The following is a 57,143-nucleotide window of genomic DNA, read 5'->3' as shown; positions in this document are numbered from 1 at the left end:
CCTTCCTCCCAGGAACGCCTGCTCAGCGTCGGCCAGCTGGCCGCCCGTAGCGGCGTGGCCGTGACCGCCCTGCACTTCTACGAGACCAAGGGCCTGATCCACAGCACCCGCAACGCCGGCAATCAGCGGCGCTACCCACGGGCCGTGCTGCGCCGAGTGGCGGTAATCAAGATGGCCCAGCGCCTGGGCATCCCCCTGGCCGACATCGCCAACGCCCTGGATACCCTGCCCTGCGACCACACGCCCACCGCCGACGACTGGCAGCGCCTCTCGGCACGCTGGCGCGACGACCTGAGCCGGCGTATCGACGAGCTGGTGATGTTGCGCGACCAGCTCGATGGCTGCATCGGCTGTGGCTGCATGTCGCTGAAAGAGTGCCCGCTGCGCAACCACCATGATCGCCTGGCCGATGAAGGCCCCGGCCCCCACCCACCGAGCCAGGATTGAGGATCAGGCGCTGAAGACCGATGACCGCGTTGGCGTTCGCCTATGCCGATGTCTTCAGCACCCGTTCTACCCCTCAGATCACCACATTACGCACGAAACGCACCGCCTCCTCGCCATCGTTGCGATAGGCGTAGCGGCAATCGCTGGGGAAGACGAAGAACTCGCCCTTGCCCAACTGCTGCTCGCCGCCTTCGATGACCAGCGTCAGGCGGCCTTCGGTCACATAGATCTGCTCGCTCCACCCAGCGGCATCTGCCTCGCTGGCGTAGCACTCGCCAGGGGCGAGGGTCCATTCCCACAGCTCGACCTCGCGCCGGGCCGGGCTGCTGCCCAGCAGCACGGCGCGGCTGGCAGGGTGCACGCCGGCCCAGGCCAGCTCGTCGATACGGCTGGGATCGCGGCGGTCGGGGGCCTGGATCAGGGTGCTGAACGCCACCCCGAGCGCTTCGGCGATCAGGTCCAGGGTGGTGAGGCTGACATTCTTCTCGCCGGCCTCGATGGCCACCAGCATGCGCCGGCTGACCCCGGAGCGTTCGGCCAGGGCGGCCTGGCTCAGGCTGGCGTCACCGCGCAGGCGGCGAACATTCTGGCTGACATGCTGCAGCACCGAAGCCCGGTGCTCGGAATCTTTGTGCACTATATTGCTCACTGGTAGGGGGTGCGCAGTATACTGCCCACTTTGCGGCGAATTGTGCGCCGCCCCTTCCGAGTGCGCAAGACCATGAGCCAGGCCTCCCCCAGCAAGCCCGCCGTCACCTTCCGCCTGAGCAAGGCCGAACTGGTGCTGGTGTTCATCACCATGCTCTGGGGCGGCACCTTCCTTATCGTGCACAACGTCATGACCGTCAGTGGCCCGATGTTCTTCGTCGGCCTGCGCTTCGCTGCCGCCGCGCTGTTCGTCGGCCTGGTGTCGGCCCGCTCGCTGGCAGGACTGACCGCCACCGAACTCAAGGCAGGGGTCCTGATCGGCGTGTCGATCATGCTCGGCTACGGCTTGCAGACCATGGGCCTGCAGACCATCAGCAGCAGCCAGTCGGCATTCATCACCGCGCTCTATGTGCCCTTCGTGCCCTTGCTGCAATGGCTGGTGCTGGGCCGCCGCCCAGGCCTGATGCCGAGCCTGGGCATCGGCCTGGCCTTCGCCGGGCTGATGCTGCTGGCCGGCCCCGAGGGCGGCGCGCTGCACTTCAGCGAAGGCGAGCTGGTGACGCTGGTCAGCGCCGTGGCAATCGCCGGCGAGATCATCCTGATCAGCCGCTACGCGGGCAAGGTGGATGTGCGTCGGGTCACCGTGGTGCAGTTGGCCACCGCCTCGGCGCTGTCGTTCCTGATGATCGTGCCGACCCAGGAGCAGCTCCCCGACTTCTCCTGGCTGCTGCTGGCCAGCGCGGTGGGCCTGGGCGCCATGAGCGCGGTGATCCAGGTGGCGATGAACTGGGCGCAGAAGTCGGTCTCGCCGACCCGCGCCACGCTGATCTATGCCGGCGAGCCGGTGTGGGCAGGTATTGTCGGGCGGATTGCCGGCGAGCGTTTGCCTGGCGTGGCGTTGATCGGCGGGGTGCTGATCGTGCTGGCGGTGGTGGTGAGCGAACTGAAGGTTCGTCGCCAGGATGAGGCAGAGGCGTTGCCGGACGATCACACGCGTCAGCGCGAGACGGGATTGTAACCCTCCTGCACTTCCTCGGGGCTGCAACGCAGCCCCACGGCAACGCTGTCACCCGCTATGCTTTGTAAAAAACTGTTATAAAAAAACAGCTTTTCACAGCACCTTTGTACGATCCTGCAACTGCTTGCGTGTTGGTGATCCCCCCCCCGGCACGTATGATCCTTGGCAAACTTCTCAGAACAGAACGCTATGTCATTGATTGTGCTATTGCTTCTGCCCTTCGTGGGCAGTTGCCTGGCGGCTGTCCTGCCGCACAACGCACGCAACGCCGAGTCCATTCTCGCCGGGCTCGTGGCCCTGGTCGGCACCGTCCAGGTGGCGTTGCTGTACCCTCAGGTGGCCGATGGCGGGGTGATTCGCGAGGAATTCCTGTGGCTGCCCAGCCTGGGCCTGAACCTGGTCCTGCGCATGGACGGATTCGCCTGGCTGTTCAGCCTGCTGGTGCTGGGTATCGGCAGCCTGGTGGCGCTGTATGCGCGCTACTACATGTCGCCGCAGGACCCGGTGCCGCGATTCTTCGCCTTCTTCCTGGCATTCATGGGCGCCATGCTCGGCCTGGTGATTTCCGGCAACCTGCTCCAGCTGGTGTTCTTCTGGGAACTGACCAGCTTGTTCTCGTTCCTGCTGATCGGCTACTGGCACCACCGCGCCGACGCCCGCCGCGGCGCCTACATGGCGTTGATGGTGACAGGGGCCGGCGGCTTGTGCCTGCTGGTCGGGGCCCTGCTGCTCGGCCATGTGGTCGGCAGCTATGACCTGGACAAGGTCCTGGCTGCCGGCGACATCATCCGCCAGCATGCGCTGTACCCGGTGCTGCTGCCCCTGATCCTGATCGGCGCCCTGACCAAGAGCGCGCAATTCCCCTTCCAGTTCTGGCTGCCCCATGCCATGGCGGCGCCCACTCCCGTATCGGCTTATCTGCACTCGGCGACCATGGTCAAGGCCGGGGTGTTTCTGCTCGCCCGGCTGTGGCCCGTGTTGTCGGGCAGCGAGGAGTGGTTCTGGATCGTCGGCGGCGCCGGTGCCGCCACCCTGTTGCTCGGCGCCTTCGCCGCGATGTTCCAGAACGACCTCAAGGGCCTGCTGGCCTACTCGACCATCAGCCACCTGGGCCTGATCACCCTGCTACTGGGCCTGAACAGCCCCCTGGCAGCGGTCGCCGCGGTGTTCCACATTCTCAACCACGCCACCTTCAAGGCCTCGCTGTTCATGGCTGCGGGGATCATCGACCACGAGAGCGGCACCCGCGACATCCGCCGCCTCAGCGGCCTGTTCCGCCTGGTGCCGTTCACCGCCACCCTGGCCATGGTCGCCAGCGCGTCGATGGCCGGGGTGCCGCTGATGAACGGCTTCCTGTCCAAGGAGATGTTCTTCGCCGAAACCGTGTTCATTACCTCCACCGCCTGGGTCGAAGCCGCCTTGCCGGTGATTGCCACCCTCGCCGGGACCTTCAGCGTGGCCTATGCGCTGCGCTTCACCGTCGACGTGTTCTTCGGGCCCACGGCCGAAGACCTGCCGCATACGCCCCACGAGCCACCCCGCTGGATGCGCGCGCCGGTCGAACTGCTGGTGCTCACCTGCCTGGTGGTCGGCATCTTCCCGGCACAATCGGTCGGCCCGCTGTTGGCCGCCGCCGCCCTGCCGGTGGTAGGCGGCACCCTGCCGGAGTACAGCCTGGCCATCTGGCACGGCTGGAATGCGCCATTGATCATGAGCCTGATCGCCATGAGCGGCGGTATCGTTCTCTACCTGCTGCTGCGCAAGCAGCTGCAACGCGGTCGCTTCCCCCACCCGCCACTGATCGAGCGCTTCAATGGCAAGCGCCTGTTCGAGCATGGCCTGGTCCGCTTGATGCTGCTGGCACGGCATCTCGAGCGCCTGTTGACCACCCGCCGCCTGCAGACGCAGTTGTTCATGCTGGTGCTGGCGGCCTTCATCGCCGGCTTGACGCCACTGCTGTACAGCGGCCTGAGCTGGGGCGAGCGGCCGAAGATCCCCGGCTCCGGGGTGTTCGTCGCGCTGTGGCTGATCGCCATTGCCTGCGCCATCGGCGCCGCCTACCAGGCCAAGTACCACCGTCTCGCGGCGCTGATCATGGTCGGCGTCTGCGGCTTGATGACCTGCATCACCTTCGTCTGGTTCTCCGCGCCCGACCTGGCCCTGACCCAGCTGGCAGTCGAAGTGGTGACCACCGTGCTGATCCTTCTCGGCCTGCGCTGGCTGCCACGGCGTATCGAAGGCGTCTCGCCGCTGCCCGGCAGCCAGGACCGCGCCCGTCTGCGTCGCTTGCGCGACCTGCTGCTGGCGGTGCTGGTCGGCGGCGGCATGGCCCTGCTGTCCTACGCCATGCTCACCCGCCCCACGCCCAACGACATTTCCTCGTTCTTCCTCAGCCGCGCGCTGCCGGAGGGCGGGGGCACCAACGTGGTCAATGTGATGCTAGTGGACTTCCGTGGCTTCGATACCCTCGGTGAAGTCACCGTGCTGGTGGCAGTGGCGCTGACCGTGTTCGCCCTGCTGCGCCGTTTCCGCCCGCCCAAGGAGAGCATGCAGTTGCCGGCTCAGCAGCGGCAGCTGGCACCGGACGTGGTCACCGACCTGGTCAACCCGCGCCACGCCACCGACACCGCGTTGGGCTTCATGATGGTGCCGGCCGCCCTGGTGCGCCTGCTGCTGCCGATCGCCCTGCTGGTGTCAATGTACCTGTTCATGCGTGGCCACAATCAGCCCGGCGGCGGTTTCGTCGCGGGCCTGGTGATGTCGGTGGCATTCATCCTGCAGTACATGGTCGCCGGTACCCAGTGGGTCGAGGCGCAGATGAGCCTGCGCCCGCTGCGCTGGATGGGCACCGGCCTGCTCTGCGCCACCCTTACCGGCGCCGGCGCGATGCTGCTCGGCTACCCGTTCCTCACCACCCACACCGCCCACCTGCACCTGCCGCTGCTGGGTGACGTGCATGTGGCCAGCGCGCTGTTCTTCGACATCGGCGTGTACACCGTGGTGGTCGGCTCGACCCTGCTGATCCTCACCGCGCTGGCCCACCAGTCGGTGCGTGCCTACCGCCCCGCCAAGTCCAGCCAAGCAGGAGCCGCCTGATGGAAGAAGTCATAGCAGTCGCCATCGGTGTCCTCGCCGCCTCGGGGGTCTGGCTGATCCTGCGCCCGCGTACCTACCAGGTGATCATGGGCCTGTGCCTGCTGTCCTACGGCGTCAACCTGTTCATCTTCAGCATGGGCAGCCTGTTCATCGGCAAGGAGCCTATCATCAAGGACGGCGTGCCCCACGATTTGCTGCACTACACCGACCCGCTACCCCAGGCGCTGGTGCTGACGGCCATTGTCATCAGCTTCGCCATGACCGCGTTGTTCCTGGTGGTGCTGCTGGCTTCGCGCGGCCTGACCGGCACCGACCACGTCGATGGCCGGGAGCGTGACGAATGAGCGGGATGAACCAACTGATCATTGCGCCGATCCTGCTGCCGCTGCTCACCGCGGCGCTGATGCTGCTGATTGGTGAGAAGCACCGCTGGCTGAAGGCGCGCCTGAACCTGTTGTCCACCGCCCTCGGCCTGGGCATCGCCGTGACCCTGCTGATGTGGGTGCGCACCCAAGGCCAGGCCGAGTCCATCGGCGTCTACCTGCCAGGTAACTGGCCGGCGCCGTTCGGCATCGCCCTGGTGCTCGACCACCTGTCGGCGCTCCTGCTGACGCTGACCGGCATCATCGGCCTGAGCGCCCTGCTGTTCGCCCGGGCCCGCTGGGATGGTGCCGGCGCCAGCTTCCACGCGCTGTTCCAGATCCAGCTGATGGGCCTGTACGGCGCCTTCCTCACGGCCGACCTGTTCAACCTGTTCGTGTTCTTCGAGGTGCTGCTGGCGGCCTCCTACGGCCTGCTGCTGCATGGCTCGGGGCGGGCACGGGTCAAGGCCGGGCTGCACTACATCGCCATCAACCTGTTCGCCTCGTCGCTGTTCCTGGTGGGCGCGGCCATGCTCTACGGCGTGACCGGCACCCTGAACATGGCCGACCTGGCATTAAAAGTGCCGCTGGTGCCGGAAGCCGATCGCGGCCTGCTGCATGCCGGCGCGGCGATCCTGGCGGTCGCCTTCCTGGCCAAGGCCGGGGTCTGGCCGTTGAACTTCTGGCTGGTACCGGCGTATTCGTCGGCCAGTGCGCCGGTAGCCGCGCTGTTCGCGATCATGACCAAGGTCGGGTTGTACGCCATCCTGCGCCTGTGGACGCTGCTGTTCTCCGGCCAGGCCGGCGCCTCGGCGTTCTTCGGCGGGGACTGGCTGGTGTATGGCGGCCTGGCGACCCTTGCCGTGGCGGCCATGTCGATCCTCGCGGCGCAGCGTCTGGAGCGCCTGGCGGCCCTCAGCATCCTGGTATCCGCCGGCACGCTGCTGGCCGCCGTCGGTTTCGGCCAGCCGATCCTCACCGGCGCCGCGCTGTTCTACCTGGCCAGTTCCACCTTGGCCCTGTGCGCGCTGTTCCTGCTGGCCGAGCTGGTGGAGCGTTCGCGCTCGGCCAACGAGGCGCCGCTGGAAGATGAAGAAGGCGCAATGCCTTCGCCGCTGGAGTCGCTGCACCCACCCAAAGGCATCAACCTCGACGATGAGCAGCAGGTGGTGATCGGCCAGATCATTCCCTGGACCATGGCCTTCCTCGGCCTTGCCTTCATCGCCTGCGCCCTGCTCATCATCGGCATGCCTCCCCTGTCGGGCTTCATCGGCAAGCTGAACCTGATCAGCGCGTTGTTCAACCCGCAAGGCATGGGTGTCAGCCCGGAGCAACCGCTGGGCGTCGCGGGCTGGACCCTGGTCACCCTGTTGGTGCTGTCCGGCATGGCCTCGCTGATCGCCTTCGGCCGGGTGGGCATCCAGCGCTTCTGGAAGCCCGAGGAACGCCCCTCGCCGGTGCTGCGTCGCTATGAATGCGTGCCTATCGTCATTCTCCTGGGCCTGTGCATCTTCCTCAGTCTCAAAGCTGAGCCGCTGCTGCGCTACACCCAGGACACCGCCGCGAGCCTGAGCACGCCGGAGGCCTACGTCAAGGCGGTGATGGCCACCCGGCCACTGCCCGGCCCGACCACCCTCAGCGCGGAGGCGCAGCCATGAGCCGACTGTTCCCTGCGCCGCTGCTGTCCGTCGCACTGTTCGTACTGTGGCTGCTGCTCAACCTCTCTGTCAGCCCAGGTAACCTGCTGCTGGGTGCCGTGCTGGGCGTCCTCGCGCCGATCCTGATGGCCCCGCTGCGCCCGCAACACGCCCACGTGCGCCGCCCCTGGGCAATCGCCAAGCTGATTGGCCGGGTAGGCCTCGACGTGATCCATTCCAACCTGCTGGTGGCCCGTGGCGTCCTGCGCGCGGGCAGTACCCCACCGCGCTCGGCGTTCGTGCACATCCCGCTGGATCTGCGCGATGCCCATGGCCTGGCAGCATTGTCGATGATCACTACGGTGGTGCCCGGCACCGTCTGGTCGGAACTGGCGCTGGATCGCAGCGTACTGCTGCTGCACGTGTTCGACCTTGAAGACGAAACGGCCTTCATCGAACACTTCAAGCACACCTATGAACGCCCGCTGAGGGAGATCTTCGAATGAGCGGCCTGCTCGCCTATGCCGTCCTCACCAGCCTGTTCATCTTCGCCATCGCCATGGGCCTGGCGCTGATTCGGGTGTTCCGCGGGCCGTCCGCCCAGGACCGGGTGCTGGCACTGGACTACCTGTACATCCTGGGCATGCTGATGATGCTGGTGCTGGGTATTCGCTACGCCAGTGACACCTACTTCGAGGGCGCGCTGCTGATCGCCCTGTTCGGCTTCGTCGGCTCGTTCGCCCTGGCCAAATTCCTGCTGCGTGGCGAGGTGATCGAATGAACGAAGCTATCGAACTGCCGTTCTGGCTGGAACTGCTGGTATCCACGCTGCTGCTGCTGGGCAGCCTGTTCGCGCTGATCGGTGCCATCGGGCTGGTTCGTCTGAAAGACTTCTTCCAGCGCATGCACCCGCCCGCGCTGGCTTCGACCATCGGTGCGTGGTGCGTGGCGGCGGCCTCGATCCTGTACTTCTCGGTGCTCAAGCAGAGCCCGGTGCTGCATGCGTGGCTGATCCCGATCCTGCTGTCGATCACCGTGCCGGTGACCACGCTGCTGTTGGCCAGGGCCGCGCTGTTTCGCAAACGCACCTCGGGTGAAAACGTACCTGAGGAAGTCAGCAGCGGGCGCGATCGCGGCAACTGAGGCTCATGCTTGGCTCAAGCGCTGCAACTCGCGGCGTACCATGGCGGCAAAAGGCGGCGGGCTCATCCGATAGAGCTCGCCGGCGACCCAGGCCAGCCAGCCGCCGTGCAGCGCCTCTCGGCGCGCAAGCAGGCGCTCGGCCTCCTCCACCGCACGTGCCTGGTGCAGGCGGTGAAAGTCGGCCCGCGAGCCCGCGGTGGGCTCGTCGATCATTCGCTGGCCTTGAAGGTGGTCAACTCGCCCTTGCGCCATTTGGCGACCTTGCCGGTCACCGCCTTGAGCAGTTTGCCCAGGCCTTCCTGCACCTGTTGCTGGGCAGCGAACACCAGCATCACGCCATGCCCGTCGCGAAACACGATACCGTCGCCTTCCGGTACCGAGACGAAGGCGTAGTCGCCCTGGCCATAGACGTTCAGCTTGATCTCGCGAAAGCGCAACTCCAGCTTGCCACCCTCACGGCTGGGCAACACCGCGGCACGGAAGTGGTCACCCACCTTCAATTCGAGGCGCTGCTTGTCGTCGACCACCATGGCGTCTTCGGTGTCGATTTCGGCCATGTACAGGCCTTCCGGGTTCTGCTCGGTGACATAGATGAAACGCCCGTGGAACAGCTTGACCAGCTGTGCGCGCAAGTCGCCCAGGGCGAACAACGCATGGGTATCCAGTGTACTGACTGCCAATGAAGGGCTCCTCACATCGATTGCAACGGCCACGCCACGGACACAAGTTGCGTCAGGTGACAGGCACTTTTTAGTCAAGGTCCGCAGGACCGTGGAAACAAGCGACAAAGCGTCCACGCGCAACGGCGCAAGGGCAACCAGGAAGCAGTTCACCCAGCCACCGCCCGGCGATGCGAAGTAAGCTTCGGCTCGATTCCGCAAAGGGAAACGTAATGTCCGACAGCGCAAATGCCGGAAAGGATGCGACAAGCAGCACCAGTTCTTTCGCCAGAAAGGAATGCTGGCCTTCAGTCGCGCATTACAGGAGAGCGAATATGCACGAAAACACTGAAACCCGTCGAGAGGCACGTAACATTTCCGGCCATGATATGCCTCGCTATATCGTCATTCCCGCCGGTGTCGCCTTCTACCACATCGCCGAACGCGATACGGGCCGGGTCAGGGGTTTTCGCCAGTGCCACGAGCAGGCTTGCGCACTGGCCCGACAATTCGAGCGCTGAACGCCTCAGGCCGCGTTGCAGCTGTCCAGCAGGTCCAGCCAGGCATCCCGGCATTCCAAGGCTTCGGCGCGGCTGGCGAATGCTGTGCCGCGACGCTCGCCATCGACCAGTACCACCCAACACACACGGTTGCCCAGGGCCTGCATTGAGCGCGGCACGCCAGTCCCGATCATGACGGCGACATCGACTTGGCTATTCATCATTCCCTCCGGAATTTAATTAGCAACCTAACGATGCACGCATGATACGGCCTGCCCTGCCTGGGAAAAAGCGCCGCCAGGTACAGCTGTATTGCAATTCCGGCAACAAATCCGCTCAATCCAATTGCGCGGATCTGGCCTTCGACACGTGCTGCCAGCCCCGTAATCTGTGCAAGCTGCACACCGGTTTGCTCGACCCGGTACCTAGCTCATCGGCCACCGCGACGCCACGTCCGTGCTCGCCGACACGTGGCGCCTGGATGGCGGCGGCCACGCTTGATGCAAGGCAAGAAAACACGAAGGCCCCAGGGATCGCTCCGCGGGGCCTTGCACAAGGCGTTGAATCAGACCTGCCGCTGGTGGCGGTCGAGCTGTTCGTGACGCTCCTGGGCTTCGATGCAGTACTTGGTGGTCGGGCTGATCAGCAGGCGCTTCAGGCCGATCGGCTCGCCGCTGTCGTCGCACCAGCCGAAGCTTTCGTCGGTGATGCGGTCCAGCGCCATCTCCAGTTGCGGCAGCAGACGCTGGTCGCGGTCGATGGCATTGACCAACCAGGTGCGTTCTTCCTCGACCGACGCCACGTCAGCGGGATCCGACGGGGTATCCAGGCTTTCGATGGCGGTGCGGCTGAGTTCGATGCGCTCGTGAGTTTCGACTTTCATCGCCTGCAGCAGCGCGGTGAAATACGCGAGCTGCTCGGCGTTCATGTAGTCATCGGCCGACATGGCCAGCAACTGTTCCTTGGTCATCGATTTCTCTATGAAAAAATGTGCATATGGGCGATTCGGGTGCCACAGACGGTGGCACGTCGGTGGCGGAATTCTTCAAGCGCCAACCGGCACTCTTTTACAGGGGGCGGAAGTCTAAGGTGCCGCGCGGCAGTGGGCAACAGAAATGACGGGGGATTTGACCGAAATGGCCAGGAATCCGCTAATTGGCGTCGTGGTTTGCCGGGTTTGCGCGTCTGTCGGGCGTCTCAGTGCAATATGCCGCAACAAACACGGTGCTGTCAGCCCCGCCCAACGTCCCACACCTCGGGACGCAGTCACCACCGCTGGTTCTGCGCAGCTATCCGCGGACTGGGTAGTAGTCGGCTAAAGCCCCGGCAAGCACGAAAAATCGCCTGATGTGCCTCTTTCAAACACCAGGCCAGGACCATGACCGACAACCTGCACCACCGTATAGCCCGCTCCAGCAACCTGGATTGCAAGGTCGCCCTACGCTTCAGTGATCGCCCGGTACTACTCGACGCCGCTGATCAGATCCTGCGCCAGCAATGGCAGCGGCACTTGCCAGACAACCCCTATGACCCGCTCGCGCTGTATTTGGCAAGCCGCCATCCACGCACGGGTGACACCTGGGTGCGCCCCTTGTCGCACGTGCTCGTAGAGCGCTACTGCGCAAAAAAGACCATGAACCTGAGCGATGGCGAAAACTTCGTCACCACCCACGTGGATGGGGATCCGGCCTGGCAGGTGGACATCGACCTGCATCCGGTCGAGTTGCTGATCGACGAGGCCGGGCCGTTTCTGCTCGAGGCCTATGAACAATCGCTGACTGCCTACTGGAGCGCCTTCGATAACAGCGGGCAGACACCCTGGCAATGGTATGCAGCGTTCCTGCGTGCTCAGTTGCAAACCGCTGTCGACGCTCACCGTAGCGCGGGGAGCCTTCCCGGTTTCGCCCTGGCAGTCGCCACCTTGGTGCATGACCAGCCATTCGCGCAAGGACTGGACAGGTGGAGTAACACGGCAGGTCTGAAGGTTTCCCATCTTGGCGTGGATTTCTCTGCCGATGGGACGCTCGATATCGACCTTGCCAGCGCCTTGCTCATCGAACACGCCGATGGTGATCCCACACGCGATCTGACCTTGCTCTTCACGTTGGCCGGCAAGCTGTACAGTTTCAAGTCCCGTCAGGACATGCTCGGGGCGATTGGCCGCTACTGGCCCGCCGCGCCCCACCACGCCCCACGCCAGGTCAGCATCAGCCTATCGAGCCAAGGGCACTTCGAAACCCAGGCACTGGGCCTGCTCGATCAGCAGTTGCGGGTCATCACCCACCGTGCGGGGCAGTATCGAACCAGGCTCGATGCCCTCAACATGAACCTGGACCTGGACCGGCTGACCTCCATGATCTCCCTGTGCAGCGAAGTCGAGGCCACTAAACGCCAGAGTTTGTTGCAGCATCTGCCAAACTGGCTGCGCAATGCCCAGAGCCGCTCGCTGATACACTTCAGCACGCTGCTCCTCGATGTCGCCCAAGGGTGTCAGGACAACCAAGGCCAGTTCTGGCTGGATGGCGTCGACAACGCACAAGGCTTTGCCAACCGGCAACTGGCTGCACGCTTCGCGGCTGATCACCCCGATGACAGTGTCGATCCCATGCATGTCAGGGTTTGCAACTACCAGACCACCGGCGTCGCCGCGCCTGCCCAAGGCGGGGTCTTTACCACTGGCGAGGTGACGCCGGTCGAGTACACACTGGCCCAGCTGGCAATCGGCAACCTCGGCCTGCTCCGACCGGGCCGGGTCGAACTGCGTTCGACTGACCCGAGCCCCTTGCCCGAATGGATGACCGAGAGCTACCTGCGCAGCGTGGTCAGCGAGCTGGACATCGGTGCAAGCTACCCTGCCATGCTGCGCCGCAAGCTGCTGGACGATCCGAACGGGCGCGTGGCTCGTCAGCGCCTGCTCACCACTCAATTGCGCAGCCAGCTGCCCGCGTTGGCACAGGAGCTTTATCTACGTGGCAAACTGCCGGACCAGCAAGCTGCCAGCCGTATCGCCCAAGTGTTCTGGACGGCCGAAGATGACGAAGCCCGACGCTGGATCATGCGCCCGCTGGGTTTCATCAAGTCGCCTGGAGCATCGGTGGATCACCCCTGCAACACCTGGCTGATCGAACCGCTGTCCGCCGGCGCCGAGACCTGCCTGCTGTACCGTCCGCTGCATGAGGACACACTTCTGCAGTTCAGCGATCGGCTGGCGCTGTTCGTCGCCATCAGCAGCCCCGGCAAGCTGCAGGATGACCTGCTGCAACGCCTGGCGCCCGAGAACCGACGATTCTATGCCCATGGCGGCTTTCTGGAGCCTCATCTGTTCGTGGTACTCGAGGACACCAATGCGCTGCCATGGGGCACACCGGCGCCGGTGGAGCTGGCGAGGGAAGCCCCCGTCGCCGACCCTGGTGCGGCGCTCTACCTGGCTTGCGTGAACGAATCACTGCAGCACTTCGAAGAACATGCAGCAACCACCGCGCAAACCCGCTGGGCGCGCTGGAAGGAATTGGGATTGCTGCTGTTCAACACCCTGCTGCCACTCGCCGGTGGCACGCTGGGCAAAGTGGCGTGGCTGGCGCAGATGGAGGTGGCGCTGGCCGAGTACGTGGACGCGGATGCCGAACGCGAGCCGAGCAGGTATCGCCTCTCCATCGTCAACCTGTTGATCAACATCTCCATGCTGCTGTTCACTCATTCGTTGTTCAGGCTGCGCCAGGAGCAAGGTGAAACGGCGCCGTTCTCTGCTATCGCCGCCCACCTCACTGAACCCGAATCCTTCGTGCCCGAGCCACCGAAGGTCAGGCAGCCTGCCGACAGCCACCTCGATTTCGCTTGGGCGCGCCCCACGCAAACGCTGACCAACGCCCAGCGCGATTCGCTGAATGCGTTACAAGCCGCCGTCGCCGCCAGCTCGCTCGGCACTCCGGTCCCCAGCGGCGCGCTGCGCGGCCTGTACCTGCACGACAGCAAGCTCTACACGCAACTGGGCGGCAAAGTGTACGAAGTCGAGCTCGGCATGCCCCGCAACCAGATGCGTATCGTCGGCCCAGACCATGAGCATGGCCCGTGGTTACGCCGCGACGAGGTGGGTCGCTGGCAACTGGACCTGCGCCTGGCACTCAAGGGGGGCATGCCATTGGCAGGGCGGATACGCAGGATGCAACTGGACAAGGAAAGTGCCCTGCGCACAGTCAATGAGCAGATAAAGGCGGACAAGGACACCATATCCGAGAAGATCAAGCAGCAGACCACCGTCGAGAAAATCGCCGCCGCGACCCAGGACGACACCACCTTGCAGACCTGCCAAGAGAAGTTGCAGGCGCTTTCCGACTTTTGGACCACGCACATCGAGCGGCTGAAAACCCGCAATAGCTTGGAACCGCTCAAGGATTTCAAGAAGGTCCACGCCTTCGCGGTCTATCAGGACAGTTTCTGTCAGCGCTTGCAGCGCAAGATCCTGCACATGCGCTACCAGCCGGTGCGCGAGCAACTGCTGCAGCTTGCCAGGCAACAACAGCAGGGCATGGACCTCTCTGCCAGCGACGCGAGAATCGCTGCCAGTCGCTTGGACACGCTGGCACCGCTGATCGAGCAGATGATCGACAACAACACCCGCCTGCGCCAGAACCAGGACACCCTGAACAAGCTGGCGAGCCCGCAGCAACCCGAGATACTGCAATGGAGCAAGCTCGCTGCGACCATGCCCGCCACGGCAGAGCGCGACCTGATCTTGCGCTTCCTGCGGCTCGAAGCGCTGGTCAACCGCATGACGCTGGTACACGGGCTCAGCGGCGACGCGCCGTTCTGGCGAGACCGTTTCTGGAGCAACGTCGAGCTGGGCATCGCCCAGCGCGCCAAACTGTTCAGGTTGGTTGACGCCGACGAGGAAGTCGCAGTCCGATTGTTGCGCAGCATCCTCGAACAGTTCCAGGCCGCGGCCCGTCAACTGGGGCACTTTGCCGAGCAGATCAGCGCAGATGCCGCGCAACGGACGATGCGCCAACTACAAGAACAGGTTGACTGGATCCTCTCACGCATCAAGCAGGAGCTCGCCGAACTGCCTGACTACCCGTCGATCAGCACGCTGCAACAACTGCGCAAGAAAGTACCGGGGCTGATCGACACCACAGAACACGGCCTGCTGCTGGCCGAGCCCCGAGCGGATGACGCAAACACCGTTGACATTCCAGGCCCGGACAACAAGACCATCACCCGCACCTACCACCTCAAACAGGGCGAATGGGTCGAGCTCCAACCTGCCCAGGCAGCCACCCAGCGCGCCGGGCAAAGCCTCAAGCGCCTGCTCAACGGCAGCGACAGGCTGATGAAATCTGCCCGCGATGAGGTGGCAAGGCTGCAAGCGGTTTCGAGCCGCTACCTGCCGGTTGAACTAGAGGAGAGCGTGCGCCACCAGCAGGAACGCTTGCAAGCCCGTGCCGATGCCATCGAAGCCCGCCTGACCGAGGACAACGAGACCGATGAGGCGCTGGGCGGCAAGGATGCCGAGCAGGTGGCGCGTGCCCTGCGCAGGCTGGCCGACGAGCTGCAAGGGCAGGCAACGCAGCTGCGCGTGGCGGCCGCCATGGCGCAGAAACCGCGCATGGGTGAAGTAATGTTCCTGGTCGAGGGTAAGCATGTGCAGATCAGCAGGGTCGGCAGCCGTACCCGCCTGGCCAGCGTCAAGGGCAGGCCAGCGGACTTCCTCGACGAATATGGTATCAGCCATGACGGGCAGGTGTTGTGGTATGCGCACTTTCATTATCGGGCGATGAACGCTGCAAAAGCCGACTTCACCGCAGGGCACCTCAAACTCGCCGCGCAACGCCATATGCCGGGGCATCGCTACGTCGACGTAAGCGGCACAGTGGTGGAAGTGTACCGCGCCCCGATCACCGCTTCAGCCGCTGCACGGTACTTCTTCAACCTATGATCCGACGGGCGCGGCGAATGCCGCGCCCGTCACGTCAACGGTCCTTGAACTGTGCTTCGCGCTTGGCGATGAAGGCTGCCATGCCCTCTTTCTGGTCTTCGGTGGCAAACGCGGCATGGAATACCCGGCGTTCGAAGCGCACGCCTTCGCTCAAGGTCACTTCGAAGGCGCGATTGACGCTCTCCTTGACCATCATGCTCACCGGGATCGACTTGGCCGCAATAGTCGCTGCCACTTTCAGCGCCTCCTCCACCAACTCAGCCTGCGGCACGATGCGCGCCACCAGGCCAGCGCGCTCTGCTTCCTCGGCGCCCATCAGGCGCCCGGTCAGGCACAGTTCCATGGCCTTGGCCTTGCCCACCGCGCGGGTCAGGCGCTGGGTACCGCCCATGCCCGGCAACACGCCCAAGTTGATTTCCGGCTGGCCGAACTTGGCATTGTCGGCGGCGAGGATGAAATCGCACATCATCGCCAGCTCGCAGCCGCCCCCCAGGGCGAAGCCCGATACCGCGGCAATGATGGGCTTGCGCCGGTTGGCAATCCGGTCGGCATCGCTGAACAGGTCGTCGACGTAGATCTGCGGGTATTGCAGCTCGGCCATTTCCTTGATGTCGGCGCCTGCGGCGAAGGCCTTGGCGGAACCGGTGAGCACCACGCAGCCGATGTTCGGGTCACGCTCGAGCTGGTCCAGGGCCTGGTTGATCTCGCCGACGATCTGCGCGTTCAGCGCGTTGAGCGCCTGCGGACGGTTGAGGGTGATCAGGCCGACCTTGCCGTGGATGTCCAACAGGATGGTTTCGAATGCCATGCAGTCTGCTCCTTCAAAGATTGCGCGCAATGACCATGCGCTGAATGTCGCTGGTGCCTTCGTAGATCTGGCAGACCCGCACGTCGCGGTAGATGCGCTCCAGCGGGAAGTCGCTCAGATAGCCATAACCGCCAAGCGTCTGCAAGGCATCCGAACAGACCTTTTCGGCCATTTCCGAGGCGAAAAGCTTGGCCATCGAGGCTTCCACCAGCGCCGGGCGCCCGGCGTCGCGCAACGCGGCGGCGTGCAGCACCATCTGGCGCGCCACGGCGATTTTCGTCGCCATGTCGGCCAGGCGGAAAGCCACGGCCTGATGTTCGATCAGCGGCTTGCCGAAGGTCTGGCGTTCGTTGGCGTAGTCGCGGGCCACTTCGAAGGCGGCGCGGGCCATGCCCACCGACTGCGAGGCGATGCCGATCCGTCCGCCTTCGAGGTTGGCCAGGGCGATCTTGTAGCCCTGCCCTTCCTCACCGAGGCGGTTGGCCACCGGCACGCGCACGTTGTCGAAGATGATCTGGCAGGTGTCGGAAGCATGCTGGCCGAGCTTGTCCTCGACCCGCGCCACCTGGTAACCCGGTGCATCGGTGGGCACGATGAAGGCCGTGATACCGCGCTTGCCGGCATCCGGGTCGGTGACGGCGAAGACAATCACCACCCCGGCATTCTGTCCGGAGGTGATGAACTGCTTGCTGCCATTGAGTACGTAATGGTCGCCGTCCAGGCGAGCGCGGGTCTTCAGGCTGCTGGCATCGGAGCCGGCCTGGGGCTCGGTCAGGGCGAACGCGCCGAGCATCGAACCGCTGGCCAGCGGCGCGAGGAACTGCTGCTTCTGCGCCTCGCTGCCGAACTTGAGGATCGGCACGCAACCCACCGAGTTGTGCACACTCATGATGGTCGAGCAGGCGCCGTCGCCGGCGGCGATCTCTTCCAGAGCCATGGCGTAGGCCACATATCCTGTTTCGCTGCCACCGTACTGCTCCGGCACCAGCATGCCGAACAGGCCAAGCTCGGCCATTTCCTCAATGGCCTCCTTGGGGAAGCGGTGTTCCTTGTCCCACTGCTCGGCGAACGGCTTCAGCCGCTCCTGGGCAAACGCCCGCACTGCGTCAGCGATCTGTTGTTGCTCGTCAGTTACCAGCATGATTCACCTCAGTACAGGCATTCGACGGCCATGGCCGTCGCTTCGCCACCGCCTATGCAGATGGCCGCCACGCCACGACGCAGGTTGTTCTGGCGCAGGGCCGACAGCAGGGTCACCAGGATACGCGCGCCCGAGGCGCCGATCGGGTGGCCCAGGGCGCAGGCGCCGCCATGGATGTTGACCTTGTCGTGGGGCAGGTCGAGGTGTTTCATCGCCGCCAGGGTGACCACGGCGAAGGCCTCGTTGATCTCGAACAGGTCGACCTCGGAAAGGCTCCAACCGGTGCGTTCCAGCAGCTTGTCGATGGCACCTATGGGGGCTGTCGGAAACAGCGCCGGGGTGTCGGCGAAAGCCGCATGACCATGGATCACCGCCAGAGGTTTCAGGCCACGCTTCTCGGCTTCGGAGCGACGCATCAGCACCAGCGCCGCAGCACCGTCGGAGATGGAACTGGAGTTGGCCGCAGTGACGGTACCGCCTTCACGGAACGCCGGCTTGAGCTGCGGGATCTTGTCCAGGCGCGCTTTCGGCGGCTGTTCATCATCCTTGATGACGCGCTTTTCCCTACCCTCGGTGACTTCCACCGGGACGATCTCGGCAGCGAAGCGACCATTCTTGATGGCGTCCTGCGCCCGGGTCAGCGAAGCGATGGCGAAGTTGTCCTGGGCCTCGCGGCTGAATGCACCGTTCTGCGCACAGTCCTCGGCGAAAGTGCCCATCAGCCGACCCTTGTCGTAGGCATCTTCCAAGCCATCCATGAACATGTGGTCGATGATCTTGCCGTGCCCCATGCGGTAGCCGCCGCGGGCCTTGTCCAGCAGGTACGGGGCGTTGGTCATGCTCTCCATGCCACCGGCGACGATGACGTCGGCGCTGCCGGCGAGCAACTGGTCATGGGCCAGGATCGCCGCCTGCATGCCCGAGCCGCACATCTTGTTCAGCGTGGTGCAGGTGGTGTGCTTGTCGAGCCCGGCGCCGAGTGCCGCCTGGCGTGCCGGAGCCTGGCCCTGGCCAGCCGGCAGCACGCAGCCGAACAATACTTCCTGGACGCTGGCGGCATCGATGCCGGCGCGCTCGACGGCGGCACGGATCGCCGCGCTGCCCAGCTGCGCGGCGGTCAGACTCTTGAGGTCGCCCTGCAGGCCACCCATGGGCGTGCGCACGGCGCTGACGATAACGATCGGATCATTGGCGAGGGTCATGTTCTTTGCTCCTTACTTGGCAGCCATGCGCAGCGCGCCGTCGAGGCGGATCACCTCGCCGTTGAGCATGCTGTTCTCGATGATATGGCGGGCCAGTGCCGCGTATTCCTGCGGGCGGCCCAGGCGCGGCGGGAACGGCACCCCGGCAGCCAGCGAAGCTCGCACTTCCTCGGTCATGCCGGCCATCATCGGGGTTTCGAAAATGCCTGGGGCGATGGTCATCACACGGATGCCAAAACGCGCCAGCTCACGGGCGGCCGGTAAGGTCAGGCTGGCGATGGCGCCCTTGGAGGCGGCATAGGCCGCCTGGCCGATCTGCCCATCGTAGGCGGCGATGGAGGCCGTGTTGATGATCACGCCACGCTCACCGCCCTCGTCCGACTGCCCCTCTGCCATGGCCGCGGCAGCCAGGCGCAGCAGATTGAAGCTGCCGATCAGATTGACGTTGATAACCTTGGCGAAGCTACCCAGGGCGTGCGGGCCGTTCTTGCCCAGGACCTTCTCGGCACCGACGATGCCGGCGCAGTTGACCAGACCATGCAGGCTGCCGAAGGCGCTGACGGCGGCAGCGACGGCCGCCTTGGCCGCCTGTTCGTCACTGATGTCGGCCACCGCGAATCGGGCATTTGTGCCCAGCTCGGCGGCCTTGGCCTCAACTGCCGCAGCATTCAGGTCGACCAGCATGACCTCGGCGCCGGCCTCGATGAGCATCTGCGCGGTGGCGGCGCCCAGGCCCGAGGCCGCGCCGCTGACGATGAAGTGTCTGTTCTGGATTTGCATGGTGATTTTCCTTCAGACGCCCGCAGCGATCGGCTGCGCGGCTTGTTGTCGGGCGATTTCCTGATTGCGCAGGATGAAGCGTTGCAGCTTGCCGCTTGGGGTCTTGGGCAGCTCGCCGACGAATTCGATTTCACGCGGGTAGGCGTGGGCGTACAAGCGCTGGCGCACGTGTTGGCGCAGGGTTTCCTCCAGCTCGGCACTCCCTTGATAGCCCTGGCCGAGCACCACGAAGGCCTTGATCAGCTCGGTGCGCTCCGGGTCGGGCTTGCCGATCACCGCCGCCTCGACCACCGCCGGGTGTTCGATCAGCGCGCTCTCCACGTCGAACGGCCCGACCCGGTAGCCGGAAGTGGTGATCACATCGTCGCTGCGGCCAACGAAGCTGATGCTGCCGTCCGGGTTCAGTTCGACCGTGTCGCCACTGAGGTAGTACTTGCCGACGAACGCCTTGGTCGGCAGCCCGTGGTAGCCGGCAAACCAGCACAGCGGCGACTGCTCGCGGTCCACCGCGAGGATGCCGGGCTGGCCGGCGGGCAGTTCGTTGCCCTGCTCATCGAGCACCACGATGCGGTGGCCAGGGATGGCGAAGCCGGCCGACCCCATGTGCACCGGGTGCTCGAGTTCATGATGGTTGCACAACACCATGCCCAGCTCGGTCTGGCCGTAGTGGTCGTGGATGGTCACCCCCAGTTCGCCGGCGAACCAGCGGATCACTTCGGGGTTCAGTGGCTCGCCAGCGCTGCTGACCACCCGCAGGCGGCCCTTGATCGGCGCCGAGAAGGTGCTGCCTGCAGCGATCAGCAAGCGGTAGGCCGTGGGTGAACCGGCCAGGTTGGTGATGCCGAGCTTGTCGATGACCCGTGCGCAACTCTCCACGCTGAACGGTCCATCGTAGAAAGTGGTGGCATGGCCCAGTGACAGCGGTCCGGTGACCGCGTAGTACAAGCCGTAGGCCCAGCCCGGGTCGGCCAGGTTCCAGAAGTTGTCCTCGGGACGCAAGCCAATGGCATCGCGCATGTAGCCCTGAAAGGCGACGATGGCCCGCAGTGGCACTTCCAGCGGCTTCGCCGGGCCCGTGGTGCCGGAGGTGAACATCAGCAGGAACGGATCGTCGCCGCGGCGCATCACGGGCTCGCAGACGCTGCTCGCAGCCTCCAGCGCCTGGTGGAAATCCAGCTCGCCATTGCCTGCCCCGACCGTGATGATGAACGGGCAATCCGCCACGTCATCGAGCTTGGGCCGGTTGTTGCAATCGGTGATCACTACCTTGGCATGGGACTGCTCGAGGCGGTGCTCGATGGCCTTGGGGCCAAATGCAGTGAACAGCGGCTGGTAGACCGCACCTAGGCGCCAGGTGGCGAGGATGGTTACCAGCAACTCGGGCGTGCGCGGCATCAGCCCGGCGACCCGGTCGCCGGCCTGGACCCCTTGGTCTTTGAGCACATTGGCCAGGCGGCTCGCCATACCCTGCAACTGGTCGAAACTGTAACGCCCACTGTTACCGTCACGGTCTTCCCAGATCAGGGCGGGCTGGTCGCCGCCGGTGTGCCGGTCGCAGCATTCGACACAGGCGTTGAGGGCCTCGAAGTTGCCATGCAGCGCCGCATCGGCGGCCCGGGCATGGTCGAACGAGCGAGCAGCCTCGGCATAATCGCGCATTGTCGGACTCCTGGTTTCTTGTTTTTGGAGTTGAACCATCGGTCCGACGATGTTCGCGCCACGTACTTCACGCGGCAATGGCCAAAGCTGTCAATCTGGATGACCGGTTTGGCCTGGCTCAGCCCCGCCCACGCTCGCGCCCCATGACAAACTCACGGGTCAGTTGCAGCATCTGCGCATGCTCGTCCGAGGCCCTGTCGATTTCCAGGCTTTCCACTAACTGGCTGTACTGCGCCGGCGGCAACTGCACCTGGCGGCCAAGCAACAGCGCACGACGGTCGGCATACACCTGCTCGAGGGCGTCGAACACCTGTTGATGACGCTCGCGCAGATAATGCTGCCAGAACTGGCGCTGACTGAGGCTCTCGGCAAGGCCACCGGCCGCCTCGGCAACCTGTACCGCCCTGAACGCCGCTTCAAGCTGGGCGGCATCGACCGCCGCGGCCTCGGCGAACAACATCGAGTGGGGTTGTTCAGGCAAACCCAGCCTCTCGCGCAATTGCACACGGTAGCATAGCCCGGTTGCGATCTGATCGACATCCTCACCCTCGGTGATTCGCGCCAGGATGTCCTGGCGGGCAAACAGCTCGACCTGCTCCAGGCGGAACAGGCCACGCCCCAATGCCAGCAGTTCATCGCCACGCTCATGCAAGGAATTATGCTCCGCTCTATTCACGACTTGCTGAATCAGCAGCTCGCTGAACCGATCGGCAATGCTGTTCTCGCAACTCAGCGGCAGCGCCGCCAAGGCATACACCGTCTTCCGCAGCCCGCCGCTCTGCGCCAGTGCGCCAAGCAACCGCCAGACGCGCCGGTTCAGCACCTCTCGGGCATTGGTGTAATCGGCCGTATGGCGCAGATGGCCGAGTAGCATGAACAGACCATCGCTACCCGGTAAACCCTGGAGCGTGTCCCATTGCATTGCCTTGGCGCTGCTGTCTGCCTCAATTTCAGAGGCGATCCAGGCCTGGCGCGTCAGTATCGGATCGATCACCCTCAACGGTTGTGGTAGATGGTGGTGTTCCTGAATCAGGTCCAAGGCGTACAACCCCTGAAGATCGCGCATTCTCAGGTTATTGCCCGTCACCAGAAAGGCTCGGCGCCGGACGTTGGGCATTGCCAGTATCGGTGCAGGTACCGTAACCAGATCGTTGTCTCGCAGATCCACACGCTCGAGCCTTTGGCAAAGCTCCATCTGCGATGGCCACTCGACCAGGCGAGTGCGACGCAGGTTCAGGTCAACCAGGTGCGACAACTGATCGTAGCGGAAGTGGTAGGCTCCCAACGGGTTGTAGCTCAGGTCCAGATGCGTCAATTGGGGCAACCCATTGAGTGCATCAAGGGTGGTGCGGTCCAGACGAATGTTGTTGTGCGCCAGGCGCAAGCGGCGTAACCCGACCAGGGAGGCGAGCCCCTGCGGCACTTGCAGGAGCTGGTTACTGCTGATGTTCAACTCTCGCAAGGCGGTAAAGCAGCGCAGGAACTCCGTGTTAACATGCGTCAGGCTTCCGTCAGCCAAGGTCATCGCGGTCACGCGGGAAAAGTCCACCTGCGGCGGTAGCGGCGGGACCGTGCTTACCTGCAGGTTGATGAGGTTCAAGCGCTGTCCAGCAGGCACCGCACCCACGGCCGCAATGGGCTCGCCTTGCAAGCGCCAGGCGCGCCGCAGGCTCATCGAGAAGCGCTCGCGCACGCTTTGCCGGGCGGGGTTGAGCTCGGCGCTGACCCACCGGTTCAGGTACATCTCCAACTGCTCTGCGTCGTCCTCAAGGTTCGCCAGGTGTTGGAAGACCGGACCGTCAAGCCGCAGCAGCCGCTCCAGTTCCTGCTCGAGTTGCTGGTCATCAAGCCCCGGGTATATACCGCGCAACCGGGTAAGCATTCGCTGCCGGGGAGGACTTCCACCACCAGGCCGCCCACTGAGTGGATATCCCACACGACCATCCGGCAGACGGTGGCCAGGGTTGATCCAGCCCGCGCTGGGCGGTAATCCCAGCAGTTGGGCGAGGTCTTCATGCGAAGAGGGCAATCGCCCGAGCAGATACTTGCGCAATGGCTCGCGGGTTTGGCCGTCGGCAATCCCCATTGCCTGCAAGTGATCCGCTGTCAGCACCGCCGAGAGCGCATCGAAAATATCAGCGGCCTGAGCGTTGACCAGAGGCAGCATTTCGCCCAGAGAACCGTAGAGTGAGAACCGCCCCCGCTTGAACACCAGACTGAAATCCCTCGATGCGCTCGCATCGGGAAATATCTGCGCGATGATCCGCCCCGTGGCGGAGCCTTCACGCAATTGCACGTTAACGCTGTGCGGCCATGTAGGCAGGGTACGCAAGGACTCCAACAGCAGCTCACCGCAGGTGTCATGATAAGCCTCCGGCAGGTAGAGCCCTTCGACTGCGCGATTGAGCCGGCTCAGACGCAATAAGGTCCGTGCCCGGACAGCCAGCCCCAACGGCAGCCGCTGCTCGCTGGTTGCCAGCGAGCGCTGCGCATCGCTGGCATCGCTCACGGCTGCTTGCGCGTACAGCTCGGGCAACCCTGGGAAATCTCGTCTGAGCAAAGCCAGTAGCGGATCGTCGGAGGCTCGCGCCTGGGTCAGGTACGTCAACATCTCGCCACGTAGGACCGGTGCCTCGAGCATCAATGCCGAACGCAATGCCATGCCCTGCCCCAGCTTGCCCAATCGTGCCTCGCACCATTGCAGCAATGCCCCTTCCTCGGGCGACAATGCATCGCCGCCCAGATGCTCGAAGAATGCCTCGATGCGCGCATGTGCCTCGAAACGCTGCAAGGTGTCGCGCAGATTGAAAGGTACCCGCCGCCCTTCCACCAGCAGGCCGCGCAACGCCTCCTGGTCGAGGCCGGAGCACCGCAGTATCTGCTCCGCCTGCGCCGCGTCGAATGGCTTCACCGGCTGCCAAAGGCTGTTGAGCATGATGCTGTTGTCCTGGCACAGCAAAGGATGTGCCTGCCGCAGCCTCCAGCCACGCTCGCCATTGTGCTCGACAACCGGGCCATAGGCGCCCTCGCGCGCGGGATGGCGCAGACGCCACGGGCCATCTGGCCTGGCTCTGTGTATCTGGTAGTAGCGATCGCCATCGCGCATCAGCCGCTGCTCACCGTCGCCATACAGGCCATCACCCTGCAACGCTTCCTCATCCCGCAGCACGGCATAGGCCTGCAAATCGTCATGCCACAGTCGGAGTCCATTCTCCGTGCTGACCGGCACCAGCTCATCGACAAACACACTGCGCACCAGGCCAACGCCCACGCCGATCGCCGCACCGACCGCCACATTCTCGGCAACCCCGAGCATATGATTCAACGCTTCGTGCTGATGACCATGGTGCCAGTCCATCGCCCCCTCGTAGACCTCCGCCAAGGTTTGCACCACGAACTGCCCGAGCAGGATGGCACCGACCTCCGGAATGAACAGCCCCGCCAGATTGAACAACCCAAGCCCGACGGCCTTCCAAGTGTCGAGCCGGGCTCTGGACGCCTGCTGGTCGGCTTGCGCGGTCGGTACCAGCAACAACAACGCATCCGCCTTGACGCGCTCGATCTGCTGCTGGACCACCACCTCGAAGGTGTCGCCATCTGGCGTATGGCTATCGAGCTGCAGGTCCGTTCGTTCATCCCGCAGGCGCAGTTCCAGTCTCGAGAGAAATGCCGCGCGCGCACCAAGGCTGACCAGGCTGCCGAAGTACTGGCGGTAAGCCGTCTGACGTAATTGCCCTGCCAGGGCGTCGCTCAGTGCCTGGCGCGACGCGAAGCTTCGCAACGCCCGCTGCGGGTCGCTGGGCAAGTACAGGATGACCCCCGCTTCCTTGCCGTCGACCGTGTGCAAGTAGACGACCAACGCGTCGAAGATGACCTGGTCGAGTATCTTCAGCACACCAACCTGAGCGCGTAGATTGCTGCCATAGGCCTCTTCGCCCTTGGCCAGTGCTCGCAGCACGATCTGCTCATAGGCCGTCACCTGGCCCTTCAAGGCCGCGATCTCGGTGGCCAGCGCAAGGCCGTCGCGCTTGTCCTGGACGAGCTCTGCACGCGCGGCTACGAGCACGCTTGCCAGCAACGCCTGATACTGATTGCCGACATCCAGTTCACGCACGTCGCGCACCAGCTTGTCCGTTTGCTGGTAAACCAGCACATTGTTCTTGGCGTTGACCAGGCCAGTACCGGCCCAATAGTTCGCGCCCTCGTGAAAGTTCTGCATCAACCTCAGCAAGGCCGGTTGCACACGCTCGCCCACCTCCATCTGCGGTGTCTGCAAGTTCGCAAACCGTGTGATGTTGCGCAGTACCACTTCACGCCACAGCAACTGGTCCACACTGAGGCCGTCGGGCAACAGGGTTTCGAATCTCTTCTTTGCAAACGCCTGGGGGGGAATCAGGTCCAGCGTCGCTTTGCGCAACTTTTCCTGGCTGCTCCTGTGCCTGGCGAAACTTGCCCGTAACGTCCTGATCTGCCCGCGTGATGCCCTGGCCAGCCAAGTCGGCAGACGGCTTGCGATAAAGTCATCGGTCGCATTGCCGATCTTTGCCTGCATGGCCTCGGCAGGCGGGTGGTTCTGGCTCATCCGTGAAGTCTCCGAAGTAATGAGGCATCACGATGACGTCGCATCCCTGGCCACGGCAGGGGGAAAAGTACCAGGCAGTCAAAGGGTTGGTTCAGCCAAAGTGGCCCGGGTGAGCCGCCAACGCCTGTTGCGTCAAACGCAGAGCCAACGCCGCAACCGTCTGCTGGCGTTCACCAGAAAGCTGGGTGCTGTGCTCCAGATAAGCCCTATCGCTCAACGCCTGGCGCCTGTCGTAGAGTTGCTCCTCCTGAGCCCAAAACGGCTGCTCTGCCTGTTCGAACAGCCCCTCATGCGCTTGCCTGAGGTAGTCGAGCCAAAAATCGCGCTGGCTTGTAAATAGCGCCAGTCCAGCACCTCTTTCCTCCACGAGTATCGCGACCCTGGCATTGTCGAGGTCGGCCTGGCTTATCTGGGCACGGTTGAAGAACTGCATGGTCTGCGGCTGTCCAGGCAGATTCAGCACCTGTGCCAGACCAATACGGTAGGCGAGACTAACCTCGACCTCGTCGACGCCCCCCTCACCCTCCGCCAAGCCATGCGCGAGTCTCTGCATGTGCAGGCGCGCCTGGTGTTCGACACGGTCCAGACGATACAACCGACCCGCCAAACCTAAACGCACGCCCTCTCCCTCGCCTGGAGCCAAACCCCGCAATGTGCGAAACACCAGTACCCGCACTTCAAGTGCGCTGAAGCACGAAATCACACTGTCGACACACGAACGCGGATCACTGGCCAGTGTGAAGACATCCTCACGCAAACCGCTGTCTTGCCAAAGCGCATCCAGCAATACCCCGACACGCCTGCGCAGGTCCTGCGGTACCCGCTGGTTTTCGCGGGTGCCGGTGAGCTCATCGAGCAAGGCGAACAGATCATTGCTACCGGTTTCGGCCTGCAGGCTAGCCCATTGCACCCTCTGCCGCGTCAATGCACCAGCTTCCAATCCCTGATGCCAAGGCTGCGCACCTTGCAGTGACGCCGCGAAGACAGCCACGGGCTCACGCGGCTCAGCCAGTCGCCGGAAGTCCCTCGCGGCCAGCGGATTGCCTGCCAGTGCCAGGCATTGCCGATAGGCCCAAGGCGAGGCGAAGACAAATTCCGGCAAGCTGGTGATTTGGTTGTCGCGCAGGTCCGCATGCTGCAGCAATGGACAGTGCTGCAGCCCGGCCGGCCACTCAAGCAAGCCGGTATCGCGCAGACCGACTTCGCGCAGATGCACAAAAGACGCAAAGGCAAGATTCACCTGGCGTAGCCGGTTGCCGCTCAGGTCAAGCGTGTGCAGACGGGCAAGTCCCCCAAGCACTTGCTCACCGCCACTATCCAGCCGAATACGGTTGCGGGGCAGACGCACGGTCCTGAGTCGAGGCATGTGGGTGAGCTCCGACGGAATCTGGCCAAGACGATTGTTACCCAGGTTCAACCAGCGGACGCTGGAAAACGCCCGCAGGAACCCCACCGGCATCTCGCTTAGCTGCAAACCAACGAGAATCAGGTCAGTCACATGGACGAACTCCACACCGACAGGCAACAACGGCAGCGCCCCTACATGCAGGCCAACCAACGACAATCGCATCCCGGCAGGGTCACCATTGATGTCCAGCAATCGCTCGCCTTCCCTGCGCCAGCAACGTCGCAACTGGCTGGCGATCAGGCGTCGAACCTGTGCGAGGTGAGCGTCCGTTTCCTGGGCAACCCAACTGTCCATCGCATCGACCAGGGCATGATAGGCCCGGCGTTGTTCGAGCAAACGGGTAAACGGTGAGCCAGGCAGGTCGAGAATCTGCTCCAGGTATGTCTGGACCGACGCATCATCGAAGCTTGGGTACAAGGCACGAATTTCATCACGCAACCATCGCTCGGAATGCCCTCGGGCCACGCCCCGACCGCTCAACGGATAGCCGAGAAGCCCGTCGTCCACCCGCACCATCGGGTTGAAGAACGGCTTGATCTCACGGATCCCCATGAGCCTGACCAACGCTTCACGGTCGCTCGGCAACCAAGCCTGCAAGTCTTCACGTATCCTCTGCGCTGCCTCTGGACCTTGCCAGCGCTGGGCAAAACCCCATTGTGTCGGCAGGCATGCCACGAGCGTTTCGCACAGGTCCGCTGGCGCCTGCGGCTGGCGGCCCAGAGCCCGCCCATCCTCCGTGTAGAGTTCAAAACCGCCCGTCTTGCGCACCAGCACGATGGCCTCGTCGCCAGGGTAAAGTCGAGACAGAACTGGCCCGCCATGTGCCGAACGGCGCAGCAACAGATTCGACGAAACCGGCCAACCAGCATGACGGCGCAGTAATGCAAATACCAACTCGACGCTCTCGTCACGATAGCTGCCCGGCAGATACAGGGCTTCGCGAATACGCGTGAGCCGGGCAGTCTGCAACAACAGCCGAGCCTGCTCAGCAAGCGCCAGCGGAATGCGCGCCGACTGGGTCATCACCACGCGCTGTTCGTCATTGGCCTGTGCCAGCAAGTGCAAGGCATAGGCGTCCGGCAGGCCGGGAAAATCCCGCTGGATCAAGGATTGCAGCGAATCTTCAGTCAGGTACGCTAGCGAAAGGCGGTCCAGCAACGCCTCCCTTAACTGCGCGGCGTGCTCGACGATGGCGTCCAGTTGCGCATGCGCATCCAAAGACCCGATAGCGAGCAGCTCACGGCACGCTTGAAGCAATGCCTCATCTTCGTCGATGGCGCTACCAGCACCTGCCCGTACAATAAAGGCCTCGATACGGGCACCGACAGAGAACCGCTCGAGAGTGTCACGCAATTGCACCGGTAACGCCCGATTTTCAACCAGCAAACGTCTTAATTGGGGCTCATCCACTCCCGCGACCTTGAGCACCTGCGCGACCCTGGCCGGCGCCATGGACACCGCCTCTGGCCACAGGTATCCCAGCAGATACTGGGCGCCTTGCCATTCCAGCGGTCGCTGGCTGGCAAGACGCCAGCCCCGCTCACCGTTGTACAGCAAGCGGGGATGCGCGCCTGATTCCCGCGTCGGGTGGCGCAAGTACCATTGCCCATCCGATCTACGCACTTCAAAGTTGACATGTCGGTCCGTCCACCAGAACCGGCCATCACTCCACAGCAAGCCATTGGCCTGACGTGTTGCGCTCGCAGGCGGCCCCTGCGGGTCCCGATAATCGCCCAATTGAGCCGTACCCAGCATTGCCTGCCCGTCGCTGTGCACTGGCACCATCGTATCGACCAGCGCGCTGCGCTCGAACGCACGCGGCACCGAGTGCAGCGCAACCCCCAGGGCCGCCGCGACCGCGACCGTTTCAGCAACCCCAAGCAGGTGCACGAGGGCTTCATGATCATGCCCCCGGGCCCAGTCGCCCACACCGTCGAACACCTCGCCAACGATCTGCGCCACCATCTGGGTCGTCAGCAAGGCACCGACCACGGGCACGAACATCCCCGCCAAATTGAGTACAGAAAGGCCCACGCCTTGCAAAGCCTTGAAGCGGGCGCTGCTGGCGGCGTGATCGGCATCGGCAGTGGGCACCAGCAGTTGCCGGGCATCGCCCTTGATACGCGACTCCAGGTCAAGCGCCATCTGCTCGAACACATCGGTGGTCATCGTGCTGCCGGCCGGTTCCAGGTCGGTGTGGGCATCGGCCAGGCGCTGGCTCAGCGTCGATAGAAAGATGGCACGGTCGGCGACAGCCAGCCGATGGATGAAACGTTGGCGGTAATGCTCGTTGCGCAGTGCTCGCCCCAACGCGATGCCCAAGCTTGCCCAAGAGTCGAAGCGCTGGATCGGTAAAGACGTTGCAGGAAGGTAAAGCAACAACGCCTGTATCGGTTCGACTTGCCCTGGCAACCCCCCAGGCAGCCATGAACCCGATACCTCGAGCACAAGGCCGTCGGTTACTGCAAACCCCATCACCGTAAGCCGACAGACCCGGACCGTCGTTCCCTCGAGGTGCATCAGCGGCCTGTCGTCCAGCATCAAGCGCCACAGTGCTTCATCCACGGGCCGCACTTGCTGTTTCAGCACTGCGATATCGAGGGCCAGCGCCAGCCCATGGCGCTTGTCCCGGGCTAGTCGACCGCGCACTGCCGGTGTGAAGACCCCGCTCAGATGCTGCTGGTACTGCCTGCCGATATCGGCCTGGCGGCAGCGTTCGACGAGGCGGTCGGTATCATCGAAGACCAGCGTCCCCTCTTTCGAAACCAGCCCTGTGCCTTCGAAAAAGTGGGCATTGGCCTCAAAATTGCGCATCAGCCGCTGCTCAACGGTTTCCAGAGGGTATTGAACATCGACCCCTGGCATATCCAGCGGGTCTTGTGGCGGTACGAACCTGCCACGGCCTTCACGCCAGTGCAACCCCGACACCCCCACAGTCAGTTTCAGTGGCGAGATCACCTCTGCCTGCAGCTTGCGCTTGAAAAACAGATCCAGTGGTTCGAGCTTGTCCAACACCTCGGAGAGCTGCACCTGGGTTTCGCCATGCGTCCGGGCACTGCCACGCAGCCGATCGATCCCACTTGTCCCAGCCTCCTTGAGCCAGCCGGGCAAGTGCTCGGCGATGAAGTCGTCAGTGGCATGTGCCAGTTTGGTGGCATGGGCCCCTTCCTTCGAAGCGGCTATCGGTGAGGTCATGCTGGACATCCATCAGAAGTTAGGGAGGCCCAGACTTTGATCACAGCGCTCAGGGTTGGGCAGCGGGAACCACGGCCCCGGAACCTTCCTGCCCCAACGCCACCGAGCGGTATTGGCCAGGGTTGCAACCAAACCACTTGCGAAACGCCTTGTAGAACGAACTGCTATCAGCGAAGCCGAGGCGCTCGGCGATATCGCCCAGCCCGACGGCCGGGTCGGCCAGCCAGGCGATGGCCAGTTCGCGGCGAACACTATCCTTGAGCCCCTGGTAGGTCTGCCCCTCCTCGGCAAGGCGACGGCGCAAGGTCGATACCGACATGCACAGGCCGCTGGCCAAGCCCTCGGCATCCGGCCAGCTGGCCGGGTCCCGCCCACGCAGGTCGCCGCGCAGGCGCCGGGCCAGGCTTGCCGGGTCGCGGTACTTGACCAGGATGTTGCCCGGTGCTTCGGCGAGGAACCGCTGCAACTCCTCCGGGTGGCGGCGCAATGGCAGGTCCAGGCAATCGGCGGCGAGGATCATGCGCGTGCGCGGCCGGTCGAACTGCAGGTTTTCCGAGAACATCACCCGATAGTCGTCGCAGAATGGCGGCTCGGCACAACGCAACTCGATGGCCAGGATCGGGATGCGGCGCCCGGCGAGCCAGCAGGCCACACCGTGCACGATCATCCAGAAGGTGAAATAGGTGAACGCACGGCGTGGCACGTCACGCGGCTCGTTGATGACGATTTCGGCCAGGCCCTGCTGGCGCACCAGGCTTGGCTGCAGGTCCTCGAGCATCAGGCCAAGGAACGCCAGCGCGGTCTCTATACCAGCGGCCAGGGTCGGCTGTGCCATGCTCGCCCGGCACAGGAACGCCAGGCTACCACTGCGCAGGCCGCGCGAATCCATGGAGAAGAACTCATCGTTGCAGCGACGCGCCAGCAGGCGCCAGAGTCGGGCATAGGCCTCGGCGCCGACACGCGCCTCGGGCAGGTCAAGCTGGCCGGCATCGATACCGGCACGCGCCAGCAATGCCGTATCGGGACCCGCCGGGCACGTCTGCAACAGCGCCTCGCGCACCAGTTGCATGGAGATGGTGTCTTTCTCGCTCATCGACCGTCCTGTCGTCACATTGCCGGCCATCTTAGGCCGCACCGTTGAAAACAGCCATCAGAGGCCGGCCGCCAGGCCCAGAAACGCCTGGATCAGGCGCAGCTCGCGGCGCCGCTCCAGGCAACCGACCATATGCTGGTTGACCAGCCCGGCGCCACTCAACGGCCGCGCCACCACCCGCGGGTCATGCGCCACCTCGGTGGACGACACCACACCGATACCCAGCTCTGCCGCCACGGCCTCGGTCACCGCCTCGCGGCTGCCCAGCTCCAGCAGTACCCGCGGCTGCACCGCGGCCTCGGCGCAGGCCTTGTCAAAGGTGCGCCGGGTGGTCGAGCTGGGTTCGCGCAGCACCATGATCTGCTTGTCCAGCTCGGCCAGCGGCAAGTCGTCGGTGGCCGTGGCCCAGGCATGCCCTACCGGCAGCAAGGCACACAGGCGGGATTCGCACAGGCTTTGCAGGTGCAGCCCCTTGCGTGGCTCGATTTCGGTCAGCACCGCCACATCGGCATGTTCGGTCAGTAATGCGGCCAAGGTTTCCTGGGCATTGCCCAGCCGCAGGTTGACGGTGATCCCCGGGTAACGCTCGCGCAGTTGCGCCAGCATCGGCATGACCCGGTGCGGACCATCGGCGGCGATCTCCAGCCGTCCGGTGAGCAACTGTCGGTTGGCCTCGAGCATGGCCTGGGCCTCCTCGGCCAGACCGAACATGGCTCGAGTGATGGCCGCCAGGCGCGTGCCCTCCTCGGTCAGCTCGACCCGCCGGGCGGTGCGCCGCAGCAGAGTGATCTGGTAGTGCTCCTCCAGCGCCTTCACGTGCCCGGTCACCGCCGGCTGGCTGATGAACAGGCGCTCGGCGGCACGGGTGAAGCTGCCCTCGCGGGCGACGGCATCGAAGGCACGGAGCTGGAACAGGTTCATATCTATCGGCCTGACTTATGGCTGGCATATCTACAAACAATTTGATTGATGACTCGGCGAATTGCAACCTAACCCCACTAGTTTCCAGCCCACCGCAAGTGAGGAACCACGGAATGAGCAACGCCCCCATCCTGCTGACCCCCGGTCCTTTGACCACATCGCTGCGCACCCGCCAGGCCATGCTTGTGGACTGGGGCTCCTGGGACCGCGACTTCAACCAGCTGACCGCCAGCGTGTGCGAGCAGTTGCTGGCGATCATCGACGGCGCCGCCAGCCACCACTGCGTACCGCTGCAAGGCAGCGGCACCTTCGCCGTGGAAGCGGCCATCGGCACCCTGGTGCCGCGCGACGGCAAGGTGCTGGTGCTGATCAACGGCGCCTATGGCCAGCGCCTGGCAAAGATCTGCAAGGTACTGGGCCGCGCCTACAGCACCTTCGAGACCGCCGAGGACCAGCCGACCACCGCCGCCGACGTCGACCGCCTGCTCGCCGCCGACCCCGCCGTGACCCACGTGGCGCTGATCCACTGCGAAACCAGTACCGGCATCCTCAACCCGCTGGCCGAGATCGCCCAGGTGGTCCAGCGCCACGGCAAACGCCTGATCATCGACGCCATGAGCTCGTTCGGCGCGTTGCCGATCGATGCCCGACAGATCCCCTTCGAAGCGCTGATCGCCGCCTCCGGCAAGTGCCTGGAAGGCGTGCCGGGCATGGGCTTCGTCTTCGCCGAAAAAGCCGCCCTGGCCGCCGCCGAAGGCAACGCCCATTCGCTGGCCATGGACCTGCACGACCAGCACGCCTACATGGCCAAGACCGGCCAGTGGCGCTTCACCCCGCCGACACATGTGGTTGCCGCCCTGCACGAGGCGCTGCAGCAGTACAGTGAGGAAGGCGGCCTGACTGCCCGCCACCAGCGTTACGCCGACAACTGCAAGACCCTGCTCGATGGCATGGCCCGAATCGGCCTGCGCAGCTTCCTGCCCGCAGAAATCCAGGCACCGATCATCGTCACCTTCCACGCCCCGAACGATGCGCGCTACCAGTTCAAGGACTTCTACGAGCGGGTCAAGGCCAAGGGCTTCATCCTCTACCCCGGCAAGCTAACCCAGGTCGAGACCTTCCGTGTCGGTTGCATCGGCGTGGTCGGCGCCGAGGGCATGCAGGCCGCCGTGAACGCCGTGGCCGAGGTGCTGCGGGAAATGGAAGTACTGGACATCTGACCTCTGCCTACCCAATTCAAGGAAACTGCGCACATGAACTACAGCAACCCTACCCAGCTGCAAGCCGCCATCCTCGACTGGGCCGGCACCGTGGTCGACTTCGGCTCCTTCGCCCCCACGCAGATCTTCGTCGAGGCTTTCGCCGAGTTCGACGTTCAGGTGTCCATCGAGGAGGCCCGTGGGCCGATGGGCATGGGCAAATGGGACCATATCCGTACCCTGTGCGACGTGCCCGAGATCGCCGAGCGCTACCGCAAGGTGTTCGGCCGCACGCCGAGCGATGATGACGTCACCGCCATCTACGAACGCTTCATGCCGCTGCAGATCGAGAAGATCGCCTTGCACTCGGCGCTGATCCCCGGCGCGCTGGACACCCTTACCGGCCTGCGCAAGGACGGCTTGAAGATCGGCTCATGCTCGGGCTACCCGAAGGTGGTGATGGACAAGGTGGTCGAGCTGGCAGCGCAGAACGGCTATGTGGCCGACCACGTGGTGGCCACCGACGAGACACCGAACGGTCGCCCGTGGCCCGCCCAGGCGCTGGCCAACGTGATTGCCCTGGGCATCGACGATGTGGCCGCCTGCGTGAAGGTCGACGACACCGTACCGGGGATTCTCGAAGGCCGCCGCGCCGGGATGTGGACCGTGGCGCTGGTGTGCTCGGGCAATGCCCTGGGGCTGACCTGGGAAGGTTACCAGGCCTTGAGTGCGGAAAAGCTGGAGAGCGAGCGCAAGCGTATTCACGCGATGTTTGCAGGGTCGCGCCCGCACTACCTGATCGACACCATCAACGAGCTGCCCGAGGTGATCGCCGATATCAACCGGCGGTTGGCCAAGGGGGAGATGCCGCAGAGCGCATGAAGTAGAGAATCATCGCGGGGCAAGCCCGCTCACACGCCGCTTGGCCCAGGCTGGCGTGGAGCGGGCTCGCCCCGCGATGCCGTCTGGGGATCAGACCGCCCGGTTAAGCTTCACCCACGAGGCAAACTTGTCGATGAACCCCTGCAGGAACGGCCGGGTCTTGTCGCTCAACTTGCCACTGTCATCGAACAACGTTGCCGCCCCACCGAGGTAAGCCTCGGGCATCTGCATGCACGGCATGTCGAGGAACACCAGCGACTGGCGCACGGCATGATTGGCACCAAACCCGCCGATCGCCCCCGGCGACACGCTGGCCACCGCCGCCGGCTTGCCAGCCCACACGCTCTGCCCATAGGGACGCGATCCTACATCAATGGCATTTTTCAACCCCCCCGGCACCGAACGGTTGTACTCCGGGGTGACGAACAACACCGCGTCGCTGCGGCGGATCTCATCGCGAAAATGCTTCCACGCCTCGGGAGCGCCCTCGGCCTCGACATCCTCGTTGTACAACGGCAGGTCGCCGATCTCGACGATTCGCAGGGCAAGGCTGGACGGTGCCAGCTCAGACAGCGCGCGGGCCACCTTGCGGTTGTAGGAGTCCTTGCGCAAGCTGCCGACGACGACCGCTACCGAATAGACCTGGCTCATGGCGTTTTGCAACCTCTGCTCTGGGAATGGGACCTGTTAGTTATAGATGACCATTCCTCGGCTCCCGTTTTTTTTTCCATTCGGCTGAAAACTTCCCGGGCGATTCACTGGTCTATGCCTACAGACATTTCTTACACGATTCAGAGGTTTCCACCTAAATGGCAGCAGTAATGGTCGGCCAGTTCCACGCCCGCGACGCCGAAGGCCGTATCTACCCCGTCCACGAGTTCCAGGAATCCACACTGCAGGCCGACGGCAGCACCCTCGGCGCGCCGGTCACCAGCTATCGCCTGGCTATCGGCGACCGCGTCAACCACCTGGGCGACGACCGCTTCGAGCTGGCCCAGACCGGCGTCGAGATCATTCGCATTCCTTGACGCAGTCCACCGTGTACAACTGTCCTGCCCGTTGCAGGCCGTGCACGTCGGCGACGAAGCCCGGGAAGCCTTGGTCGAAGGCCCGGGCGCAGTCCAGGTAGACCAGGATCGAGCGGGTCGCCTCGGTGAAGCGCTCGCCCGGCATGATCAACGGGATCCCTGGTGGATAGGGCACCAGCATCACCGCCGCGACCCGGCCCAGCAGATGCTCGATAGGCACCGCCTCCACCTCCCCGCGCACCATCCGGTCATAGGCCTCGGCCGGAGTCATCGCCACCTCGGGCAAACGGGTGAACAGCTGCTTGAGCTGCCTGGATGTGGCATTGCCACGGTAGAAACCGTGCAGTTGCTGGCACAGGTCGCGCAGCCCCAGCCCCTGGTAGCGTGACGGCTGCTCCACCATCACGCTGGGCAGGCAGTCGGCCAGGGCGGTATTGGCGTCGTAGTGGCGCTTGAATTCCAGCAGCTCGGTGAGCAGCGTGCTCCACTTGCCCTTGGTGATCCCCATCGAGAACAGCACCAGGAAGCTGTACAGGCCGGTCTTTTCCACCACTAGCCCGCGCTCCCAGAGAAACTTGCCCACCACTGCCGCGGGAATTCCATGGCCCTCCGCTGCGCCAGCGGCGCCCGGCATCACCAGGGTGACCTTGAGCGGGTCGAGCAAGACATAGTCGTCGCCCAACCCGCCAAAGCCATGCCACTCCGCCCCCGGTTGCAGCAGCCAGTCCGCCGCCTGCAGCTCGCCGGCCTGCGCCGTCGGCGGCTGCCAGATGCTGAACCACCAGTCATCGGCGGCGAGGTGCTCGCGCAGGTTGGCCAGCGCCCGGCGAAAGCTCAGGGCCTCGTCGAACATCTCCTGCAGCAGCGAACGCCCCGCCGGGCCCTCCATCATCGCCGAGGCCACGTCCAGCGAAGCGAGGATGCTGTATTGCGGCGAGGTGGAGATATGCATCATGAACGCTTCGTTGAAACGGTCACGGTCCAACTGGCGGCTGGCACCGTCCTGCACATGGATCATCGAGGCCTGGCTGAAGGCCGCCAGCAGCTTGTGGGTGGAATGGGTGCTGAATAGCAGCGGCCCATCGTCGGCACGCGGCGTGCCCATGGCGTAACGGCCGGCGAAGAATTCATGGAAGGCAGCGTAGGCGAACCAGGCCTCGTCGAAGTGCAGCACCTCGACGCTGGCGCCCAGTGCCTGCTTGATCATCCCGGCGTGGTAGCACAGGCCGTCGTAGGTGGAGTTGGTGACCACGGCCAGCTTGATCTTTGCAGGCTTTCCCTGGGTCAGCGGATGGGCCTGGATCTTCGCCTGGATAGACGCCGGGCTGAACTCACTGAGCGGGATTGGCCCGATGATGCCCAGTTCGTTGCGTTCCGGGCACAGGTAGATAGGAATGGCGCCAGTCATGATGATCGCATGCACCACCGATTTGTGGCAGTTGCGGTCCACCAGCACCAGGTCACCGCGCCCGACCATGGCGTGCCAGACGATCTTGTTGGCGGTGGAGGTGCCATTGATGACGAAGAAGGTATGGTCGGCGCCGAAGTTGCGTGCCGCCCGCGCCTCGGCGGCGGCCAGTGGGCCAGTGTGGTCGAGCAGCGAGCCCAGTTCCGGCACCGAGACCGACAGGTCCGAGCGCAGGGTGTTTTCACCGAAGAACTGATGGAAGGCCTGCCCCACCGGGCTCTTGCGGTAGGCCACGCCACCGCCGTGGCCCGGTGTGTGCCAGGAGTAGTTGGATTGCGCGGTGTGCTGCACCAGGGCCTTGAAGAACGGCGGCAGCAGGCCGTCGAGGTAGTTGTGCGCGGCCCGCGCCACCTGGCGGGCGAGAAACGGCACGGTGTCTTCGAACAGGTAGAGGATGCCGCGCAACTGGTTCAGCTCGCCCATGGCCTCGGCCGGGGCATTCTCCAGAGTGACCTGCTCGCCCAGGGCGAAGATCGGCAGGTTGGGCGCCCGCAGCCGCGCCAGGCGAATCAGCTCGGCCATGTTCTGCAGCAGGTGGCTGTTGTCGCCGACGCCCTCGGCGGCGATCAGCATGCAGGCCAGGCCATGATGAGTGGCAGCCACCAGCCGCGCTTCGGCCTGGTCGGCGGCGGCAAGGATGGCGAAGCCGTCACGCGCCAGTTCATCGGCAATGCCGCGCACCCGCTCGCCGGCGACGCTGTCGGCCTTGATGGCCCGGTGGACGATGAGGATCGGGAACTGCAGGTCCTTGTACATCGGGCGGCTACCTCTGCGGGTAATTTCCCTCAGGGTAGTCGAGTGTGATGCTGTCATCGCCAGGCCGGCTCACAAGGTGCAGCGCTGGATGCGGTCCCTGTGGGAGCTGGCTTGCCAGCGATGGGCCGGTCCTGCCTTCGAGTCAGCTGGCGGCTGGCTCGGTCAATGCCTGCCACATCGACGGCCCACCCGCCGACTTGGCGATGGCCGCCAGCCGCTCGGCATGGGCCTCGAGCTCTTCCTCGCTGGCCAGGATCACCCGCCCCGGCGCACGCCCAACGATACGACGGATCTCGCTGCCGGTACCGCCCTGCCCTTCCTCGTCGCCCGCCCCCTCGCCCGCCAGCGACAGGCTGGTCTGGCCACCGGTCATCGCCAGGTAGACGTCTGCCAGCAGTTCCGAGTCGAGCAGTGCGCCGTGCAGCTCACGGCCGGAGTTGTCGATGCCGTAGCGTTTGCACAGGGCATCGAGGCTGTTGCGCTGCCCCGGGTGGCGCGAGCGCGCCATCATCAAGGTGTCGAGGATCGGGCAATGCTGCGAGATATCGGCACGATCCTGCTGGCCGATCAGGGCGAACTCGTTGTTGATGAAGCCGACGTCGAACGCCGCGTTGTGGATGACCAGGGTGGCGCCCTGGATGAACTCGAAGAACTCCTCGGCCACATCGCCGAAACGCGGTTTGCCGACCAGGAAAGCGTCGGTGATGCCGTGGACGTTGATCGCGCCCTCGTCACTCTCGCGGTCGGGCTGCAGGTAGACATGGAAGTGCCGCCCGGTCAGGCGCCGGCCCACGACCTCGACGCAACCGATCTCGATGATGCGGTGGCCTTCGGCCACCGGCATGCCGGTGGTCTCGGTGTCGAGGATGACGAACCGTTTGTCTTGCTGCTGCTCCACGCGGGGACTCCAACTGGCGGTGCTTGAATTCGGGGGTGGGAGTATAACGAAATCGGGGCCGTTTTGCGGTCATCGCGGGGCAAGCCCGCTCCCACGCAGCCAGCACTCATCTCGTGGGAGCGGGCTTGCCCCGCGATTGCCCGCAACACAATCAACGTTGCGCGCGAACCTCATCAACCCCACGATTGGCCAGTTGGTCGGCCCGCTCGTTGCCCGGATGGCCGATATGTCCACGGACCCACTTCCAGGTCACCTTGTGCCGGTTGACCTGCTCATCGAGCTGCACCCACAGGTCGGCGTTCTTCACCGGCTCCTTGGCCGCGGTCTTCCAACCGCGCTTCTTCCAGTTGACCATCCACTCGTTGATGCCCTTCATGACGTATTGCGAGTCGGTGGTCAGCAGCACCTCGCACTCGCGCTTGAGCGCCTTGAGGCCCTCGATCGCCGCCATCAGCTCCATGCGGTTGTTGGTGGTCTCGCGCTCGCCGCCCCACAATTCCTTCTCGACGCCCTTGTAGATAATCAGCACACCCCAGCCGCCCGGGCCAGGGTTGCCCTTGCAGGCACCATCGGTGTAGATCTCGACGCTATCGCTCATGTACCACTCATGTTCAGTGCTTTTCGGATTCGGGATGGGTGGCGCTGCGGTTGACCTTGGCCAGCGGCAGCGGCAGCAGCTTGCCCATCGGCTCGCGGCGCTCCAGGCGCAGCGGCCGCAGGCCCACCACCATCTTGCGCGCCACCAGCAGGTAGACACCGCCGCCGGCAGTTTGCCAGCCCCCGGCCACGCGCTCCCAGCCAGCCAGGCGCTGTTGCCAGGCCGGCGAGGCAAGCGGCGGACGATAACACCCGAAGCGGCGTTTCTCCAGCGCGAAGCCCAGCAGGTTGAGCCAGTCGCCAACCCGCGACGGCGAGATGCAGCGGGCCTTGCGCAAGGCCCCATGGCTGAAGAAATGGCGCACGCCCCAACTGCTCCAGGGGTTGATCCCGATGATCAGCAGGTGCCCCCCCGGGCGCACGGAACTGGCGGCCTCACGCAGCAGCCCGTGAGGGGACAGGCTGAAGTCCAGGCCATGCTGCAGCACCACCACGTCGGCAGCATGCTCCGACAGCGGCCAGGCCTGCTCCTCGCAGACGATCTCCACCCCCGGCAGCGGCGCGCCCAGGCGCACGTTGCGCTGCACCTGCGGGGCATTGGGCGGAGGTTCGGCGCAGGGGCCGTAGTGCACAAGGTAGCCACCGAAGAAGCGCCGCAGCTCTTCTTCGAGCAACTTTTCCTCCTCCTTGAGCATCAACTGCCCAAGAGGCCCATCGAACCAGTCGCGGGCCAGGCGGATCAGCTCGACCCAGTCGGGGTCGGCCTGGGCGAAGGCTTGGTCGGTCATTGCGTTCTCCCTCGAAGGTTCTCCGCTCGCGCCATCGCGGCTAAGATGCCCTCAATGTCCAGGCTTGGCGATACGGATCCGCACATGATACAGATCGATGCCCTACCCGCTTTCAACGACAACTACATCTGGTTGTTACAGGATACTGCCAATCGCCGCTGCGCAGTGGTCGACCCCGGTGACGCCGGGCCGGTGCGCGCGTGGCTGGAGCGGCACCCGGACTGGGCATTGCAGGCAATCCTCGTCACCCACCACCACCATGACCACGTCGGCGGCGTCGAAGCCTTGAAACAGGCCACCGGCGCCCGGGTGTACGGCCCGGCCAGCGAACCTATCCCGGGCCGCGACATCGCCCTGGAAGACGGCGCCCGCATCGAGGTGCTGGGCCTGGCCTTCGAGGTCCTGGCCATGCCCGGCCACACCCTGGGGCACATCGCCTATTACACTGCGCAATCGCCCACACCGCTACTGTTCAGTGGCGATACCCTGTTCGCCGCCGGCTGCGGTCGCTTGTTCGAAGGCACGCCCGAGCAGATGCACCATTCGCTGCAACGCCTGGCCGCCCTGCCCGCCGCGACCGAAGTGTACTGCGCCCACGAATACACCCTGAGCAACCTGCGATTCGCCCGTGCCGTGGAACCCGACAACGAACACGTTCGCCAACGGTTCGAGGACGTTACCCGGTTGCGCGCCGACAATCGCATCACCTTGCCCTCCAATATTGGCATGGAGCGCCTGACCAACCCGTTTTTGCGCACCGCTGAAACATTCGTTAAACAAAAAGCAGACGAATGGAAGGGACATTCCAACTCCAGCCAAGCCACTGTTTTTGCTGCCTTGAGGTCTTGGAAGGACGTGTTCTGATAACCCCAAGATATATCGCATCATAGGCCCGATGGTTGACCCGGCGGGGAGCGGTTTCTAGAATCGCCCAACTTTTTCGCCCGGATAACCGTCCCAGCCGATGTCTTCCCGTAGCCGCAGAACCTCTCATTCGGTCGCCCTGACGCGACTGGCCCAGATCAGTGCACTGGCGCTGGCCGCCACCCTGGTCGGCTGCCAGAGCACCCGTCAGCTCGACGAAGCCGACAGCGTTCGCGCGCACAACTATCAGGCGCGGATCAAGCACAAACCGGCGCCGCTGGTGGTCAAGCCCAAGGAGCAGGCACCGCCGCAGGACGTCTGGGAGCGCATGCGCCAGGGCTTCGCCCTGCAGGACGGCATGGACGTCAACCCGCGCATCGAACAGCAGCGCCTGTGGTTCGCCAGCAACCCGTCGTTCCTCGAGAACGCCGGCGAGCGCGGCAGCCTCTACCTGCACTACATCGTCGAGCGCCTCGAAGAACGCGACATGCCACTGGAACTGGCCCTGCTGCCGGCCATCGAGAGCGCCTACAACCCGATGGCCTACTCCCGGGCGCATGCCGCCGGCATGTGGCAGTTCATCCCGTCCACCGGGCGCCACTTCAACCTGCGCCAGACCAACTTCTACGATGGCCGTCGCGACGTCACCGCCTCGACCAACGCCGCGCTGGATTACCTGAACCGCCTGCACGACATGTTCAACGGCGACTGGCTGCTGGCCCTGGCGGCCTACAACGCCGGTGAAGGCACGGTCAGCCGCGCCATCGAGCGCAACGAGCGCCTGGGCCTGCCGACCGACTACTGGAACCTGCCGCTGCCGCAGGAAACCCGCGACTACGTGCCCAAGCTGCTGGCCCTGTCGCAGGTGGTCAACACCCCGGCCGCCTACGGGGTCAACCTGAACCCGATTGCCAACGAGCCGTACTTCGAAGCCGTCGCCATCAACGACCGCCTCGACCTGTCCCGCGTGGCCGCCTTCGCCGACATCGACGAAGACGAACTGATCCAGCTCAACCCTGCCTTCAAGAAGCGCATGACCGTGGACGGCCCCCAGCAACTGCTGGTGCCGACTGCCAAGGCACAACTACTCAGCGACCGCATGTCCAACCTCAAGCCCGAGGAACTGGTCAGCCTGCAACCGAACAAGGCCGTGTTCCAGGCCGCCCTGGCCGAGGCCAAGGCACCCGCGGCGCGCAGCTACCGGGTCAAGCGTGGCGACAACCTGGGCAGCATCGCCAAGGCCAACCGGGTGTCGGTCAAGCAGCTGCAAAGCTGGAACCGCATCCGCGGCAACAGCCTCAAGGTCGGCCAGGTCCTGGCCCTGCGTGGCGGCAGCGCGCCGAGCGCGGCAGCCAACCGCGTGGCCGACGCCAAGCAACGCTCCACCCAGTACAAGGTGCGCAAGGGCGACTCGTACTACCTGGTGGCCAAGCGTTTCAACGTCGAGATGAAGCACCTCAAGCGCTGGAACCCACGTACCGGGCATGCGCTCAAGCCAGGCCAGACCCTGACCGTCTACCTCGCGCGCTGATACCTCGATAGCGGGGCCAGCCCCCCTCCCACGCCAGTCACGATCGGCGTGGGAGCGGGCTGGCCCCACGATGCTTTGAAGGCTGAAGCAAAGCCCCGCGCCCTACCCTTTTTCCATTCCAGACAAGCTGTTACTGTACCCCGAACCAAGCCCAACGCCCTCTGGATCGGATGCCGACTTGATACGTCCCCTCCTGCTGTCACTCAGCCTGGCCTTGAGCTTCCCCGCCGTCGCGATGGTGAGCGAAAGCCACGGATACGCGCAGTTCGGCACGCTCAAGTACCCGGCCAGCTTTACCCACTTTGACTGGGTCAACCCGCAAGCCCCCAAAGGCGGCACGTTGCGGGCCATGGCCTTCGGCACCTTCGACACGCTCAACCCTTACACCTTCAAGGGCTCGAGCCCGGTCACCACGCCCAACTTCCTGCAGTACGGTATCAACGAGCTGAACGAGCCGCTGATGGTCGGCACCGGCATGTACGACCCGTCCGGCGACGAACCCACCTCCAGCTACGGCCTGATCGCCCGCTCGGTCGAGTACAGCGAGGACCGCAGCTGGGTAGTGTTCAACCTGCGCCCCGAGGCGCGCTTCCATGATGGTGTACCGATCACCGCGCAGGATGTGGCGTTTTCCTACCGCACCCTGCTCAAGGACGGCCACCCGATCTACCGTACCAACCTGCAGGAAGTGGCCCGGGTCGATATCCTCAACCCCCTGCGCATCCGCTTCGTGTTCAAGCGCACCGGCAACCCGCTGCTGATCCTGCGCCTGGGCGAGATGCCGGTGCTGCCCAAGCACTACTGGGCCAAGCGCGACTTCAAGGCCACCACCTTCGAACCACCACTGGGTAGCGGCCCGTACCGCATCACCGAGGTGCAGCCGGGCCGGCGCCTGGTGTTCGAACGGGTGAAGAACTACTGGGGCAAGGACCTGGCGGTTAACCGCGGCAAGTACAACTTCAAGCGCGTCGAATACGAGTTCTACCGCGACGCCACCGTGGCCTTCGAAGCGTTCAAGGCCGGTGAATTCGACATCTACATCGAGCACCAGGCGAAGAACTGGGCCAACGGCTACAACTTCCCCGCCGTACGCCGTGGCGAGGTGATCAAGGCGCAGATTCCGCACAAGATCCCCACGCAAACCCAAGGCCTGTTCATGAACAGTCGCCGCGCCGCGTTCAGCGACCCACGGGTGCGCCAGGCGCTAGGCCTGATGCTCGACTTCGAGTGGACCAACCGCGCCCTGTTCAGCAGCGCCTACCGCCGCTCGACCAGCTATTACCCGAACAGCGACTTCACCGCCAGCGGCCTGCCCACCGGCAAGGAATGGCTGCTGCTCAAGCCATTCCGCGACCAGTTGCCGGACAAGCTGTTCACCGAGCCCTACCAGGTCAGCCACACCGACGGCAGCGGCATCAGCCGCCCCGCCCTGCGCCAGGCCCTGGCCCTGTTCGCCCAGGCCGGCTGGAAGCTCAACGGCCAGCGCCTGGTCGACAGCAAAGGCCAACCGTTCAGGCTGGAGCTGCTGCTGGTGAACCCCAACCTCGAACGCATCCTGCAACCTTATGTCGAAAATCTGGCCAGCATCGGCATCGATGCGCGCTTGCGCACCGTGGACCGCGCCCAGTACAAACAACGGCTCGACCAGTTCGATTTCGACATGATCCTGATGACCCTGAACCAGACCCTGAGCCCGGGCCTCGAGCAGTGGCTGTATTTCCACTCAAGCCAGGCCGCCACCAAGGGCAGCAAGAACTATGCTGGCGTGAAGGACCCGGTGGTCGACCACCTGCTCGACACCTTGCTCGCCGCCCGCAGCCGCGATGACCAGATTGCCGCCGCGCGCGCCCTGGACCGCGTGCTCTCATGGCAGTACTACATGATCCCCAACTGGTACCTCGACAATCACCGCCTGGCCTACCGCAACCGGTTCGCCTTCGTCACCACGCCGCCCTACACCCTCGGGCTGAACAGCTGGTGGATCAAGAAGCCTTCGGAGAAAGCCAAATGACGCCGACCCTGCGCCGCCTGGCCGCGAGCCTGCTGCTGACCTGCCTCACGCTCCCGGCCGTGGCCGCCCCGCAACACGCCCTGACCCTGTACGACGAGGCACCGAAATACCCGGCCAACTTCAAGCACTTCGAGTACGTCAACCCCGACGCACCGAAGGGCGGCACCTTTCGCCAGTCCAGCTTCGGCGGCTTCGACAGCCTCAACCCGTTCATCAACAAGGGCGTGCCCGCCGACAACGTCGGCGCCATCTACGACACCCTGATGCGCCAGAGCCTGGACGAACCCTTCACCGAGTACGGCCTGGTGGCCGGCAAGATCGAAAAGGCCCCCGACAACAGCTGGGTGCGCTTCTACCTGCGCCCCGAGGCACGCTTCCACGACGGCCACCCGATGCGCGCCGAGGACGTGGTATTCACCTTCAACGCCCTGATCAAGGACGGCGCGCCGCTGTACCGCCAGTACTACGCCGACGTCGCAGAAGTAGTCGCCGAAACGCCGCTCACGGTGCTGTTCAAGTTCAAGCACAACAACAACCGCGAGCTGCCGCTGATCCTCGGCCAGCTGCCGGTGCTGCCCAAGCACTGGTACCAAGGCCGCGACTTCGACCGCGGCAACCTGGAGATCCCGCTCGGCAGCGGCCCGTACAAGGTCGCCGAGGTGAAGGCCGGCCGCTCGATCCGTTACGAGCGGGTCAAGGACTACTGGGCCAAGGACCTGCCGATCAACCGCGGCTTCTACAATTTCGACGTGATGACCTTCGACTCCTACCGCGACAACACCGTCGCCCTCGAAGCGCTCAAGGCTGGCCAGTTCGACTACGGCCTGGAGGTGAGCGCAAAGAACTGGGCCACCGCCTACGACGTGCCCGCCGTGCGCGACGGCCGGCTGATCAAGGAAGAGCTGCCCAACGGCAACCCCGTCGGCATGCAGGGCTTCATCTTCAACCTGCGCAAGCCGATGTTTCAGGACATCCGCGTGCGCCACGCCATCAGCCTGCTGCTGGACTTCGAATGGACCAACAAGCAGCTGTTCAACGGCGCCTACACCCGCACTGGCAGCTACTTCGAGAACTCCGAAATGGCCGCCAGCGGCCTGCCCAGCCCCGCCGAGCTGAAGATCCTCGAGCCGCTGCGCGGCAAGGTGCCGGACGAGGTGTTCAACGGCGCCTTCCACAACCCGGTCACCGACGGCAGCGGCATGATCCGCGACCAGCAGCGCCAGGCCTACAAGCTGCTGCAGGAGGCCGGCTGGAAGGTCGTCGACGACAAGATGGTCGATAAAGACGGCAAGCCGATGACCATCGAGTTCCTGCTGGCCCAGACCCAGTTCGAGCGCGTGCTGCTGCCGTTCAAGCGCAACCTCGCGGACCTTGGCATCAACCTCGAGATCCGCCGCGTGGACGTGTCGCAGTACATCACCCGCCTGCGCTCGCGTGACTACGACATGATCGTCGGCGGCTTCGCACAATCCAACTCGCCCGGCAACGAGCAGCGCGAGTACTGGAACAGCGCCGCCGCCGACAACCCCGGCAGCCGCAATTTCATCGGCCTGCGCGACCCTGCCATCGACCAGCTGGTGGAGCAGTTGATCAACGCCGACTCCCGGCAGAGCCTGATCGAGCACTGCCGCGCCCTGGACCGCGTGCTGCAATGGGGTTACTACGTGATCCCCAACTGGCATATCAAGACCTGGCGCGTGGCCTACTGGAACCATATCGGCCACCCCGCCGTATCGCCCAAGTACGACATCGGCATCGACACCTGGTGGATCAAGCCCGACGTCACGCCCGTGGTAAGCGAAGCCGCCACACCGGATGAGGCCAACTGACATGCTGGCTTATATCCTGCGGCGCCTGCTGCTGATCATCCCCACCCTGTTCGGCATCCTCATCATCAACTTCATCATCGTCCAGGCCGCCCCCGGCGGCCCGGTGGAACAGATGATCGCCAAGCTCGAAGGCTTCGAAGGCGCCACCAGCCGCATCGCCGGCGGCGGCGCCGAAGTCTCGGTGGCCGGCTCCAACTACCGTGGCGCGCAAGGCTTGGACCCGGCGCTGATCGCCGAGATCGAGCGCATGTACGGCTTCGACAAGTCGGCCCCCGAGCGGCTGTGGATCATGGTCAAGAACTACGCCCAGCTGGATTTTGGCAACAGCTTCTTCCGCGACGCCAAGGTCATCGACCTGATCGCCGAGAAGATGCCCGTGTCCATCTCGCTGGGGCTATGGAGCACACTGATCATGTACCTGGTGTCGATCCCACTGGGGATCGCCAAGGCGGTGCGCCACGGCAGCCACTTCGACGTGTGGACCAGCTCGGCGATCATCGTCGGCTACGCCATCCCGGCGTTCCTGTTCGCCATCCTGCTGATCGTGCTGTTCGCCGGCGGCAGCTACTTCGACTGGTTCCCGTTGCGCGGGCTGACCTCCAACAACTTCGACGAGCTGAGCACCACCGGCAAGGTGCTCGACTACTTCTGGCACCTGGTACTGCCCATCACCGCGCTGGTGATCGGCAACTTCGCCACCATGACCCTGCTGACCAAGAACAGCTTCCTCGACGAGATCAACAAGCAGTACGTGGTCACCGCCAAGGCCAAGGGCCTGAGCCGCACCCGCGTGCTCTACGGCCATGTGTTCCGCAACGCCATGCTGCTGGTGATCGCCGGCTTCCCCTCGGCGTTCATCGGCATCTTCTTCACAGGGTCCCTGCTGATCGAGGTGATCTTCAGCCTCGACGGCCTGGGCCTGATGAGTTTCGAAGCGGCGATCAACCGCGACTACCCGGTGGTGTTCGGCACCTTGTTCATCTTCACCCTGCTCGGTTTGGTGGTGAAGCTGATTGGCGACCTCACCTACACCCTGGTCGATCCGCGCATCGACTTCGCCAGCCGGGAGCACTGACATGGCCCTCTCCCCCCTCAATCGCCGGCGCTTCGAGCGCTTCAAGGCCAACCGCCGCGGCTGGTGGTCGCTTTGGATCTTCCTGGTGCTGTTCGTGCTCAGCCTGGGCGCCGAGTTCATCGCCAACGACAAGCCCATCGCCGTGCGCTACGACGGCGAGTGGTACTTCCCAGCCTTCAAGCGCTACCCGGAGACCACCTTCGGCGGCGAGTTCCCGCTGGAGGCCAACTACAAGAGCCCGTACATCCGCGAGTTGCTGGCCAAGAAAGACGCCTTCGTGCTGTGGGCGCCGATCCCCTACAGCTACCAGAGCATCAACTACGACCTGAAAGTACCCGCCCCCGCGCCGCCCTCCACCGACAACCTGCTGGGCACCGACGACCAGGGCCGCGACGTGCTGGCCCGGGTGATCTACGGCTTCCGCATCTCGGTGCTGTTCGCCCTGACGCTGACCATCGCCAGCTCCATTGTCGGCGTGGTCGCCGGGGCCCTGCAGGGCTTCTACGGCGGCTGGGTGGACCTGGCCGGCCAGCGCTTCTTGGAGATCTGGTCCGGCCTGCCGGTGCTGTACCTGCTGATCATCCTCGCCAGCTTCGTGCAGCCCAACTTCTGGTGGTTGCTGGGCATCATGCTGCTGTTCTCGTGGATGAGCCTGGTGGACGTGGTGCGCGCCGAGTTCCTGCGCGGGCGCAACCTGGAATACGTGCGCGCCGCCCGCGCCCTGGGCATGCGCAACGGCCCGATCATGTACCGGCATATCCTGCCCAACGCGATGATCTCGACCATGACCTTCATGCCGTTCATCCTCACTGGCGCCATCGGCACCCTCACCGCCCTGGACTTCCTCGGCTTCGGCCTGCCCGCCGGCTCCCCATCGCTGGGCGAGCTGGTGGCCCAGGGCAAGTCCAACCTGCAAGCCCCGTGGCTGGGCATCAGCGCCTTCGCCGTGCTGGCTGTGATGCTGAGCCTGCTGGTATTCATCGGCGAATCCGCCCGCGACGCCTTCGACCCGAGGAAATGACATGAGCCAAGACACCCTGATCGAAGTCCGCGACCTGGCGGTGGAGTTCGTCACTGGCGAACAGGTCAACCGCGTGGTCGACGGCATCAGCTTCGACATCCGCAAGGGTGAGACCCTGGCCCTGGTCGGCGAAAGCGGCTCGGGCAAGTCGGTGACCGCCCACTCGATCCTGCGCCTGCTGCCCTACCCCCTGGCGCGGCACCCGAGCGGCAGCATCCAGTACGACGGCAAGGACCTGCTGCACCTGGGCGAGAAGCCCATGCAGCGGATTCGCGGCAACCGCATCGCGATGATCTTCCAGGAGCCGATGACCTCGCTGAACCCGCTGCACAGCATCGAGAAGCAGATCAACGAGATCCTCTTGCTGCACAAGGGCCTCACCGGCAAGGCCGCCACGGCGCGCACCCTGGAGCTGCTGGAACTGGTCGGCATTCCCGAGCCGCAGAAGCGCCTGAAAGCCCTGCCCCACGAGCTGTCCGGTGGCCAGCGCCAACGGGTGATGATCGCCATGGCCCTGGCCAACGAACCCGAGCTGCTGATTGCCGACGAGCCCACCACGGCGCTCGACGTGACCGTGCAGTTGAAGATCCTCGACCTGCTCAAGTCGTTGCAGGCGCGCTTGGGCATGGCCCTGCTGCTGATCAGCCACGACCTCAACCTGGTACGCCGCATCGCCCACCGCGTGTGCGTGATGCAGTGCGGCAAGATCGTCGAGCAGGCCGACTGCGCCACGCTGTTCAGCAAGCCTCAGCATCCGTATACACAGATGCTGATCAACGCCGAGCCCAGTGGCGCACCGGCTGCGAATGCCGAAGGCGCGCCGTTGCTTGAGGTGAAGGACCTGAAGGTGTGGTTCCCGATCAAGAAGGGGCTGCTGCGACGCACCGTGGACCATGTGAAGGCCGTGGACGGAGTGAACTTCAGCCTGCCCCAGGGGCAGACGCTGGGCATCGTTGGCGAAAGTGGGTCGGGCAAGTCCACCTTGGGGCTGGCCATCTTGCGGTTGATTTCCAGCCAGGGCGGGATTCGCTTCCACGGGCAGAATCTTGAGGGGCTGAACCAGAAGGAAGTTCGGCCGCTGCGGCGGGAAATGCAGGTGGTGTTCCAGGACCCCTTTGGCAGCCTGAGCCCGCGCATGTGCGTGGCGGATATCGTTGGCGAGGGGTTACGAATTCACAAGATTGGCACGCCGGCCGAGCAGGAAGCGGCGATTATCGCGGCGTTGGAGGAAGTGGGGCTGGATCCGCGGACGCGGCATCGGTATCCCCATGAGTTTTCCGGCGGGCAGCGGCAGCGGATTGCGATTGCTCGGGCGTTGGTGTTGAAGCCGGCGCTGATTCTGCTGGATGAGCCGACCTCGGCGCTGGACCGGACAGTGCAGCGGCAGGTGGTTGAGCTTTTGCGGAACTTGCAGGTTAAGTACAACCTGACTTATCTGTTTATCAGCCATGACCTGGCGGTGGTGAAGGCGTTGAGTCATCAATTGATGGTGATCAAGCATGGGCAGGTGGTTGAGCAGGGGGATGCGGGGGCTATATTTCAGGAGCCGCGGCATGGGTATACGAGGCAGTTGTTGGAAGCTGCGTTTTTGGGGACGACGTCGACCGCCTGAAGCAGCGTAGCCAACTCAAATGTCATCGGATGCGCAACCGCTGTCCGCCTTTTTGGTATTACGCTGTATCGCGGTGGGCCGTCCAGAAAAATCAGATTAAAACCCTATGCTGTAGTCCATTTCCCAAACATACTCCTGCCGCCTTTTTTCCGTTGCGGTCGCCCTGGTGGGGCTCTAGTCTCGGCCTGTCGTTGCACATCAACGATACAGCTTTGACAGGCTGTGACGGCAAATTGCACGCAGCTCAACCTTTATGGCAGCTGTACGTGCGGGCACGCTTGCGTGCGCCGGAACTTTGCAATTTCCGCCGGTCTGTCAACCCACGTACAGCTGCCACCCTACTGTTTGACAGCAGGCAGGTGGCCGCACCACCAAAGGGAAATTGTTATGTTAAAGATCGTCCCCGATCCACCCCACAATCCCCACTCCCTCGAAGACACCATCATTCAGGCCACGGAGTACGCCCTGTGCGCGCAGACCGTCGCGCATCAGGCTGTTCTGCTGCATCCCAAGTCGCCCGTATCGATTCTGGTCATGGCCGCGATGCATGAAATGGAGGCGCTGCGGGTGCTGCTCGAATCGGCGTTGATTCAGGTGCAGATGCCGCAGGTGGAGCCTCGGACGTTGCACTAGGGCTTAAGTCATTTGTTGGCTGGGCTGACGCAATCGCGGGGCAAGCCCGCTCCCACGCTGTGATCCAAACACGCTGTGATCCATGGCTGCGATCTACGTGCAGCACACCACATGCGGCGTGGAACCTGTACCCGTGGGAGCGAGCTTGTCCCGCGATTGCGCAAGCCCAGGCACTGATCATTTCAGGGAGATTGAGCAATGAGCACAAACGACACCACGCCCCACACCACCGTGGGCAAGACCCGGTTCTACCAGGGTGAAGGGCATACCGACCCGCTGTTCTGCATCGAACCCGGCATCCCTTGCCAGCACGCACGGGAACAGGCTTCGGAGTTGATGGGCTGCGTGTGCGACCTGACCATCACCGGGATCATGGAGGAGAAACCTCAACTGATCTGGGCATCGTATTACCTGAGCGCGCTGGCCAAGGCGCTGATGGATGATGCGGAGCTTGGGATGAAGCACTAAGGTCACAGGTGCATAGGGCCGCTTTGCGGCCCTTTCGTAATACAAGGCCGCTCGACACGGGTTAGGCTTTGGGGACATCAGTTCGGGATACGTCCATGGAATGTCATATCCGCCGCGCTCAGCGCGATGATGCACAAGCCATCAGTCGCATCGTGATCGCGGCACTGCGCGAATCCAACTCGCAGGATTACCCGGCAGAGGTGATCGCCCAGGTAGAACAGAGTTTTTCACCTGCGGCGGTCAGTGCCTTGCTCGATAGCCGGTTGGTGTTCGTGGCGGTCAAGCAGAACGATCTGCTGGGGACGGCAAGTCTCGATGGTGATGTCGTCAGGACAGTGTTTGTCGCGCCGATCCATCATGGGGTAGGTATTGGCAGGCAGCTGATGAGGGCCATCCACACAGCGGCGATCAAAGCCGATGTCACAGCATTGCGCGTTCCTTCGTCCATCACGGCCCAAGGCTTCTACGCGCGGTTGGGGTATCGGAAACTTCGTGATGAATTCCATGGTGCAGAACGCACCATCGTCATGGAAAAGTCCACGCTGACCATTTCGGAAGCGGCACACGCGCTCAACGTTTCTTGCGAGTATCTGGCGAAACTGCTGGATGAAGGGGCAATGCCTCATACCTGCGCCGAAGGTGAACGGAGTATCGCGTTCCCCGATCTGATTGCCTACAAGGACAGGCATGATGCGATCAGCCAGGCCTGACATTGGCATCGTCAGATGTTTCCTGTACTACGGCCTGCCCGCCTGGCGCTTTGCAGCAACAGCAGGGCGAACGCCGCGCTGCCGATCAAGGGCCACCCCATGAGCAACATCGGCCCCGGTATCCAGTACATGATCAGCAGGTTCGCCAGGCTTGCGCTGGCCAGCCCCCTCCAGGCCGCGCGGGCCCAGGGCGGTGGCTGGGTGCTGAGGATGAAGTGGCGATAGAGCCTTACCCCAGTCCTCACACCGAACAAGCCCACCACCACCAGCAGGGCCAACCCCAGGCGGGCCAGTTGATCGACCCAGCGCTCACCCCAGTTCTCGTGGGTCATCGCGGTGAGGATGAGCAAGGCAGCCATGCCGCCGTATCCCGCGACCACCACCACCGGAAGGACCACGAACACACCCAGCAGCTGTATGGCCAGTTTTCTGAAAGGCGACGGGATATCGCCCGCCTCGACGTTCCTTGTCACTCGATAATCCACGGCATGCGTCCTTATTAGCAGGCGGCGCAAACTACCACGGCCATTGTCGCTGCGCGAGGGCCCTGGCCCGCTTTGGCACGCGCCCTGGCGGGATGGGGTTTTCTACTCAAGGCGTTCAAACCACAGGAAACAGCCGACAGCTTGGGTCGGCATGGCTGCTGGAGTATGAGGTACTGCGAAGCTAGAATTAACGTTTGCACAATCCAGGCACACTGCAACTAACGGACGTTTGCCATGATAGGAAAACCTTTGAGTCGATGGGTGTATGTGTTCATATTCCTGCTCCTGCTGGTGGGTGCGATCCTGTCTGGTATCAATTACCCTTCCCTGATCAAAGACCCTGTCAACACCCTGGGCTTCCTGGGCTTCTGGATCACCCTGTTCGGCCTGATCGTGGCAATCTTCGAGATCATGCGCACTGGTTCGGTCACACGCCAGATGGCCCACGCCGCCGAAGTCGCTCACAACCGGCTCAAACGCCAGATGGAGCACCACGACGTCCAGGCCTGCATTGAAATCATCAATGCGGCGCTCAGCGACCTGAACAGCAAGAAAGCTGTTTCAGTGATTTTCATCTCACGCATCAAGCAAGGCTACATTGCCTTATTCTCGAAGCAGCATACCCCCGAGCGCTACCGTGAAAACCTGGATATCCTCAACAGCTATGAGCATGTGGTGCAGTCCAGAGCAAACAGGGCACAGGCGAACCCGACTTATGCGGCACCTCAATACCCCGCTTCGGGTGCGGGCCAAAACCCCTACAGGTTGACCATCGATACACTCAAACGAATGCAGGATGAGCTCTTGACGCATTCGGCTTCAAAAAATGAATACATAGGTGAGCCAGCATGATCCCCGTTCAATTCGAAAAGTTCATGGCGTTCGTCCTTCAGCACACTCGCATCGGCAGCTTGCAATGGAGCGTGGGTGAAGGCGCCTCTTACGTGGCCTCCCACGAGGGAATCACGCTCATCATTTCATCCGACTTCGACCCCGACCGGGAAATCAGCACGTTCTGGTTTCGGCTCAATGGAAGCACTGGCTCCACACCGTTCTCCGTGACTGACCGAGAGCAGGATTACGAGTTGATGAAGACGTTGTTCGAAGAAGTCATGGCTAATGCACACAACGTCAAAAGCGATATGGCGAAGTTCATGGCCGGGTTCAACTGATCGGGTGATACCAGACCCTGTACGGGGCATTGCGAGGCATGGCCCATCACCCAGGTAACTGCGCCACCAGCACCCGCTGGACTACCAACCCCGCCAGCCCGACCAGGCACAGCACACCCAAGCCATAGCTCACCGTCCGCCACGGCTGGATGCCCGCCAGGTAAGTCACCGTATGCAACACCCTGGCTGCGGTAAACACGCCACTCAACCACAAGGTGAGGGTGACGGGCGCCTGCAGTGCAACCGCCAGCCCAGCGAGCGCAATGAACATCGGGATGTTCTCCAGATCGTTGCGCCAGGCCTGCATGGCCCGTGTCACTGCAGGCAAATCTGCGGGCTGTGCCGAGCGCCCGAACACCGCTGCATCTTCCGGGTTGATGAACGCAAGGTGGCGCAGCCGGTGATAGCCCTGGTAACAGGAGATCGCCAGCATCTTGCAGCACAGCACCACCACGCAACCAGCAAAAGCCGCCAGGGCGCCGCTCATGCTTGACACCTGTGCACTAAGCCCTTGACTACGATGTACAACAGCGGCCCCATCGAAACGAACACCACAGTCAACAACAGGTAGGGCAACACACCGAGCAGCGACCCGCAGCGGCTGCGGTGATCGTTGACCATCCACACACAGGCCAGCGCCGCCATCAGATACAGGTCGATCACCACCTGGGCCGTATCGGGCCGTGATAGCAACTCAAGGCCAAAGGCAAGCAGCGACTGCCGCGCCTGCAGCATCGTCCAGCCGGTATACAGCACAAACGCCAGCAGCACCGGCAAGGCAAACTTCTCAACGCGCATCGTCCTCTCCTTGAGTGATTCACCCCCGCACAGTAGTGATACAGTCGCCCTGCCTCAATGACCTCACAGGTCATGGACGCTTCAGCCAAGGACAGCCAGAGTCGCAGCATGAGCCCTCTTCCCTTCCATACCCCGCACCCGCCCACCGCCACCAATGCGGGCGCACATCTGCGCCGCCTGCGGCGCCAGGCCGGGCTCAGCCAGCTCGACCTGGCGTTGCTCGCCGGTGTTTCGCAACGCCACCTGAGCTGCGTGGAAACCGGCCGCGCCAAGGCCAGCCCCGGCACCCTGCATGCCCTGCTCAGCGCGCTGCAGGTGCCGCTCGAGCACTGCAACGAAGTGTTCCTCGCGGCTGGCTATGCACCGCGCTACATGGCCTCTGCAGCGGACGCCCCGGCCATGAAGATGGTGCACGACGCCGTGGAGCACATCCTGCAGGCCAACAACCCCGCACCGGCCATCGTCATCGCCAGCAACTGGGACATCACGGCGGCCAATGCCAGTGCCGGACTGTTGTTCGCAATGGCCAGCGTAGCGACCACCAGCACCTCGGGCCTCAACCTGCTGGACACACTGCTGCGCCCGGGCGGGCTGGGGGATCATCTGGTCAATGCAGACGAGATACGGGCGATTGCCTGGCAGCGGGCGGCCAGGGAGGCTGTGAGCAATCCTGACCTGGCCAGACTACTGCAAGACTTGCCCGTGCCCCCCGCGTTGGCGGCGGATACGCCGATGTCTCCAGTGGTGCTGACCCGGGTGCGCACTGCCGAGGGTGAGCTGCGCTTCCTGTCCACCTTCACCACCTTCGGCATGCCGCAGGACATCACGGTGGCGTCGCTGCGTATCGAGCACCTGGTGCCCGCCGACAGCGAAACATGGCAAGTCATGACGGCGGCCTATCAACGGGTGATCCGCAACGCCGAGATTTGAGTGACAATCGCGGCGTCAGGACTCGATGAACCTCAATGCCAACCTTCTCGACAAGCAAGTGCTGGCGACCAGGCCGATACGCATGGAATCAAGCCTGTGCCGCCTGCCCCGCCACCGCCCCGCCCTCCAGCACCATGCCCTCGCGCATCCGCTGCGCATCCCGGCTGAAACACCTCGAAGCCGCCAGCAGGAACAACATGGTCAACATCAGCGCCACGGGGATCAAGTACATCGCATCATGCAGCCCCTGTGCCTTGAACGCCTCGCTCATCAGGCCCTCACCCGCCGCCGTCATGGCCGCCACGGCGAAGTGGTCGGACAGCCCGCCGACCACCACCGGCCCTAGCCCGCCGCCCAGCAGGTACAGCCCGGCGAAGAACAGTGCCATGGCCGTGGCCCGCAAGCGCGGTTGCACCACGTCCTGGATAGCGGTGTACACGCAGGTGTAGAAGTTGTACGAGAACAGCCAGCCAATACCAAAGACCGCCACGAAGCCCCCCAGCTCGATGCGCCCGGCATTCAGCGCCCAGGCGGTGCACAGGCTGGCTACCAGCATGCTCAACGCGGCAAACACCAGGCGGCCATTGGCGAAGCGCTGGTGCACCTTGTCGGCCACCCAGCCGCCGAGGGTCAGGCCCACCAGGCCGCTGAGGCCGACGATCAGCCCGGTGGCCACTGCGGCGTCGTGCAGCGTTAGCGCAAAGTAACGCTGCAGCATCGGCACCATGAATGAGTTGCAGGCATAGGTGGCGAAATTGAAGGTCAGCCCCGCCAACACCAGCCAGGCGAAGGTGGGCACGCTGAGCACCCGGCGCAGCGGGCGGTCGAGCGGGGTCTGGGCGATGGCCACAGACTCCGCCGCACCGCGTGCAGGCTCGCGGATCATGAAGATGAACAGCGCCAGCAGCACGCCAGGCACGGCGGCAATGAAGAACGGTGCGCGCCAGCTGCCGAAGGCCTCGACCATCGCGCCGATGCTGAAGAACGCCAGCAACAGGCCCAACGGCAAGCCGAGCATGAAGATGCCCATCGCCCTTGCCCGCCGCCCGGCGGGGAACAGGTCGCCGATCAGCGAGTTGGCGGCGGGCGCGTAGCTGGCCTCGCCGATGCCCACGCCCATGCGCACCAGCAGGAAGCTCCAGAAACTGCCGACCATGCCGTTGACCGCCGTCAGCCCGCTCCACACCAGCAGGCCCCAACCCATGAGCTTGCTGCGTGAACCGGTGTCGGCGATACGTGCCAGCGGCAGGCCGGCGATGGCGTAGACCAGGGTGAAGGCGGTGCCGATGATGCCGATCTGGAAGTCGCTCAGGTGCCACTCCAGGCGGATCGGCTCGATGACGATGGCGGGGATGGTACGGTCGAAGAAATTGAACAGGTTGGCCAGGAACAGCAGGAACAGGATGCGCCAGGCGTTGGACGCTTGGGGGGCGGTGGGCATGGTCGGGGTCCCTCGTTATTGTTGTTCGGGGTTCCAGCACGCCCTGCGCAAACTAGAGGGAGAGAACGCGGCGCGTCTGCCAACATCGATCGCGTTGATACCGGGCGATAGCCAAACCCTTAGTGAGACATTCCCTTGCGAAAGCGGCGGCTTCGCTGCGGATCGAGCACCTGCTACCCACCGACAGCGACACGTGGCGGATCATGAGCACGACCTATGAACACGGGTTGGCAGAACATCCGTCATGGTCGACTGGCGGATCATGCGCCACTAGAATGCCACCCCCATCTCGACAGGACGTTGCCCCATGACTTTCGATGTGCATCACTACGCCAAGACCTACTACGGCAACATCCAGCCGGCGCCAGGCAATCTTTACCCAAGGCTCAAGGCCTGGGAGTTCCTGTACGAGTACATCTGGGACGATTCCCGTACCCACTGGTCCGACCTGACATCCAAGACACAGCTAGAGACGACCGCGCTGCACATCGGTTTCTACCTGGCGAACTGGGGGATGTTCCGAGGTTCCTCGGGGCTCCTGCAGAACAGCAATCTGGACCTGATGAAGGCCTTGGCCAAACTGCTCTTCGAAGGTCAGGGTGCCGAGTTGCTTGATCTCTCGCTGGAGGACTTCGGACCTGACAACAGCAACCGGGCCCGCCATCAGAAATTGCTGGATTCCGTGCTGGGCTCCATGGAGTCCCTGGCGACCAACG

Annotated in this window: 49 protein-coding genes and 1 pseudogene (2 of these 50 only partly in view); 27 read left to right on the top strand and 23 right to left on the bottom strand. The window is 63.9% G+C overall.

Annotated features, from left to right (window positions below; translation table 11 throughout):
* Window positions 1-447, top strand: partial view of a redox-sensitive transcriptional activator SoxR gene (soxR, locus tag DFS21_RS23340; protein WP_110703565.1) — the 3' portion only. It extends 9 nt beyond the left edge of the window; 447 of the gene's 456 nt are visible here — the last part of the coding sequence; its start codon lies beyond the left edge, outside the window; its stop codon occupies window positions 445-447.
* A 73-nt stretch (window positions 448-520) separates the two neighbouring features.
* Here soxR and DFS21_RS23335 read toward each other — a convergent pair whose 3' ends face one another.
* A complete protein-coding gene (locus DFS21_RS23335) occupies window positions 521-1,084 on the bottom strand; it encodes a helix-turn-helix domain-containing protein (RefSeq protein WP_111533224.1) in 564 nt (187 codons plus the stop codon).
* Between the two features lie 84 nt (window positions 1,085-1,168).
* Here DFS21_RS23335 and DFS21_RS23330 point away from each other — a divergent pair, with 84 nt between their 5' ends.
* The 7 genes from DFS21_RS23330 (at window position 1,169) to DFS21_RS23300 (ending at window position 8,351) form a co-directional block, all read left to right on the top strand.
* Entirely contained in the window at window positions 1,169-2,113 is a 945-nt protein-coding gene (locus DFS21_RS23330; RefSeq protein ID WP_110703561.1) for a DMT family transporter, read from the top strand.
* 189 nt (window positions 2,114-2,302) lie between these two features.
* Window positions 2,303-5,209 (top strand): monovalent cation/H+ antiporter subunit A, encoded by a 2,907-nt coding sequence (locus DFS21_RS23325; RefSeq protein ID WP_110703560.1) that lies wholly within the window; start codon window positions 2,303-2,305, stop codon window positions 5,207-5,209.
* Window positions 5,209-5,553, top strand: a complete 345-nt coding sequence (locus tag DFS21_RS23320; RefSeq protein ID WP_023632557.1) for a Na+/H+ antiporter subunit C — start codon at window positions 5,209-5,211, stop codon at window positions 5,551-5,553. The genes DFS21_RS23325 and DFS21_RS23320 overlap by 1 nt, the downstream gene beginning before the upstream one ends.
* Window positions 5,550-7,229 carry a monovalent cation/H+ antiporter subunit D gene (locus DFS21_RS23315; RefSeq protein WP_110703558.1) on the top strand — a complete coding sequence of 560 codons (1,680 nt, stop codon included), beginning with the start codon at window positions 5,550-5,552 and terminating at the stop codon, window positions 7,227-7,229. Before DFS21_RS23320 ends, DFS21_RS23315 begins: the two co-directional genes overlap by 4 nt.
* Window positions 7,226-7,714 carry a Na+/H+ antiporter subunit E gene (locus DFS21_RS23310; protein ID WP_102683673.1) on the top strand — a complete coding sequence of 163 codons (489 nt, stop codon included), beginning with the start codon at window positions 7,226-7,228 and terminating at the stop codon, window positions 7,712-7,714. The genes DFS21_RS23315 and DFS21_RS23310 overlap by 4 nt, the downstream gene beginning before the upstream one ends.
* Window positions 7,711-7,989: a K+/H+ antiporter subunit F gene (locus DFS21_RS23305; protein ID WP_046854843.1), complete on the top strand. Its 279-nt coding sequence runs from the start codon at window positions 7,711-7,713 to the stop codon at window positions 7,987-7,989. Before DFS21_RS23310 ends, DFS21_RS23305 begins: the two co-directional genes overlap by 4 nt.
* Window positions 7,986-8,351 carry a Na+/H+ antiporter subunit G gene (locus DFS21_RS23300; protein WP_046854842.1) on the top strand — a complete coding sequence of 122 codons (366 nt, stop codon included), beginning with the start codon at window positions 7,986-7,988 and terminating at the stop codon, window positions 8,349-8,351. Before DFS21_RS23305 ends, DFS21_RS23300 begins: the two co-directional genes overlap by 4 nt.
* Before the next feature lie 3 nt (window positions 8,352-8,354).
* On the opposite strand, the gene DFS21_RS23295 is transcribed toward DFS21_RS23300, so the two are convergent.
* Window positions 8,355-8,564: a hypothetical protein gene (locus DFS21_RS23295; RefSeq protein ID WP_102683675.1), complete on the bottom strand. Its 210-nt coding sequence runs from the start codon at window positions 8,562-8,564 to the stop codon at window positions 8,355-8,357.
* Entirely contained in the window at window positions 8,561-9,031 is a 471-nt protein-coding gene (locus DFS21_RS23290; RefSeq protein WP_046854840.1) for a hypothetical protein, read from the bottom strand. Before DFS21_RS23290 ends, DFS21_RS23295 begins: the two co-directional genes overlap by 4 nt.
* A gap of 212 nt (window positions 9,032-9,243) precedes the next feature.
* On the opposite strand from DFS21_RS23290, the gene DFS21_RS26575 reads away from it, so the two are divergent.
* Window positions 9,244-9,531, top strand: coding sequence for a hypothetical protein (locus DFS21_RS26575; RefSeq protein ID WP_146603171.1), 288 nt, complete (start codon window positions 9,244-9,246; stop codon window positions 9,529-9,531).
* Window positions 9,532-9,536: 5 nt separating this feature from the next.
* On the opposite strand, the gene DFS21_RS23280 is transcribed toward DFS21_RS26575, so the two are convergent.
* Together DFS21_RS23280 and DFS21_RS23275 are read right to left on the bottom strand one after the other, a co-directional pair.
* On the bottom strand, window positions 9,537-9,731 hold the full coding sequence (locus DFS21_RS23280; RefSeq protein ID WP_110703554.1) for a hypothetical protein: 195 nt from the start codon (window positions 9,729-9,731) through the stop codon (window positions 9,537-9,539).
* Between the two features lie 344 nt (window positions 9,732-10,075).
* Window positions 10,076-10,480, bottom strand: a complete 405-nt coding sequence (locus tag DFS21_RS23275; RefSeq protein ID WP_110703552.1) for a TraR/DksA family transcriptional regulator — start codon at window positions 10,478-10,480, stop codon at window positions 10,076-10,078.
* A gap of 408 nt (window positions 10,481-10,888) precedes the next feature.
* On the opposite strand from DFS21_RS23275, the gene DFS21_RS23270 reads away from it, so the two are divergent.
* Window positions 10,889-15,442 carry a hypothetical protein gene (locus DFS21_RS23270; protein ID WP_110703550.1) on the top strand — a complete coding sequence of 1,518 codons (4,554 nt, stop codon included), beginning with the start codon at window positions 10,889-10,891 and terminating at the stop codon, window positions 15,440-15,442.
* A gap of 34 nt (window positions 15,443-15,476) precedes the next feature.
* On the opposite strand, the gene DFS21_RS23265 is transcribed toward DFS21_RS23270, so the two are convergent.
* From DFS21_RS23265 to DFS21_RS23225, 9 genes are all read right to left on the bottom strand, one after another.
* Window positions 15,477-16,250 carry an enoyl-CoA hydratase gene (locus DFS21_RS23265; protein WP_102683680.1) on the bottom strand — a complete coding sequence of 258 codons (774 nt, stop codon included), beginning with the start codon at window positions 16,248-16,250 and terminating at the stop codon, window positions 15,477-15,479.
* Between the two features lie 13 nt (window positions 16,251-16,263).
* A complete protein-coding gene (locus tag DFS21_RS23260; protein WP_110703547.1) occupies window positions 16,264-17,391 on the bottom strand; it encodes an acyl-CoA dehydrogenase in 1,128 nt (375 codons plus the stop codon).
* Between the two features lie 8 nt (window positions 17,392-17,399).
* Window positions 17,400-18,593 (bottom strand): acetyl-CoA C-acyltransferase, encoded by a 1,194-nt coding sequence (locus DFS21_RS23255; protein WP_110703545.1) that lies wholly within the window; start codon window positions 18,591-18,593, stop codon window positions 17,400-17,402.
* A 12-nt stretch (window positions 18,594-18,605) separates the two neighbouring features.
* Window positions 18,606-19,373 (bottom strand): SDR family NAD(P)-dependent oxidoreductase, encoded by a 768-nt coding sequence (locus tag DFS21_RS23250; protein WP_110703543.1) that lies wholly within the window; start codon window positions 19,371-19,373, stop codon window positions 18,606-18,608.
* Window positions 19,374-19,385: 12 nt separating this feature from the next.
* Window positions 19,386-21,032, bottom strand: a complete 1,647-nt coding sequence (locus DFS21_RS23245; RefSeq protein ID WP_110703541.1) for an AMP-binding protein — start codon at window positions 21,030-21,032, stop codon at window positions 19,386-19,388.
* Window positions 21,033-21,150: 118 nt separating this feature from the next.
* The gene (locus tag DFS21_RS23240) at window positions 21,151-25,614 is read right to left on the bottom strand and encodes an NEL-type E3 ubiquitin ligase domain-containing protein (RefSeq protein WP_110703539.1); all 4,464 of its coding nucleotides are present in this window, start codon (window positions 25,612-25,614) and stop codon (window positions 21,151-21,153) included.
* Window positions 25,615-25,705: 91 nt separating this feature from the next.
* On the bottom strand, window positions 25,706-30,217 hold the full coding sequence (locus DFS21_RS23235) for an NEL-type E3 ubiquitin ligase domain-containing protein (RefSeq protein WP_158539578.1): 4,512 nt from the start codon (window positions 30,215-30,217) through the stop codon (window positions 25,706-25,708).
* Between the two features lie 49 nt (window positions 30,218-30,266).
* Window positions 30,267-31,310 (bottom strand): AraC family transcriptional regulator, encoded by a 1,044-nt coding sequence (locus DFS21_RS23230; RefSeq protein ID WP_110703535.1) that lies wholly within the window; start codon window positions 31,308-31,310, stop codon window positions 30,267-30,269.
* Window positions 31,311-31,367: 57 nt separating this feature from the next.
* Complete coding sequence (locus DFS21_RS23225; RefSeq protein ID WP_110703533.1) at window positions 31,368-32,231, bottom strand: LysR substrate-binding domain-containing protein; 864 nt, start codon at window positions 32,229-32,231, stop codon at window positions 31,368-31,370.
* A gap of 113 nt (window positions 32,232-32,344) precedes the next feature.
* On the opposite strand from DFS21_RS23225, the gene DFS21_RS23220 reads away from it, so the two are divergent.
* Together DFS21_RS23220 and phnX are read left to right on the top strand one after the other, a co-directional pair.
* Window positions 32,345-33,451, top strand: coding sequence for a 2-aminoethylphosphonate--pyruvate transaminase (locus DFS21_RS23220; RefSeq protein WP_111533222.1), 1,107 nt, complete (start codon window positions 32,345-32,347; stop codon window positions 33,449-33,451).
* Between the two features lie 33 nt (window positions 33,452-33,484).
* Window positions 33,485-34,312 carry a phosphonoacetaldehyde hydrolase gene (gene phnX, locus DFS21_RS23215; RefSeq protein WP_110703529.1) on the top strand — a complete coding sequence of 276 codons (828 nt, stop codon included), beginning with the start codon at window positions 33,485-33,487 and terminating at the stop codon, window positions 34,310-34,312.
* A gap of 90 nt (window positions 34,313-34,402) precedes the next feature.
* Here the strand turns inward: phnX and DFS21_RS23210 are convergent, their stop codons facing one another.
* Window positions 34,403-34,963: an NADPH-dependent FMN reductase gene (locus DFS21_RS23210; protein WP_110703527.1), complete on the bottom strand. Its 561-nt coding sequence runs from the start codon at window positions 34,961-34,963 to the stop codon at window positions 34,403-34,405.
* A gap of 158 nt (window positions 34,964-35,121) precedes the next feature.
* Between DFS21_RS23210 and DFS21_RS23205 the strand changes: the two genes are divergently transcribed.
* Window positions 35,122-35,340 carry a hypothetical protein gene (locus DFS21_RS23205; protein WP_028690532.1) on the top strand — a complete coding sequence of 73 codons (219 nt, stop codon included), beginning with the start codon at window positions 35,122-35,124 and terminating at the stop codon, window positions 35,338-35,340.
* On the opposite strand, the gene DFS21_RS23200 is transcribed toward DFS21_RS23205, so the two are convergent.
* The 4 genes from DFS21_RS23200 to DFS21_RS23185 form a co-directional block, all read right to left on the bottom strand.
* Window positions 35,324-37,564, bottom strand: coding sequence for an Orn/Lys/Arg decarboxylase N-terminal domain-containing protein (locus DFS21_RS23200; protein ID WP_110703525.1), 2,241 nt, complete (start codon window positions 37,562-37,564; stop codon window positions 35,324-35,326). The two genes, DFS21_RS23205 and DFS21_RS23200, sit on opposite strands and share 17 nt — an antisense overlap.
* A gap of 142 nt (window positions 37,565-37,706) precedes the next feature.
* Entirely contained in the window at window positions 37,707-38,462 is a 756-nt protein-coding gene (dnaQ, locus tag DFS21_RS23195; RefSeq protein WP_102683692.1) for a DNA polymerase III subunit epsilon, read from the bottom strand.
* 151 nt (window positions 38,463-38,613) lie between these two features.
* Window positions 38,614-39,060, bottom strand: coding sequence for a ribonuclease HI (gene rnhA, locus DFS21_RS23190; protein ID WP_111533221.1), 447 nt, complete (start codon window positions 39,058-39,060; stop codon window positions 38,614-38,616).
* Between the two features lie 13 nt (window positions 39,061-39,073).
* Window positions 39,074-39,847, bottom strand: a complete 774-nt coding sequence (locus DFS21_RS23185) for a methyltransferase domain-containing protein (protein ID WP_038706475.1) — start codon at window positions 39,845-39,847, stop codon at window positions 39,074-39,076.
* 84 nt (window positions 39,848-39,931) lie between these two features.
* Between DFS21_RS23185 and gloB the strand changes: the two genes are divergently transcribed.
* The 10 genes and pseudogenes from gloB to DFS21_RS23135 form a co-directional block, all read left to right on the top strand.
* Entirely contained in the window at window positions 39,932-40,711 is a 780-nt protein-coding gene (gene gloB / locus DFS21_RS23180; protein ID WP_111533220.1) for a hydroxyacylglutathione hydrolase, read from the top strand.
* Window positions 40,712-40,811: 100 nt separating this feature from the next.
* Complete coding sequence (locus DFS21_RS23175) at window positions 40,812-42,242, top strand: lytic transglycosylase domain-containing protein (protein WP_110703521.1); 1,431 nt, start codon at window positions 40,812-40,814, stop codon at window positions 42,240-42,242.
* 178 nt (window positions 42,243-42,420) lie between these two features.
* The gene (locus tag DFS21_RS23170) at window positions 42,421-44,253 is read left to right on the top strand and encodes an extracellular solute-binding protein (RefSeq protein ID WP_218281297.1); all 1,833 of its coding nucleotides are present in this window, start codon (window positions 42,421-42,423) and stop codon (window positions 44,251-44,253) included.
* The gene (locus tag DFS21_RS23165) at window positions 44,250-46,082 is read left to right on the top strand and encodes an extracellular solute-binding protein (RefSeq protein ID WP_111533219.1); all 1,833 of its coding nucleotides are present in this window, start codon (window positions 44,250-44,252) and stop codon (window positions 46,080-46,082) included. The genes DFS21_RS23170 and DFS21_RS23165 overlap by 4 nt, the downstream gene beginning before the upstream one ends.
* Before the next feature lies 1 nt (window position 46,083).
* Complete coding sequence (locus DFS21_RS23160; RefSeq protein ID WP_046854817.1) at window positions 46,084-47,157, top strand: microcin C ABC transporter permease YejB; 1,074 nt, start codon at window positions 46,084-46,086, stop codon at window positions 47,155-47,157.
* A gap of 1 nt (window position 47,158) precedes the next feature.
* Window positions 47,159-48,178 carry an ABC transporter permease gene (locus tag DFS21_RS23155; RefSeq protein WP_111533218.1) on the top strand — a complete coding sequence of 340 codons (1,020 nt, stop codon included), beginning with the start codon at window positions 47,159-47,161 and terminating at the stop codon, window positions 48,176-48,178.
* Window position 48,179: 1 nt separating this feature from the next.
* Window positions 48,180-49,790 (top strand): ABC transporter ATP-binding protein, encoded by a 1,611-nt coding sequence (locus DFS21_RS23150; protein ID WP_111533217.1) that lies wholly within the window; start codon window positions 48,180-48,182, stop codon window positions 49,788-49,790.
* A 387-nt stretch (window positions 49,791-50,177) separates the two neighbouring features.
* The gene (locus tag DFS21_RS23145; RefSeq protein ID WP_046854814.1) at window positions 50,178-50,423 is read left to right on the top strand and encodes a hypothetical protein; all 246 of its coding nucleotides are present in this window, start codon (window positions 50,178-50,180) and stop codon (window positions 50,421-50,423) included.
* A 198-nt stretch (window positions 50,424-50,621) separates the two neighbouring features.
* Window positions 50,622-50,891: a DUF3077 domain-containing protein gene (locus tag DFS21_RS23140; RefSeq protein ID WP_110703515.1), complete on the top strand. Its 270-nt coding sequence runs from the start codon at window positions 50,622-50,624 to the stop codon at window positions 50,889-50,891.
* 95 nt (window positions 50,892-50,986) lie between these two features.
* Window positions 50,987-51,427 (top strand): annotated as a pseudogene (locus DFS21_RS23135) (GNAT family N-acetyltransferase); the annotation flags it as partial.
* Window positions 51,428-51,612: 185 nt separating this feature from the next.
* Here DFS21_RS23135 and DFS21_RS23130 read toward each other — a convergent pair.
* Window positions 51,613-52,086, bottom strand: coding sequence for a hypothetical protein (locus DFS21_RS23130; RefSeq protein WP_111533215.1), 474 nt, complete (start codon window positions 52,084-52,086; stop codon window positions 51,613-51,615).
* A 234-nt stretch (window positions 52,087-52,320) separates the two neighbouring features.
* On the opposite strand from DFS21_RS23130, the gene DFS21_RS23125 reads away from it, so the two are divergent.
* Both DFS21_RS23125 and DFS21_RS23120 read left to right on the top strand, forming a co-directional pair.
* Window positions 52,321-52,938, top strand: a complete 618-nt coding sequence (locus DFS21_RS23125) for a hypothetical protein (RefSeq protein ID WP_146230439.1) — start codon at window positions 52,321-52,323, stop codon at window positions 52,936-52,938.
* Entirely contained in the window at window positions 52,935-53,258 is a 324-nt protein-coding gene (locus tag DFS21_RS23120) for a hypothetical protein (RefSeq protein WP_110703509.1), read from the top strand. Before DFS21_RS23125 ends, DFS21_RS23120 begins: the two co-directional genes overlap by 4 nt.
* A 46-nt stretch (window positions 53,259-53,304) precedes the next feature.
* Here DFS21_RS23120 and DFS21_RS23115 read toward each other — a convergent pair whose 3' ends face one another.
* Window positions 53,305-53,745 carry an MAPEG family protein gene (locus DFS21_RS23115; RefSeq protein WP_110703507.1) on the bottom strand — a complete coding sequence of 147 codons (441 nt, stop codon included), beginning with the start codon at window positions 53,743-53,745 and terminating at the stop codon, window positions 53,305-53,307.
* A complete protein-coding gene (locus tag DFS21_RS23110) occupies window positions 53,742-54,056 on the bottom strand; it encodes a DUF2834 domain-containing protein (RefSeq protein WP_110703505.1) in 315 nt (104 codons plus the stop codon). The genes DFS21_RS23115 and DFS21_RS23110 overlap by 4 nt, the downstream gene beginning before the upstream one ends.
* A gap of 108 nt (window positions 54,057-54,164) precedes the next feature.
* On the opposite strand from DFS21_RS23110, the gene DFS21_RS23105 reads away from it, so the two are divergent.
* A complete protein-coding gene (locus tag DFS21_RS23105) occupies window positions 54,165-54,986 on the top strand; it encodes a helix-turn-helix domain-containing protein (protein ID WP_256591531.1) in 822 nt (273 codons plus the stop codon).
* A gap of 88 nt (window positions 54,987-55,074) precedes the next feature.
* Here the strand turns inward: DFS21_RS23105 and DFS21_RS23100 are convergent, their stop codons facing one another.
* Complete coding sequence (locus DFS21_RS23100) at window positions 55,075-56,427, bottom strand: MFS transporter (RefSeq protein ID WP_111533213.1); 1,353 nt, start codon at window positions 56,425-56,427, stop codon at window positions 55,075-55,077.
* Between the two features lie 307 nt (window positions 56,428-56,734).
* Between DFS21_RS23100 and DFS21_RS23095 the strand changes: the two genes are divergently transcribed.
* Window positions 56,735-57,143, top strand: the 5' portion of a protein-coding gene (locus DFS21_RS23095) for a hypothetical protein (protein ID WP_110703499.1). The gene runs 317 nt beyond the window's last position; the window shows 409 of its 726 coding nt (coding positions 1-409); it begins with the start codon at window positions 56,735-56,737; its stop codon lies beyond the right edge, outside the window.

It is taken from the genome of Pseudomonas sp. 2848 (assembly GCF_003253945.1).
Classification (GTDB): domain Bacteria; phylum Pseudomonadota; class Gammaproteobacteria; order Pseudomonadales; family Pseudomonadaceae; genus Aquipseudomonas.
This window is presented reverse-complemented; position numbering and strand designations above follow the sequence as displayed.

Bases quoted from the DNA above. Each gene is read 5' to 3' on its own strand.
- DFS21_RS23245 (WP_110703541.1), bottom strand. From the start codon at position 21,032: ATGCGCGATTATGCCGAGGCTGCTCGCTCGTTCGACCATGCCCGGGCC.
- DFS21_RS23115 (WP_110703507.1), bottom strand. From the start codon at position 53,745: ATGAGCGGCGCCCTGGCGGCTTTTGCTGGTTGCGTGGTGGTGCTGTGC.
- DFS21_RS23315 (WP_110703558.1), top strand. From the start codon at position 5,550: ATGAGCGGGATGAACCAACTGATCATTGCGCCGATCCTGCTGCCGCTG.
- DFS21_RS23260 (WP_110703547.1), bottom strand. From the start codon at position 17,391: ATGCTGGTAACTGACGAGCAACAACAGATCGCTGACGCAGTGCGGGCG.
- DFS21_RS23305 (WP_046854843.1), top strand. From the start codon at position 7,711: ATGAGCGGCCTGCTCGCCTATGCCGTCCTCACCAGCCTGTTCATCTTC.
- DFS21_RS23110 (WP_110703505.1), bottom strand. From the start codon at position 54,056: ATGCGCGTTGAGAAGTTTGCCTTGCCGGTGCTGCTGGCGTTTGTGCTG.
- DFS21_RS23205 (WP_028690532.1), top strand. From the start codon at position 35,122: ATGGCAGCAGTAATGGTCGGCCAGTTCCACGCCCGCGACGCCGAAGGC.
- rnhA (WP_111533221.1), bottom strand. From the start codon at position 39,060: ATGAGCGATAGCGTCGAGATCTACACCGATGGTGCCTGCAAGGGCAAC.
- DFS21_RS23160 (WP_046854817.1), top strand. From the start codon at position 46,084: ATGCTGGCTTATATCCTGCGGCGCCTGCTGCTGATCATCCCCACCCTG.
- DFS21_RS23200 (WP_110703525.1), bottom strand. From the start codon at position 37,564: ATGTACAAGGACCTGCAGTTCCCGATCCTCATCGTCCACCGGGCCATC.
- DFS21_RS23325 (WP_110703560.1), top strand. From the start codon at position 2,303: ATGTCATTGATTGTGCTATTGCTTCTGCCCTTCGTGGGCAGTTGCCTG.
- DFS21_RS26575 (WP_146603171.1), top strand. From the start codon at position 9,244: ATGTCCGACAGCGCAAATGCCGGAAAGGATGCGACAAGCAGCACCAGT.
- DFS21_RS23175 (WP_110703521.1), top strand. From the start codon at position 40,812: ATGTCTTCCCGTAGCCGCAGAACCTCTCATTCGGTCGCCCTGACGCGA.
- DFS21_RS23165 (WP_111533219.1), top strand. From the start codon at position 44,250: ATGACGCCGACCCTGCGCCGCCTGGCCGCGAGCCTGCTGCTGACCTGC.
- DFS21_RS23255 (WP_110703545.1), bottom strand. From the start codon at position 18,593: ATGACCCTCGCCAATGATCCGATCGTTATCGTCAGCGCCGTGCGCACG.
- phnX (WP_110703529.1), top strand. From the start codon at position 33,485: ATGAACTACAGCAACCCTACCCAGCTGCAAGCCGCCATCCTCGACTGG.
- DFS21_RS23295 (WP_102683675.1), bottom strand. From the start codon at position 8,564: ATGATCGACGAGCCCACCGCGGGCTCGCGGGCCGACTTTCACCGCCTG.
- DFS21_RS23310 (WP_102683673.1), top strand. From the start codon at position 7,226: ATGAGCCGACTGTTCCCTGCGCCGCTGCTGTCCGTCGCACTGTTCGTA.
- DFS21_RS23270 (WP_110703550.1), top strand. From the start codon at position 10,889: ATGACCGACAACCTGCACCACCGTATAGCCCGCTCCAGCAACCTGGAT.
- DFS21_RS23225 (WP_110703533.1), bottom strand. From the start codon at position 32,231: ATGAACCTGTTCCAGCTCCGTGCCTTCGATGCCGTCGCCCGCGAGGGC.
- DFS21_RS23210 (WP_110703527.1), bottom strand. From the start codon at position 34,963: ATGAGCCAGGTCTATTCGGTAGCGGTCGTCGTCGGCAGCTTGCGCAAG.
- DFS21_RS23125 (WP_146230439.1), top strand. From the start codon at position 52,321: ATGATAGGAAAACCTTTGAGTCGATGGGTGTATGTGTTCATATTCCTG.
- DFS21_RS23275 (WP_110703552.1), bottom strand. From the start codon at position 10,480: ATGACCAAGGAACAGTTGCTGGCCATGTCGGCCGATGACTACATGAAC.
- DFS21_RS23235 (WP_158539578.1), bottom strand. From the start codon at position 30,217: ATGACCTCACCGATAGCCGCTTCGAAGGAAGGGGCCCATGCCACCAAA.
- DFS21_RS23105 (WP_256591531.1), top strand. From the start codon at position 54,165: ATGAGCCCTCTTCCCTTCCATACCCCGCACCCGCCCACCGCCACCAAT.
- DFS21_RS23280 (WP_110703554.1), bottom strand. From the start codon at position 9,731: ATGAATAGCCAAGTCGATGTCGCCGTCATGATCGGGACTGGCGTGCCG.
- DFS21_RS23185 (WP_038706475.1), bottom strand. From the start codon at position 39,847: ATGACCGACCAAGCCTTCGCCCAGGCCGACCCCGACTGGGTCGAGCTG.
- DFS21_RS23250 (WP_110703543.1), bottom strand. From the start codon at position 19,373: ATGCAAATCCAGAACAGACACTTCATCGTCAGCGGCGCGGCCTCGGGC.
- DFS21_RS23140 (WP_110703515.1), top strand. From the start codon at position 50,622: ATGAGCACAAACGACACCACGCCCCACACCACCGTGGGCAAGACCCGG.
- DFS21_RS23150 (WP_111533217.1), top strand. From the start codon at position 48,180: ATGAGCCAAGACACCCTGATCGAAGTCCGCGACCTGGCGGTGGAGTTC.
- DFS21_RS23265 (WP_102683680.1), bottom strand. From the start codon at position 16,250: ATGGCATTCGAAACCATCCTGTTGGACATCCACGGCAAGGTCGGCCTG.
- DFS21_RS23320 (WP_023632557.1), top strand. From the start codon at position 5,209: ATGGAAGAAGTCATAGCAGTCGCCATCGGTGTCCTCGCCGCCTCGGGG.
- DFS21_RS23100 (WP_111533213.1), bottom strand. From the start codon at position 56,427: ATGCCCACCGCCCCCCAAGCGTCCAACGCCTGGCGCATCCTGTTCCTG.
- DFS21_RS23145 (WP_046854814.1), top strand. From the start codon at position 50,178: ATGTTAAAGATCGTCCCCGATCCACCCCACAATCCCCACTCCCTCGAA.
- DFS21_RS23220 (WP_111533222.1), top strand. From the start codon at position 32,345: ATGAGCAACGCCCCCATCCTGCTGACCCCCGGTCCTTTGACCACATCG.
- DFS21_RS23300 (WP_046854842.1), top strand. From the start codon at position 7,986: ATGAACGAAGCTATCGAACTGCCGTTCTGGCTGGAACTGCTGGTATCC.
- DFS21_RS23240 (WP_110703539.1), bottom strand. From the start codon at position 25,614: ATGAGCCAGAACCACCCGCCTGCCGAGGCCATGCAGGCAAAGATCGGC.
- DFS21_RS23330 (WP_110703561.1), top strand. From the start codon at position 1,169: ATGAGCCAGGCCTCCCCCAGCAAGCCCGCCGTCACCTTCCGCCTGAGC.
- DFS21_RS23230 (WP_110703535.1), bottom strand. From the start codon at position 31,310: ATGAGCGAGAAAGACACCATCTCCATGCAACTGGTGCGCGAGGCGCTG.
- DFS21_RS23120 (WP_110703509.1), top strand. From the start codon at position 52,935: ATGATCCCCGTTCAATTCGAAAAGTTCATGGCGTTCGTCCTTCAGCAC.
- DFS21_RS23155 (WP_111533218.1), top strand. From the start codon at position 47,159: ATGGCCCTCTCCCCCCTCAATCGCCGGCGCTTCGAGCGCTTCAAGGCC.
- gloB (WP_111533220.1), top strand. From the start codon at position 39,932: ATGATACAGATCGATGCCCTACCCGCTTTCAACGACAACTACATCTGG.